At 60.1% G+C, this 57,671-nt stretch carries 35 protein-coding genes and 13 pseudogenes (1 of these 48 cut by a window edge); 10 read left to right on the forward strand and 38 right to left on the reverse strand.

Features of this window, described 5'->3' with window-relative positions; translation table 11 throughout:
• Positions 1 to 102: 102 nt before the first annotated feature.
• From rpoC to JCM25414_RS17330, 16 genes and pseudogenes are all read right to left on the reverse strand, one after another.
• Complete coding sequence (gene rpoC / locus JCM25414_RS05050) at positions 103 to 4,353, reverse strand: DNA-directed RNA polymerase subunit beta' (RefSeq protein ID WP_025840926.1); 4,251 nt, start codon at positions 4,351 to 4,353, stop codon at positions 103 to 105.
• 88 nt (positions 4,354 to 4,441) lie between these two features.
• Positions 4,442 to 8,617, reverse strand: a complete 4,176-nt coding sequence (gene rpoB / locus JCM25414_RS05055; protein WP_025840927.1) for a DNA-directed RNA polymerase subunit beta — start codon at positions 8,615 to 8,617, stop codon at positions 4,442 to 4,444.
• Between the two features lie 238 nt (positions 8,618 to 8,855).
• Positions 8,856 to 9,227: a 50S ribosomal protein L7/L12 gene (rplL, locus tag JCM25414_RS05060; protein WP_025840928.1), complete on the reverse strand. Its 372-nt coding sequence runs from the start codon at positions 9,225 to 9,227 to the stop codon at positions 8,856 to 8,858.
• Between the two features lie 78 nt (positions 9,228 to 9,305).
• Positions 9,306 to 9,824: a 50S ribosomal protein L10 gene (rplJ, locus tag JCM25414_RS05065; protein ID WP_025840929.1), complete on the reverse strand. Its 519-nt coding sequence runs from the start codon at positions 9,822 to 9,824 to the stop codon at positions 9,306 to 9,308.
• Positions 9,825 to 10,119: 295 nt separating this feature from the next.
• Positions 10,120 to 10,812: a 50S ribosomal protein L1 gene (gene rplA / locus JCM25414_RS05070; RefSeq protein ID WP_025840930.1), complete on the reverse strand. Its 693-nt coding sequence runs from the start codon at positions 10,810 to 10,812 to the stop codon at positions 10,120 to 10,122.
• A gap of 4 nt (positions 10,813 to 10,816) precedes the next feature.
• Positions 10,817 to 11,250: pseudogene (gene rplK, locus JCM25414_RS05075) on the reverse strand (50S ribosomal protein L11).
• A 103-nt stretch (positions 11,251 to 11,353) separates the two neighbouring features.
• Positions 11,354 to 12,976, reverse strand: coding sequence for an efflux transporter outer membrane subunit (locus tag JCM25414_RS05080; RefSeq protein ID WP_025840932.1), 1,623 nt, complete (start codon positions 12,974 to 12,976; stop codon positions 11,354 to 11,356).
• A complete protein-coding gene (locus JCM25414_RS05085) occupies positions 12,973 to 14,253 on the reverse strand; it encodes an efflux RND transporter periplasmic adaptor subunit (protein WP_025840933.1) in 1,281 nt (426 codons plus the stop codon). The genes JCM25414_RS05080 and JCM25414_RS05085 overlap by 4 nt, the downstream gene beginning before the upstream one ends.
• Positions 14,250 to 17,419, reverse strand: a pseudogene (locus JCM25414_RS17320) (efflux RND transporter permease subunit). Before JCM25414_RS17320 ends, JCM25414_RS05085 begins: the two are co-directional and overlap by 4 nt.
• Positions 17,420 to 17,657: 238 nt before the next feature.
• Positions 17,658 to 19,085: a sensor histidine kinase gene (locus tag JCM25414_RS05095; RefSeq protein WP_025840934.1), complete on the reverse strand. Its 1,428-nt coding sequence runs from the start codon at positions 19,083 to 19,085 to the stop codon at positions 17,658 to 17,660.
• Complete coding sequence (locus JCM25414_RS05100; protein WP_025840935.1) at positions 19,072 to 19,797, reverse strand: response regulator transcription factor; 726 nt, start codon at positions 19,795 to 19,797, stop codon at positions 19,072 to 19,074. The genes JCM25414_RS05095 and JCM25414_RS05100 overlap by 14 nt, the downstream gene beginning before the upstream one ends.
• A gap of 47 nt (positions 19,798 to 19,844) precedes the next feature.
• The gene (locus tag JCM25414_RS05105) at positions 19,845 to 21,077 is read right to left on the reverse strand and encodes a DNA recombination protein RmuC (RefSeq protein ID WP_025840936.1); all 1,233 of its coding nucleotides are present in this window, start codon (positions 21,075 to 21,077) and stop codon (positions 19,845 to 19,847) included.
• Between the two features lie 123 nt (positions 21,078 to 21,200).
• Positions 21,201 to 21,449, reverse strand: a complete 249-nt coding sequence (locus tag JCM25414_RS05110) for a hypothetical protein (protein WP_025840937.1) — start codon at positions 21,447 to 21,449, stop codon at positions 21,201 to 21,203.
• Between the two features lie 97 nt (positions 21,450 to 21,546).
• Positions 21,547 to 22,083 (reverse strand): type 1 glutamine amidotransferase domain-containing protein, encoded by a 537-nt coding sequence (locus JCM25414_RS05115; protein WP_035442698.1) that lies wholly within the window; start codon positions 22,081 to 22,083, stop codon positions 21,547 to 21,549.
• A gap of 106 nt (positions 22,084 to 22,189) precedes the next feature.
• A pseudogene (locus JCM25414_RS17325) lies at positions 22,190 to 23,367 on the reverse strand (NAD(P)/FAD-dependent oxidoreductase).
• A pseudogene (locus JCM25414_RS17330) lies at positions 23,368 to 24,032 on the reverse strand (glutathione S-transferase family protein).
• 98 nt (positions 24,033 to 24,130) lie between these two features.
• Here JCM25414_RS17330 and minC point away from each other — a divergent pair.
• From minC to JCM25414_RS17340, 4 genes and pseudogenes are all read left to right on the forward strand, one after another.
• Positions 24,131 to 24,880, forward strand: a complete 750-nt coding sequence (minC, locus tag JCM25414_RS05130) for a septum site-determining protein MinC (RefSeq protein WP_025840939.1) — start codon at positions 24,131 to 24,133, stop codon at positions 24,878 to 24,880.
• A 112-nt stretch (positions 24,881 to 24,992) separates the two neighbouring features.
• Positions 24,993 to 25,807, forward strand: a pseudogene (gene minD, locus JCM25414_RS17335) (septum site-determining protein MinD).
• Entirely contained in the window at positions 25,804 to 26,076 is a 273-nt protein-coding gene (gene minE, locus JCM25414_RS05140; protein ID WP_025840940.1) for a cell division topological specificity factor MinE, read from the forward strand. Before minD ends, minE begins: the two are co-directional and overlap by 4 nt.
• Before the next feature lie 78 nt (positions 26,077 to 26,154).
• Positions 26,155 to 26,472: a YidB family protein gene (locus JCM25414_RS17340; protein ID WP_051535696.1), complete on the forward strand. Its 318-nt coding sequence runs from the start codon at positions 26,155 to 26,157 to the stop codon at positions 26,470 to 26,472.
• 79 nt (positions 26,473 to 26,551) lie between these two features.
• Here JCM25414_RS17340 and JCM25414_RS05150 read toward each other — a convergent pair whose 3' ends face one another.
• Entirely contained in the window at positions 26,552 to 27,730 is a 1,179-nt protein-coding gene (locus JCM25414_RS05150) for an SMP-30/gluconolactonase/LRE family protein (RefSeq protein WP_025840941.1), read from the reverse strand.
• A gap of 218 nt (positions 27,731 to 27,948) precedes the next feature.
• On the opposite strand from JCM25414_RS05150, the pseudogene JCM25414_RS17345 reads away from it, so the two are divergent.
• Positions 27,949 to 30,278: pseudogene (locus tag JCM25414_RS17345) on the forward strand (TonB-dependent receptor).
• 120 nt (positions 30,279 to 30,398) lie between these two features.
• On the opposite strand, the pseudogene JCM25414_RS26960 reads toward JCM25414_RS17345, so the two are convergent.
• The 11 genes and pseudogenes from JCM25414_RS26960 to JCM25414_RS05215 all read right to left on the reverse strand — a co-directional run bounded on the left by JCM25414_RS26960 (position 30,399) and on the right by JCM25414_RS05215 (position 42,437).
• A pseudogene (locus JCM25414_RS26960) lies at positions 30,399 to 31,330 on the reverse strand (ABC transporter ATP-binding protein).
• Entirely contained in the window at positions 31,327 to 32,274 is a 948-nt protein-coding gene (locus JCM25414_RS05165) for an ABC transporter ATP-binding protein (protein WP_025840942.1), read from the reverse strand. Before JCM25414_RS05165 ends, JCM25414_RS26960 begins: the two are co-directional and overlap by 4 nt.
• A pseudogene (locus tag JCM25414_RS17355) lies at positions 32,264 to 33,243 on the reverse strand (ABC transporter permease). Before JCM25414_RS17355 ends, JCM25414_RS05165 begins: the two are co-directional and overlap by 11 nt.
• Entirely contained in the window at positions 33,240 to 34,202 is a 963-nt protein-coding gene (locus tag JCM25414_RS05175; RefSeq protein ID WP_035442702.1) for an ABC transporter permease, read from the reverse strand. Before JCM25414_RS05175 ends, JCM25414_RS17355 begins: the two are co-directional and overlap by 4 nt.
• A 134-nt stretch (positions 34,203 to 34,336) precedes the next feature.
• On the reverse strand, positions 34,337 to 35,347 hold the full coding sequence (gene holA / locus JCM25414_RS05180) for a DNA polymerase III subunit delta (protein ID WP_025840944.1): 1,011 nt from the start codon (positions 35,345 to 35,347) through the stop codon (positions 34,337 to 34,339).
• Between the two features lie 6 nt (positions 35,348 to 35,353).
• Positions 35,354 to 36,007: a lipoprotein gene (locus tag JCM25414_RS05185; RefSeq protein WP_025840945.1), complete on the reverse strand. Its 654-nt coding sequence runs from the start codon at positions 36,005 to 36,007 to the stop codon at positions 35,354 to 35,356.
• A 4-nt stretch (positions 36,008 to 36,011) separates the two neighbouring features.
• Positions 36,012 to 38,607: pseudogene (gene leuS / locus JCM25414_RS17360) on the reverse strand (leucine--tRNA ligase).
• Between the two features lie 48 nt (positions 38,608 to 38,655).
• The gene (locus tag JCM25414_RS05195; RefSeq protein ID WP_229719769.1) at positions 38,656 to 39,090 is read right to left on the reverse strand and encodes a DUF3576 domain-containing protein; all 435 of its coding nucleotides are present in this window, start codon (positions 39,088 to 39,090) and stop codon (positions 38,656 to 38,658) included.
• Positions 39,091 to 39,308: 218 nt separating this feature from the next.
• Positions 39,309 to 40,055, reverse strand: a complete 747-nt coding sequence (locus JCM25414_RS05200) for a tetratricopeptide repeat protein (protein WP_025840947.1) — start codon at positions 40,053 to 40,055, stop codon at positions 39,309 to 39,311.
• On the reverse strand, positions 40,019 to 41,419 hold the full coding sequence (locus JCM25414_RS05205; protein WP_025840948.1) for a BTAD domain-containing putative transcriptional regulator: 1,401 nt from the start codon (positions 41,417 to 41,419) through the stop codon (positions 40,019 to 40,021). Before JCM25414_RS05205 ends, JCM25414_RS05200 begins: the two co-directional genes overlap by 37 nt.
• 733 nt (positions 41,420 to 42,152) lie before the next feature.
• The gene (locus tag JCM25414_RS05215; RefSeq protein ID WP_025840949.1) at positions 42,153 to 42,437 is read right to left on the reverse strand and encodes a hypothetical protein; all 285 of its coding nucleotides are present in this window, start codon (positions 42,435 to 42,437) and stop codon (positions 42,153 to 42,155) included.
• 361 nt (positions 42,438 to 42,798) lie between these two features.
• Between JCM25414_RS05215 and JCM25414_RS17365 the strand changes: the two are divergent.
• Positions 42,799 to 44,006, forward strand: a pseudogene (locus tag JCM25414_RS17365) (dicarboxylate/amino acid:cation symporter).
• Between the two features lie 18 nt (positions 44,007 to 44,024).
• Here the strand turns inward: JCM25414_RS17365 and JCM25414_RS17370 are convergent.
• Positions 44,025 to 45,428 (reverse strand): annotated as a pseudogene (locus tag JCM25414_RS17370) (amino acid permease).
• A 328-nt stretch (positions 45,429 to 45,756) separates the two neighbouring features.
• On the opposite strand from JCM25414_RS17370, the gene JCM25414_RS05230 reads away from it, so the two are divergent.
• Positions 45,757 to 47,379, forward strand: coding sequence for a dihydroxyacetone kinase subunit DhaK (locus tag JCM25414_RS05230; RefSeq protein ID WP_025840950.1), 1,623 nt, complete (start codon positions 45,757 to 45,759; stop codon positions 47,377 to 47,379).
• A 38-nt stretch (positions 47,380 to 47,417) separates the two neighbouring features.
• Here JCM25414_RS05230 and JCM25414_RS05235 read toward each other — a convergent pair whose 3' ends face one another.
• Positions 47,418 to 48,179, reverse strand: a complete 762-nt coding sequence (locus tag JCM25414_RS05235; protein ID WP_025840951.1) for a GntR family transcriptional regulator — start codon at positions 48,177 to 48,179, stop codon at positions 47,418 to 47,420.
• Positions 48,180 to 48,271: 92 nt separating this feature from the next.
• A complete protein-coding gene (locus JCM25414_RS05240) occupies positions 48,272 to 49,282 on the reverse strand; it encodes an alcohol dehydrogenase catalytic domain-containing protein (RefSeq protein WP_025840952.1) in 1,011 nt (336 codons plus the stop codon).
• 334 nt (positions 49,283 to 49,616) lie between these two features.
• On the opposite strand from JCM25414_RS05240, the gene JCM25414_RS05245 reads away from it, so the two are divergent.
• Both JCM25414_RS05245 and JCM25414_RS05250 read left to right on the forward strand, forming a co-directional pair.
• The gene (locus JCM25414_RS05245; RefSeq protein ID WP_025840953.1) at positions 49,617 to 50,399 is read left to right on the forward strand and encodes a class I fructose-bisphosphate aldolase; all 783 of its coding nucleotides are present in this window, start codon (positions 49,617 to 49,619) and stop codon (positions 50,397 to 50,399) included.
• A gap of 47 nt (positions 50,400 to 50,446) precedes the next feature.
• On the forward strand, positions 50,447 to 51,781 hold the full coding sequence (locus tag JCM25414_RS05250; RefSeq protein WP_025840954.1) for an FGGY family carbohydrate kinase: 1,335 nt from the start codon (positions 50,447 to 50,449) through the stop codon (positions 51,779 to 51,781).
• A 61-nt stretch (positions 51,782 to 51,842) separates the two neighbouring features.
• On the opposite strand, the gene JCM25414_RS05255 is transcribed toward JCM25414_RS05250, so the two are convergent.
• From JCM25414_RS05255 to pstS, 3 genes and pseudogenes are all read right to left on the reverse strand, one after another.
• The gene (locus JCM25414_RS05255) at positions 51,843 to 52,667 is read right to left on the reverse strand and encodes a fructosamine kinase family protein (RefSeq protein ID WP_025840955.1); all 825 of its coding nucleotides are present in this window, start codon (positions 52,665 to 52,667) and stop codon (positions 51,843 to 51,845) included.
• Complete coding sequence (locus JCM25414_RS05260; protein WP_035442666.1) at positions 52,633 to 53,100, reverse strand: low molecular weight protein-tyrosine-phosphatase; 468 nt, start codon at positions 53,098 to 53,100, stop codon at positions 52,633 to 52,635. Before JCM25414_RS05260 ends, JCM25414_RS05255 begins: the two co-directional genes overlap by 35 nt.
• 171 nt (positions 53,101 to 53,271) lie before the next feature.
• Positions 53,272 to 54,263, reverse strand: a pseudogene (pstS, locus tag JCM25414_RS17375) (phosphate ABC transporter substrate-binding protein PstS).
• A gap of 107 nt (positions 54,264 to 54,370) precedes the next feature.
• On the opposite strand from pstS, the gene JCM25414_RS05270 reads away from it, so the two are divergent.
• Positions 54,371 to 54,742: a DUF4870 family protein gene (locus tag JCM25414_RS05270; RefSeq protein WP_025840957.1), complete on the forward strand. Its 372-nt coding sequence runs from the start codon at positions 54,371 to 54,373 to the stop codon at positions 54,740 to 54,742.
• A gap of 38 nt (positions 54,743 to 54,780) precedes the next feature.
• Here JCM25414_RS05270 and JCM25414_RS17380 read toward each other — a convergent pair whose 3' ends face one another.
• The 4 genes and pseudogenes from JCM25414_RS17380 to pstB all read right to left on the reverse strand — a co-directional run.
• Positions 54,781 to 55,869, reverse strand: a complete 1,089-nt coding sequence (locus tag JCM25414_RS17380; RefSeq protein WP_148300954.1) for a sensor histidine kinase — start codon at positions 55,867 to 55,869, stop codon at positions 54,781 to 54,783.
• Positions 55,870 to 55,937: 68 nt separating this feature from the next.
• Entirely contained in the window at positions 55,938 to 56,633 is a 696-nt protein-coding gene (phoB, locus tag JCM25414_RS05280) for a phosphate regulon transcriptional regulator PhoB (protein ID WP_025840958.1), read from the reverse strand.
• Positions 56,630 to 57,346: a phosphate signaling complex protein PhoU gene (phoU, locus tag JCM25414_RS05285; RefSeq protein WP_025840959.1), complete on the reverse strand. Its 717-nt coding sequence runs from the start codon at positions 57,344 to 57,346 to the stop codon at positions 56,630 to 56,632. The genes phoB and phoU overlap by 4 nt, the downstream gene beginning before the upstream one ends.
• 31 nt (positions 57,347 to 57,377) lie before the next feature.
• Positions 57,378 to 57,671: pseudogene (gene pstB, locus JCM25414_RS17385) on the reverse strand (phosphate ABC transporter ATP-binding protein PstB) (it continues 514 nt past the right edge of the window).

Consider the following 57,671-nt stretch of genomic DNA (forward strand, 5'->3'; position numbering starts at 1 on the left):
TCTCATCCGAGTCCCGTTTCGAATCGCCGGATACGAAATCGGGCGGGTATTACCCCGCCCGCTCTCAAACGTAAACTAGTTTTTCCTGATGCTGCGGGGGCTTCACTCCGCTGCATCATCCGTGACAACCGGCGTTGCACGGCTGACGCGCTGACGGTCCTGAGAGGCTGCCATGGCGCGCAGCTTGTTCATCACGCTGCCCGTACCAGCCGGGATCAGACGCCCGACGATCACGTTCTCCTTGAGACCATTCAGCGTGTCGACCTTGCCGGCTGTCGCCGCCTCGGTAAGCACGCGTGTCGTCTCCTGGAAGGAGGCCGCAGAGATGAAGGACTGCGTCTGCAACGAAGCCTTGGTGATGCCCTGCAGGACGGGCATGCCCCGTGCGGGCTCTTCACCCATCTTGACGCGCTTCTCGTTCTCGACCTCGAACTCGATGCGATCGACTGTCTCACCAATAAGATAGGTCGTATCGCCCGGCTCGAGAATCTCTACCTTCTGCAGCATCTGGCGAACAATGACTTCGATATGCTTGTCATTGATCTTCACGCCCTGCAGTCGGTAGACGTCCTGGATCTCGTTGACGAGATAGTCGGACAGAGCCTCGACACCCATAACCTTCAGAATGTCATGCGGCACGCGGGGACCATCGACCAGCGGATCGCCCTTCTGCACGAAGTCACCTTCCTGCACCGAGACGTGCTTACCCTTCGGGATGAGGTAGTTGGTCTCTTCTCCAGTCTCGTCGTTCTTCACGATGATGCAGCGCTTGGACTTGTAGTCCTTGCCGATCTCGATCCGGCCTTCGGTCTCTGCGATGATCGCATGATCCTTCGGACGACGGGCTTCGAACAGCTCGGCCACGCGCGGCAGACCACCCGTAATATCGCGGGTCTTCGAGCCTTCACGAGGAATACGCGCCAGAACGTCACCGGCATGGACGGTGGCACCGTTCTCGATCGACAGCAGCGAATCGGGCGAGAGGAAGTAGCGCGCTTCGTTACCATTCGCCAGGTGGACGACGTTACCTGCCGGATCCTTGAGCTGCAGGCGCGGACGCAGATCCACCCCCTTGCTTCCCTGCTTGTAGTCAACGACCACCTTCGAGGTCAGACCTGTCACTTCGTCCATACGCTCGACCAGCGTGATGGAGTCGATCAGGTCTAGATACTCGACCGTACCGGCCTGCTCCGTGATGATCGGCAGGGTGTAAGGATCCCACTCGGCCATCTTAAAGCCGCGTGTCACTTCCTGATTGTCACCGACCATCAGACGCGCGCCATAAGGGACGCGATAGCGGGCACGTTCGACGCCCTTCTCGTCAGTCAGCAGGATCTCGCAGTTACGCGACATCACGATCGTGACGTTCTGGCTGTTCTGCACCACGTTGCGGTTGCGGATGGTCACCTTGCCGTCACGTGATGCCTCCACCATTGACTGCTCGGCACCACGCGTTGCCGCACCGCCGATATGGAAGGTACGCATGGTCAGCTGGGTGCCGGGTTCACCGATGGACTGCGCGGCAATAACACCCACGGCCTCACCGATATTGACCGGCGTACCGCGTGCAAGATCGCGACCATAGCAGTGCCCGCACACGCCGACGCGGCTGTCGCAGGTCAGCACCGAACGGATCAGGACGCTCTCGACGCCCGCCTTTTCGATGATCTCGGCTTCGGCTTCCTCAATCAGCGTGTTGCGCGGGAACAGAACCGCACCACTCACCGGATCGGTTACGTCAGCCGTCAGGGTACGACCCAGGATACGCTCGGAAAGCGAGGAGATGACCTCACCGCTATCCATGACCGCACGAATCGTCAGACCACGCTCAGTACCGCAATCGTTTTCAACGATGATGCAATCCTGCGCCACGTCGACGAGACGACGCGTGAGGTAACCCGAGTTGGCCGTCTTCAGAGCCGTATCCGCGAGACCCTTACGGGCGCCGTGGGTAGAGGTGAAGTAATCGAGAACCGAAAGGCCTTCCTTGAAGTTCGCGATGATCGGCTGCTCGATGATCTCACCCGACGGCTTGGCCATCAGGCCACGCATACCGGCAAGCTGCTTCATCTGCGCTGGCGACCCACGCGCACCGGAGTGGCTCATCATCCAGACCGAGTTCGTCGGCTTGCCGATGACCTGGCGGGAGATCTCCTTCATCATCGCGGCCTGGACTTCATCCGTGCAGCGCGACCAGGCATCGACCACCTTGTTATAGCGTTCGCCAGCCGTGATTAGACCGTCCTGATACTGCTGTTCGAACTCCTTGATCTCTGCCTGGGTACGCTCGACCAGCTCCTGCTTCTCGACGGGGATGATCATGTCATCCTTGCCGAAGGAGATGCCCGCACGCGCAGCGTGACGGAAACCGAGCCCCATCAGACGGTCGCAGAAGATCACCGCTTCCTTCTGGCCGCAATGACGATACACCGCGTCGATGACGTCAGACACGTTCTTCTTGGTCAGCTGCTTGTTGACCAGCGAGAACGGAATGGCGACGTTGCGTGGCAGGATCTGCGCGATCAGCGCACGGCCCGGCGTGGTGATCAGGGTCTGACGAACGGACTTGCCGTCAGCATCCTGCGTTTCCATGCGCAGACGGATCTTGTCGTGCAGCTTGAGCGTGCCTTCGTTCATCGCCAGCTCGATTTCGGCAACCGAGGCGTAGGCAGACGGACCGGCCTTCACGACAAGGCCCTGCGCATCGTACTCAGCCTTGTCTGGCGTCGTGTGATACTCAGGCACTTCGAGGCTCAGGTAATACAGGCCAAGAACGATATCCTGAGACGGCACGATGATCGGCTTGCCGTTCGCGGGGCTGAGGATGTTGTTGGTCGACATCATCAGCACGCGGGCTTCAAGCTGGGCTTCGAGCGACAGCGGCACGTGAACGGCCATCTGATCGCCGTCGAAGTCGGCGTTGAATGCGGTGCAGACCAGCGGGTGAAGCTGGATGGCCTTGCCCTCAATCAGCACGGGCTCGAAAGCCTGGATGCCGAGACGATGAAGGGTCGGGGCGCGGTTCAGCATCACGGGATGCTCGCGGATAACCTCTTCGAGGATATCCCAGACTTCCGGGCGCTCCTTCTCCACCATGCGCTTTGCGGCCTTGATGGTGGTGGCGTGGCCGTATTTCTCGAGCTTGCTGTAGATGAAGGGCTTGAACAGCTCGAGCGCCATCTTCTTTGGCAGGCCGCACTGATGCAGCTTCAGCTCGGGGCCGACCACGATGACCGAACGGCCCGAATAGTCGACGCGCTTGCCGAGCAGGTTCTGACGGAAGCGGCCCTGCTTGCCCTTGAGCATGTCGGAGAGCGACTTCAGCGGACGCTTGTTGGCACCCGTGATGGCGCGACCACGACGTCCGTTATCGAACAACGCATCGACGGCTTCCTGAAGCATACGCTTTTCGTTACGGACGATGATGTCCGGCGCGCGCAGTTCGATCAGGCGCTTCAGACGGTTGTTACGGTTGATCACGCGACGATAGAGATCGTTCAGATCGGACGTCGCGAAACGACCACCATCCAGCGGCACGAGTGGGCGCAGCTCGGGCGGGATGACCGGCACGAGGTCCAGAATCATCCATTCCGGGCGCGAGCCGCTCTCGGCAAAGGCTTCGAACAGCTTCAGGCGCTTGACGAGCTTCTTGCGCTTGGCTTCCGACGTTGCTTCGCGCAGGTCTTCGCGCAGCAGATCACCGTCAGACTTGTCCTGATCGCGACCATCGCGGTCGATCAGACCGGGACGATCAACTTCGGTGGAAAGCAGACGGGCCTTCCAGAGGATCTTCTTGACCGCTTCGGCACCGATACCGACTTCCAGGCCTTCATCGGCGTAGTCGTCCATGGCATCGAAATACTGGTCTTCCGACAGGAGCGAGTAACGCTTGAACGGGCTCGTGCCGGATTCGAGAACGATATAGCTCTCAAAATACAGGACCTTTTCAAGATCCTTCAGCGTGATGTCGATCATCGTCGCGATGCGGCTCGGCAGCGACTTCAGGAACCAGATATGCGCAACCGGCGAGGCCAGTTCGATATGGCCCATACGCTCACGGCGCACCTTGGCGAGCGTGACTTCGACACCGCACTTCTCGCAGACGATGCCGCGGAACTTCATGCGCTTGTACTTACCGCACAGGCACTCATAGTCCTTGATCGGGCCAAAGATACGCGCACAGAACAGGCCGTCACGCTCGGGCTTGAACGTACGGTAATTGATGGTCTCGGGCTTCTTGATCTCGCCGTAGGACCAGGAACGGATCTGCTCGGATGAAGCGAGCTGGATTTTGATCTGGTCGAAGGACTGAGTCTGGCCCGTCTGACCAAGGATCTTCATGAGTTCGTTCATGCGCCGAAATCCCATTTCACGGAGCGGGCCGGAAGACCGGCCGCGCCCGCGTTAGCAACAAACAGAGAGAATGCGGAGGCAGAAGGCATCAGGACCCGCTCTGCTCCAGATCGACATTCAGGCCGAGCGACTTCAGTTCCTTGATCAGAACGTTGAAGCTCTCGGGGATACCGGCCTCGAAATCATCCTGCTCGCGAACGATCGCCTCATAGACCTTCGTACGTCCGGAGACGTCGTCGGACTTGACGGTGAGCATTTCCTGCAGGGTGTAGGCAGCGCCGTAAGCTTCAAGAGCCCAGACTTCCATCTCACCGAAGCGCTGACCACCGAACTGCGCCTTACCACCCAGCGGCTGCTGCGTGACGAGCGAGTACGGACCGATCGAGCGTGCATGGATCTTGTCATCGACAAGGTGATGCAGCTTCAGCATGTAGATGTAGCCAACCGTCGTGCGACGCTCGAAGGATTCACCCGTGCGGCCGTCGATAAGCTGCGACTGACCCGATTTATCGACACCGGCCTTGACCAGCATGTCTTCGATATCGGGGATCGACGCGCCGTCGAAAACCGGAGTTGCGATCGGCACGCCCTTGCGGAGATTACCGGTCAGCTCGAGCAGCTGCTCGTTCGGCAGGGTCGCAATATCGCTTTCGAACACGGCATCGCCATAGACGTCACGCAGGCTCTCGAGCAGTTCGAGCTTGCGCTCGCCGGTGCGCTGGTAGTCATCGGCGATCTTGCCGATGTTCTGACCGATATTCGCACAGGCCCAACCCAGATGCGTTTCGAGAATCTGACCGACATTCATGCGCGACGGCACGCCCAGCGGGTTCAGCACGAGATCGACCGGCGTGCCATCCTCAAGGAACGGCATGTCTTCGACCGGCACGACGCGCGAGACGACGCCCTTGTTTCCGTGACGACCGGCCATCTTGTCACCCGGCTGAAGCTTGCGCTTCACGGCAACGAAGACCTTGACCATCTTCATCACGCCCGGCGGCAGCTCGTCACCGCGCTGCAGCTTCTCGACCTTGCTGTCGAAGCGGGCCTGAATCTTGCCAACGGCGGCATCGAATTCACGACGCAGCGTTTCCAGCTCGGACATCACACTGTCATCGGTGACCGTGATGTTGCGCCAGGCGCCACGCGGCTGCTCGTCGAGCACCTCATCGGTGATGACCGTTCCGGCGCGGATACCCTTGAAGCCAGCTGCTGCCGTCTGATTGAGCAGACGCTCGCGCAGACGGGCAATGAAGCTGCGCTCCTGAATGGCGCGCTCGTCGTCACGGTCCTTGGTCAGGCGCTCGATTTCCGAACGCTCGATGGCCATGGCACGCTCGTCCTTGTCGACGCCACGGCGGGAGAAGACGCGCACGTCAACGATCGTGCCGCTCGTGCCGGGAGGCAGCTTGAGCGAGGTATCGCGAACGTCAGACGCCTTTTCGCCGAAGATGGCGCGCAGAAGCTTCTCTTCCGGCGTCATCGGGCTTTCGCCCTTAGGCGTGACCTTGCCGATCAGGATATCGCCCGGATTAACCTCGGCACCGACATACACGATACCGGCTTCGTCGAGGTTGCGCAGAGCTTCCTCACCGACATTCGGAATGTCGCGGGTGATTTCTTCCTGACCCAGCTTGGTGTCGCGGGCCATGACTTCGAATTCCTCGATATGAATCGAGGTGAAGACGTCATCACGGGCAATGCGCTCGGAGATAAGGATCGAATCTTCGAAGTTGTAACCGTTCCAGGGCATGAACGCGACGAGCACGTTACGGCCAAGAGCCAGTTCGCCCAGCTCGGTGGACGGACCGTCAGCGATGATGTCACCGGCATGAACCGTGTCACCCACGCGCACCAGCGGACGCTGGTTGATGCAGGTGGACTGGTTCGAGCGCATGTATTTGCGCAGACGATAGATGTCGACGCCCTGGGTCGAGCCGGCTTCGTCGGTCGCACGCACAACGATACGGGCACCGTCGATCTGATCGATCACGCCATTACGCTTGGCAACGATGGTCGCACCCGAGTCATGGGCCACGGCGGCTTCCATGCCCGTTCCGACCAGCGGCGCATCGGCGCGCACCAGCGGCACGGCCTGACGCTGCATGTTCGATCCCATGAGAGCGCGGTTGGCGTCATCGTTTTCAAGGAACGGAATCAGCGCCGCAGCGACAGAAACCAGCTGCTTGGGCGAGACGTCGCAGGCCGTGACCTGCTCAGGCGGCACAAGACGGAAGTCACCCGAACGACGGACAGAAACCAGCTCGTCGGTCAGACGACCCGTTTCCTTGTCCTGCGCGGCATCGGCCTGCGCAACGATCAGCTTGTCCTCTTCCATAGCGGAGAGGTATTTCCAGCCAGCCTGCAGCACGCCGTCCTGAACGAGGCGATACGGCGTTTCGATGAAGCCGTACTTGTTCACCTTCGCATAGGTCGAGAGCGAGTTGATCAGACCGATATTCGGTCCTTCAGGCGTCTCGATCGGGCAGATACGGCCGTAATGCGTCGGGTGAACGTCGCGCACTTCGAAGCCTGCACGCTCACGGGTCAGACCGCCCGGGCCAAGCGCCGAAAGACGACGCTTATGCGTCACTTCGGAGAGCGGGTTGGTCTGATCCATAAACTGGCTGAGCTGCGAGGAGCCGAAGAACTCACGCACAGCGGCAGCGGCAGGCTTCGCGTTGATCAGGTCATGCGGCATGACCGTATCTACATCGACCGAACCCATACGCTCGCGAATAGCGCGCTCCATACGAAGCAGGCCGACGCGATACTGGTTTTCCATCAGCTCGCCAACAGAGCGAACGCGACGGTTACCGAGATTGTCGATGTCGTCGATCTGGCCGCGGCCGTCTTTCAGCTCGCACATGATCTTGACGGCGCGCAGGATGTCTTCCTTGCGCAGAACGCGCATGGTGTCCGGCGCATCGACTTCGAGACGCATGTTCATCTTGACGCGACCGACGGCCGAGAGGTCGTAGCGGTCTGCGTCGAAGAAAAGGCCCTGGAACATGGCTTCTGCCGTTTCCGGGGTCGGCGGCTCGCCGGGACGCATGATGCGATAGATATCGATCAATGCTTCGTCACGACGGTTGTTCTTGTCGACGGCGAGCGTGTTGCGGATCCAGGGACCATGCGAAGAATCGACGGCGAGCATCGGCAGCTCGGTCACGCCGGATTCCTCAAGGGCCTCCAGACGGGCTTCGGTCAGCTCTTCGCCAGCCTCGGCATAGATCTCGCCGGTCTCTTCGTTGACCAGATCCTGCGCCATGAAACGGCCCAGTAGATCGGCACGACCGACGAGCACGTCCTTGGTCGTCTCGGCAATCTTGCGCACCATGCGGGCTGTCAGCTTGGCATCGGCCTCGGCAACCACTTCACCCGTATCGGCATCATAAAGCGGCTCAAGCAGCTTCATGCCACGGAAGGCTTCGGGGTCAAACGGACGCGCCCATCCCTTCGGCATGCGCGTGAAGGGCACGGTGCCGTAGAAATAGGCAAGGATTTCATCCTGATCCATGCCACGGATCGCCATGGACTCGAGATCGCCACCTTCGGCTACCTTGGCGGCGCGGGCTGCGATAGAGTGCTGGCCTTCAAGGGCATAAAGCAGTGTGGTGACCGGCAGCTTGCGCTTGCGGTCGATACGCACATAAATCAGATCCTTGGCGTCGAACTCGAAATCGAGCCAGGAACCACGATAGGGGATGACGCGGGCAGCGAAGAGATATTTGCCAGAAGAATGCGTCTTGCCCTTGTCGTGATCAAAGAAAACGCCGGGGCTGCGATGCATCTGGCTGACGATGACGCGTTCGGTACCGTTGATGATGAAGGTGCCGTTATCGGTCATGAGCGGCATGTCGCCCATATAGACCGGCTGCTCCTTGATATCGCGGATCGAGCGCGACCCGGTATCTTCATCAACATCCCAGACGATCAGACGCAGGATGACCTTCAGCGGCGCTGCATAGGTCAGACCGCGCTGAATGCACTCTTCAACGTCGTATTTCGGCTCTTCGAGTTCGTAGGAAACGAACTCGAGACGGCCACGTCCCGCAAAATCGTTGATCGGAAAAACCGACCGGAACACTTCCTGAAGACCCGTCTGCTGACGGCTGTCAGGCGCCACGTTCATCTGAAGGAACGTCTCATAGCTTGCGCGCTGCACGTCAATCAGGTTGGGCATCGGCGCCACTTCGGGGATCCGCCCGAAGCTCTTGCGAATCCGCTTGCGTCCTGTGAACGATTTGGTGATTGCGTTCATCTATCCCTGCCCTCTCGCACCAGACCTTCGGGTCGTCCGCGCCCCGGAAATTCCGGAACGACGGGCGACCGGAACGACCGGCGCCATGAATTTCTGCCATACTTGTGCGACAACCGGCCCTTATACAGGGTTTGTCCGCAACGGCAAATCGGGCGGAAACCCGAAAGGATTTCCGCCCTGACCTGTCTCAATCCACAACCGGCTCCACCCGAAGGCGAAGCACGGTTTGTGGGCTTGATTACTTGACTTCGACCTTGGCGCCGTTGTCTTCGAGCAGCTTCTTGATCTTGGCTGCCTCTTCCTTGTTCACGCCTTCCTTGACGGTCTTCGGAGCGCCTTCGACCAGGTCCTTGGCTTCCTTCAGACCCAGGCCCGTGATGCCACGGATTTCCTTGATCACGTTGATCTTCTTGTCGCCAGCTTCGGCGAGGATCACGGTGAACTCGGTCTGCTCTTCAGCAGGGGCGGCAGCGGCAGCAGCCGGTGCAGCAGCGGCGACGGGAGCAGCAGCGGAAACGCCCCACTTCTCTTCGAGCAGCTTGGACAGTTCAGCGGCTTCGAGAACGGTCAGAGCGGACAGTTCGTCAACGATTTTGTTCAGATCGGCCATGATAATGGTCCTTTTGTATAACTGGTTTTCGATTCACAACACACGCCCCGAGCGCGGGGCGACGCTGCGTAAGACAATTCAGGCTGCTTCGCCGGTCTTGGCATAGGCGCCGAAAACGCGAGCAAGCTGGCCTGCCGGAGCCTGGACAACGCCTGCGATACGCGTAGCGGGGGTAGAAATCATACCCACCAGCTGCGCACGCAGTTCGTCCAGCGACGGCAGGGCGGCAAGAGCCTTGATACCATTCGCATCGAGCGTCTGGTTACCAAGGGAGCCACCGAGCACCACAAGCTTGTCATTCGTCTTGGCGAACTCGACGATCGCCTTCGCCACTGCAACGGGGTCCTCAGACCACGCAAGCGCGGTCGGGCCCTTCAGCAGCGGAAGGATGCCGTCGAATTGGGTCCCATGCAGAGCGAGGCTGGCCAGCCGGTTTTTCGCAACCTTATACGTCGCACCCGCCGCACGAACGCGTCGACGCAGCTCCGTCACATCAGCTACCGTGAGACCTTTGTTTTCGGTCACGACAACCATGGACGTGCTGTTGAACACGTTGGCGAGGAATTCGACGAAGGCCCGTTTTTCCTGACGGTCCAAATCCATTCTCCTCGTCAGTCCGGAAACCGGAGCTTCCAGACCGGGTTACCCATGACGCTCCCCCAGAAACGGAAGAGCGCCGCTCGCCTGTCCATTCAATCGGAACCCAGCATCTCCGGCAGGTTGCCCTGCCCTGTCTGCTGACGCCCCGTCTCCCGCTCGCGGATCTCTCTCAAGATCCCTTAGACTGTTTCGTAAAACAGCACGCCCGGTCTCGGACAGGTTCGGAAGCGGGAAGATGACTTCCCGCCCCTACGCCACCGCACGGCCAGGCCGTGCGGCGTCATCTCTCAAATCAGGCCGTGAAGGTCGTTACGTCGACGCGCACACCCGGACCCATCGTGGAAGACAGAGCTGCCTTCTTCAGATAGGTGCCCTTGGCGCCGGTCGGACGAGCCTTCTGGACGGCATCGACCAGAGCCTTGATGTTCTCGACCAGCTTGTCTTCGCCGAACGAAGCCTTGCCAACGCCAGCATGGATGATACCGGCCTTCTCGGCGCGGTACTCAACCTGACCGGACTTGGCTGCCGTGACAGCACCCTTGACGTCCATGGTCACCGTGCCGAGGCGCGGGTTAGGCATCAGACCACGCGGGCCGAGGATCTTACCCAGGCGACCGACCAGTGCCATCATGTCCGGGGTCGCAATGCAGCGATCGAACTCGATTTCACCGTTCTGGATCTTCTCGGCCAGATCTTCTGCACCGACGACCTCCGCACCGGCAGCCTTGGCTTCTTCAGCCTTCGGGCCACGTGCGAACACGCCAACGCGCAGGGTCTTGCCCGTGCCGTTCGGCAGCGAGATCAGACCACGGACCATCTGGTCGGCGTGACGCGGGTCGATGCCGAGGTTCAGCGAGATCTCGATGGTCTCGTCGAACTTTGCCTTGGCATTGCCCTTCACGAGAGCCACGGCTGCGCCGAGGTCATACTGCTTGTCGGTGTCGACCGCAGCGCGGGCGGCGGTCAGCCTCTTGTTCTTGGCCATAGGATCAGCCCTCCACCACGTTCAGACCCATCGACTTGGCCGAACCGGCCAGCATGCGCACTGCGCCGTCGATGTCATTCGCGTTCATATCCTTGAACTTCTCTGCAGCGATCTCGCGCAGCTGCGCAGTCGTTACAGAACCGACTGCGGCAGCCTTGCCGACGGTCTGGCTGCCTTGGAGACCTTGGCGGCCTTGAGCAGGAAGTAGGTGTTCGGCGGGGTCTTGGTGACGAAGCTGAACGTACGATCCGCATAGGCCGTGATAACGACCGGGATCGGCATGCCGGGCTCGAGAGTCTGCGTCTTGGCGTTGAACTCTTTGCAGAACTGCATGATGTTCAGGCCGCGCTGACCCAGGGCCGGACCGACTGGCGGCGACGGATTCGCCTTGCCTGCCGGGATCTGCAACTTGATGTAGCCAACAACTTTTTTGGCCATATCCGGGACTCCTTGATGGTTTGCCCGAACCGCGGTTCTAGTGAGGGACTGCCTGCCTTGCGGCTGACGTACCCTCTCCCGCGTTCCGAATTGGAGCGGCCCCTTAACGCCCTGAAGACGCGGCTGTCAAGTCTTTCATAGGGGAATTCGGGGGCGACACGCCGCTCAGATCCTGATCGGCCGGGCCTGTGCGCGTGTCGACATCGCCTGCCGGGCGCGGGTGATGCAGCCCGTCATATTGCAGGATGCCGAAGGGGTTGATGTCCTTGACTGCGGGCAAAGCCACACGATCCCAGCCACCGCCCAGAGCCTTGATCAGACGCACGCTGGCCTGAACCTGGATGGTCTGTGCCTGCACGGCGTCGATGCGCGCCACAAGCGCTGCCTGCTGCGCCACGACCACGTCGAGATAATTGGTCAGGCCACCGGTATAAAGGGCCATGGTCATGCGCTGCGTGCGCAGGGCTGCGTCGACTGCTTCCATCTGCTGCTTCTGCTGGTCGGCATAGGCCTGGGTCTGTGAAATGCCGTCCTCGACATCCTGAAAAGCCGAAAGCACGGTCGAGCGGTAATGATCGGCGCTTTCCCGATATTGCGACCAGGCGCGCTGAAGGGCAGCGCGGCGCAGACCGCCGGTGAAAAGCGGCTCGACCGCCTGCACACCGTAGCTCCACATCGAGTTGCTCAGGCTCGCCAGATCGAAGCCGTTATTCATGAAGCCACCATTCAGACTGAAAGTGACATCAGGATAAAAGGCGGCCCGTGCTACGCCGATGGCGCGGCTATTTGCAGCAAGGTTGCGTTCAGCCGAAGCGATATCGGGGCGACGCTCCAGCAGCTGCGACGGGAAGCCTGCAGGAATGCGCAGAATGGAGTAGGGCAGCGTCTGGGCCACCGAGGGCGCTATATGAAAGCTGCCCGGGACGGTATTCACCATAACTGCAATGGCGTGCTCCATCACCTGACGCTGCGCGCGCACATTACTCTGTGACGCCATGGTGGCAAAAAGCTGGTTTTCAGCGCGTGAGACGTCCAACCCTGCGGCAATCGCCCCGGCCTGACGCAGCCGGGTAATCTTTACCGCGGTCTGATAGTAGCGGATCGAATCGTCATAAACCGCGTATTGCGCGTCGAGCCCACGCAGGCCGAGGTAGTTCGATGCCAGTTCGGCCTCGAGCATCAGGCGCAGATTGGCGTAGTCAGCAGCACTTGCCTGAGCCATGTTCTTCTGCATACGCGTCGCGTTGCGGATACGGCTGAAGAAGTCAGGCTCCCATGTTGCAGCGCCGCTATAGAAGACGCTGGATTCGGTTGTGGGAGAGTTCGCATTGGCGCCACGCCACAGGCGCGTCAGCGATGTCTTGTTGTTCGACATCCCGGCAGAGCCGTTGAGCTGCGGCGAAAGCTGGGCCTGCGTCTCGCGCGCAATGTCTCTCGACTGGGTGAAGATTTCCGCCTGAGCCTGCAGATCGGGATTAGAGGCCAGCATCTTCTCTTCAAGAGCATTGAGCTGGGGATCGTGAAAGACCTCCCACCATTTTCCCTTCGGCACGTCATCGGCAGGCCGGCCGTCGACCAGAACACCCTTGCCGCCCCAGCCATCGGGATAGATAAACTTGGGAGCGTCATATTTCGGCGCCAGATCGCAGCCTGAAAGAAGCGACAGGCTGAGCACCGCACTGGCAACGCCGCCGCGCAAGGCACGGCGCTTCAAACCCACTCTCATCGGCGCGCCCCGTTCTCGTTGCCACCATCATCGTCTTCAGGAGCGACGGGTTTGGGCGCAGGCGCGACGTTTTTACGCGGCGCTGCCGTCACATCATTATAGCCCCGTGTCGCGCCGACTACCTTGACCTCATCGCCTTCGAGCATATCGGCGGTCGGGTTGGCCACGATCTGGTCCTTCGCCTCGATGCCGCCCAGAATCTGGATGGTCATGCCGTAATTGATGCCGGTTTTCACGTCGATCAGATGGACATGATTATCGACCACCGTGGCAAGCTGGGTACCCTGCGCGCGGAAGATCAGCGCGTTGACAGGAACAATCAGCACACCGGGCTCACCCGGCGCAGTGAAATGCGCAGTGGCATAGGAATCCGGCCAGAGCGAACCGTCCTCATTGCCAAGTTCGAGTTCGGTGGTGACCGTGCGCGTCGCCGGGCTGAATGCCTGAGCCGTTGCCAGGAAGCTCGCCTTGTACACACGCCCCGGAAACTGCGGCAGGGTCAGGTTTGCCGCCAGCTTGTCGGAGATGACAGCCGCATAATCCTGCGGCACCGACACGAACACGCGCATGCGGTGTGTATCGGCCACCGTAAAGAGTTCGGAAGCATTGCCACGCGAGTTGAGATCGCCCCCACCTGCATTCACATAGTCACCCACGTTCACGAGACGCGACGTCACGATGCCATCAAAAGGCGCGACGATGCGCTTGAAGTTCTCCAGCGCCTCGAAACGCTCGACTTCGTGCTGCGCCTGATCGACCTGGGCTTTCTGGGCGGCCGCATTGGCAGCCTGCACATCGACTTCCTGTCGCGACACGGCCTGTGTGTCGCGCAGATCGGCCCAGCGCTTCGCCGTGATTACGGCCAGCTTGTAGCGGGCGAGCACGACATTGTAGTTCGCCTTGGCCGCTTCGTACTGCGCGTCGAGGCTTGGCGTGCTGATTTCGGCCAGGAGGTCGCCCGATTTTACATGGGCGCCGTAATCCTTGTACCACATTTTCACATAGCCGGAGACCTGAGCGTAGATCGGCGCCTGATACCAGGCGGCCAGATTGGCTGGCAGGTCGAGATGGCGCACTTCCGGGCCGGGTTGCGGATGGATCAGGCTTACGCGGGCCCGTGCATTGTCATCAGCCTCCTTTTCAAGGCTGCTGTAATGCATCGAGCGCCCGAGAATTCCCCAGACCGCGATCAGCAGGGCAATACCCAGCACGATGAGGATGACAAGGCGGCCCCGCTTGCGGTTCGGCTCGGCACCGGGATTCTGGTGCTGGGTCATGCGTGGGCTCCCTCATCTCCGCGTTCGCGCGGCTTTCTGTAATGGACGATGGCAAAGACACAGGGGACGAACAGGAGCGTCGCTGCGGTCGCTACAATCAGGCCGCCGATCACGGCCTTGCCGATCGGGGCGTTATCGGAATTGCTCATGGACATCGGCACCATGCCGATAATCATGGCGAGTGCCGTCATCAGCACGGGGCGGATACGTTCATAGCCCGCTTCAAGCGCGGCCTTCAGCGCATCGCCATGAACCTCCATCCGCTCACGGGCAAAGGACACGACCAGAATGGCGTTGGCCGTGGCCGTACCCATGCACATGATGGCACCCGTCAGGGCAGGTACCGACAGCGAGGTATGGGTCAGGAAAAGGCTCCAGGCGATACCGCCCAGCGCACCGGGAAGTGCCGTGATGATCACGAACGGATCGAGCCAGGACTGAAAATTCACGACGATGATCAGATAGACCAGCGTGATCGACATCGCGAGACCGACGATCAGCTGCGAATAGGCATCATTCATCGTGACCGCCTGACCGCGCACCACGAGATGCGAGCCACGCGGCAGTTCAGACTTCATCGAATCCGCCACACGCTGCACCGAGCGCGCCACCGTACCCAGATCGAGATCCTCGTTGGAGGCATAGATATCGAAGACCGGCATGATGTTGTAATGCGCGACCTCGGCAGGTGTGCCCGTCTGCTCGATATCGGACAGCGCGCCAAGAAGCTGGGGCTGGGCATTGGTCGGGTTGCCGTCACCACGATCGATCGGCAGGTTTTCAGATCATTGAGCGTCTGAAGATAATTGGCAGGCGTCTGCACATCGATAAGCTGCGCGACACCCGAGGCATTCAAATAATAGACCTGTCCCACCTGGGCAGAGCCCGACAGCGCGACCAGCGCGTTCTGCGCAATATCCTGCTCCGTGATGCCGGTGCCAAGGGCGAAGCTGCGCTTGGCATTGATGCTGAGCGTCGGCTGGGTCATTGGCTGCTGGATCGACACGTCGGTGATGCCCGGAATGGCGGCAAGCCTGCGGCGCAGTTTCTTGGCAAAGGCAAAGTTGCCGTAGAGATCGCGGCCGACAACCTGAACATCTAGCGGCGCAGGCAGACCGAAATTCAGGATCTTCGCTGTCAGATCAGCCGGCTGAAAAGTGATCTGCGTGCCGGGAAAAGCCTCGATCAGGCCAGCGCGTATCTTGCGACGATATTCCGCGGTCGGGCTCTCATCGTTCTTGAGCGAGACCGTGATATCGCAATCTTCCGTGCCGACCGTCGGTGTCGGGATGAAAGCCTGATTGAGCTGTGAAAACGGCAAGCCACAATTATTCAGTACCGCATCGATCTGGCCCGGCAGGATTTCATGCATCTTCTTTTCGATCAGCACTGAAATCTTGCCCGCTTCCTCAAGCCGCGTCCCGATGGGTGCGCGCATATGGAGTTGCAGCGTCCCGGATTTGATTTCGGGGAAGAAATCCTGCCCCACGAAGAAATAGAGCCCGCTCGACGCAATCGAGATCGCCATGAAGAAAGGCACAAACTTCGCGCGCTCTTCAATCAACCCGCCAAGCACGATCTTGTAGCGCTCGCGAAAGCGGGTGAACCCGCGTTCGAAGCCACGTTGAAAGCGCCCGAAAAATCCGGGCTCCCTGCCATCATGGCCGCGTTCATGCGCCGCCACCTGGGCGGGGAGCATCCAGTTGGCCATGGTCGGCACCAGCGTACGCGACAGGATGAACGAGGCGATCATGGCGAAAATGATGGCCTCGGCCATGGGCATGAAAAGCCAGCCCGCGACGCCGGTCAGCTCGAAGAGCGGAAGCCAGACGATACAGATACAGGTAGTCGAGACAAAAGTGGGCACGACGATCTGGTTGGCCGCATCGATAATGGCCATTTCCAGATCCTTGCCCATTTCGAGATGGGCATCGATATTTTCGATCATGACGGTCGCGTCATCGACGAGAATACCGACCGCGAGCGCAAGACCGCCGAGCGTCATGACGTTGATCGATTGCCCGGCAAGGCTCAGCCCGATGACCGAGCAGAGAATGGCAAGCGGGATGGAGGTCGCGACAATCAGCGTCGAACGCCATGACCCGAGGAAGAGCAGAACGGCGAGAGAGGTCAGGAGGGCCGCGATGATCATTTCGCGAACGACGTCTTCGACCGAGTCCTTCACGAAGCCCGAGGCATCGGTCAGAATCTTGATGCTCGTGCCCTTGGGCAGGGTATCGATCACCTGGGGCAGCAATTTCTTGACGCCAGCCACCACGTCGAGCGTCGAGGCGTCGCCGCTCTTCATGATGACCATCATGACGGCCTGACGCCCCTTCACCAGCACCATATTGGCCTGTGGCGGTCCGCCGCGATGCACATAGGCGACGTCGCGCAGATAGACCACGGCATTGCCCACCTGTTTGATCGGCAGGTTGTTGAAGGTCTCGACCTCACGCGGCTGGGCGTTGGTGCGCACCATGTAATCGAACGGTCCGACACGCTGATCACCCGCAGGCAATACGATATTCTGCTTGTTGAGCGCCGTGCTGACATCCACCGCCGAAAGGTTGTGCGCCATCAGCTTGGCGGGGTCGATATCGACCGTGATGTAAGGCGCAAGACCACCGTAAGGGTTCGGGATCGACACGCCCGGCACGGAAATCAGCTGCGGCCTGATCAGATTCGAGGCCATGTTGTACAACTCGGACCCGTTCAGCTTGTCCGAATTGATCTGCAACGTCAGCACCGGCACGGAAGACGCGTTATAGGCGAGAATCAGCGGTGGCGTGGCCCCCGTCGGGAGCTGCTTGATGACGGTCTGGGAAACGGAGGTGATCTGCGTCTGGGCAACAGATGTATCGGTGCCCGGCTGGAAATAGACCTTGACGATGCCGCGACCGTAATATGAGCCGCTCTCGATATGCTCGATATTATTGACGGTCGTGGTCAGGGTGCGTTCGTAATAATAGACGACACGCCCCGACATGTCCTCAGGCATGAGCCCGAGATAGGACCAGACAATCGCGACAACCGGGATGTTGATGTTCGGGAAAACGTCTGTCGGTGTCTTGATGACCGAGCGAACGCCGAAAATCACGATGAAAATGGACAGGACGACGAAGGTATAGGGCCGCTTCAGCGCGGTGATGACAACCTGATTCATGCAGATGTCCCGTGGCGTAGCCGCTACCTGCCCGATGTCTGCGCTCATAGACCGGCATGGGGAATCCCCATCCGTTTCCCGATATCATCAAGGACATTCCTTTTCCTGTTACGTCCAGAAATACAAATACGCCCGGAGGCGACAAGGAAATTTCCTTTTAAGTTCCGATCTGGAACGACCTTTCATCCCTCTGTCACAACAGTCATCCCGCGACCGATTGTCCGACAAGACCCTGCGCTCACACGCTTTCCGGCGCAACAGAGAGCTGGAAGACCATCTCGAAAGCACAACCCGGCATCTCGGCCGGACCGTCGCCATCGGCGATTGCGAGATCGACACCGTGCAGCCTGAGAATGGCCATGACGAGACTGAGCCCGAGTCCGCTGCCAGGAACGTGGCGGCTTTTATCCGAGCGATAGAAACGCCCGAGAACCGCTTCACGTTCCGCATCGGGAATCCCGATGCCGGTATCGGCGACGCGCAGCCGGATCACGCCGGGACCGCAAACCGCGGAGACGGTCACCTGTCCCCCAGCGGGGGTGAATTTCATGGCGTTGTCGAAAAGATTGGCGAGAACCTCGACCAGCAGATCGCGGTCGCCAAAAGTCGTCATGGCATCGGCACAGTGTCCCGTCTGCCCCTGCGCAACGGCATTGACGAAAACCAGACCATTGGTCTCTGCAATCGGCTCGTAGAGATCGACGATATCGGCCACCAGATCGCCCAGATTGACCTGAGCGAAGCCTGCGCGTCGGCGCCCGTTTTCGATCTCACCGATACGCAGCAACGCGGTGATGACCGAAAAACACTGATCGAGGTCAAGCGTCGCCCGCTCGATGACCGAATTCAGATAATCGGCGTCATGCGGGCTCGATGTCGCCCGCTCGAGCCGCGCCCTTACTCTTGAGAGCGGTGTGCGCAGATCATGGGCGATGTCGTTACCCACATCGCGTATCTCATCCATCAGATGTTCGAGCCGGTCGAGCATGCGATTGACCGAACCTGCCAGACGCTCCAGCTCGTCGCGTTCACGCCCCGCGGGCAGACGCTCATGCACGTCGCCCTGCATGATACGATCGATGGCCTCATGCATGATCTTCACGCGCGCCAGTGCACGATGACTGAGCACCACACCTGTGAGCAGCGCGAACATCACCACGGGAAAGACAGAGAGCAGCGCCCCGCGACGGATCATGTAGCGCAGTTCGGAGAGCAGATGCAGCGAATGGGCCAGTACCAGAATGCGCCCGCCCGGCACCCTGACGGCCAGAAACCGCATTTCGTAAGGGGCATCATCGGTCGGCGAGAGTGTGAGGCGATGCACCTTGCCATCGACGACCAGCCCCTCGGGCCAGCTTTTCAGATCGCCTGCAATATGACGGTAATGCCCGTCAAAAAGCCCGACCCAGTTGATGACGACGCGCAATTCGTTACTCGCGCGCTCACGCACCTGATATTCGAGCCGCTCCGGCGTTTCCTGCACCAGCACATCGGCTTCGCGATGCAGGATACCGCTCGATCGTTCGGCCTCGAAATGCGTCATCTGCACGAAAAGCAGGACGAATTGCAGAACCATCCCGCAGATGATCGCGGCAACGAAGGCAAGCGTCAGTCGGAATGTGGCCGTACGAAAAACGCCAAAGCGCGGATTTTCAGAGAGCGACACGCAGCATGAACCCCGATCCTCTGATGCTGTGGATCAGGGGCGCCTCGCCGGTACCATCGACCTTGCGTCGCAGCTTGCCGATATGGACATCCACCAGATTGGTCTGGGGAATGAAGCGGTAGTTCCAGACATCTTCAAGCAGCATGGTGCGCGTCAGAACCTGATTGGGGCGGCGCATCAGATATTCGAGCAGACGAAATTCACGCGGCAGCAACTCGATCTCGCGCCCCTCGCGCATGACGGTGCGATCGATCAGATCCATGTCGAGCGGGCCCACGCGCAGCGTGGTTGCGCGCGTATCGTTCGGACGGCGCAAGAGCGCCTCGATACGGGCAACGAGCTCGTCCATGGCGAAAGGCTTGGTGAGATAATCATCACCCCCCGCCTTGAGACCCGTCACACGGTCATCGACGGCGGAAAGGGCAGAAAGCACAAGAACAGGAGACTGAACATTCTGGCTGCGCAATTTCTCGATCACGGAAAGCCCATCGAGCAGCGGCAGCATGCGATCGAGCACCATGAGATCATAGGCCTCGCTGATGGCCGCTTCAAGCCCAGCCTGACCGGTCGAGACATGGGACACGGCAAAGCCGCGAGCCGACAGCTCCTCGACCACTTCACGAGCGAGGGTATCGTCATCCTCGACAAATAACAGGCGGGCCTTGGCAGGCACCTCAGGCGGGGCAAAAGAGAGGCTCTGATCCGGTGTCATGCTGTCATCTCTGCCTAAACCCTTGCTGCTTCGATAGTAAATTCGGCTTAAAGCTCTTCCAGTGTCTCAAGGTCGTCCCCCGGTGCCTGTCCGTCAAGGCCGCGCAACTTGCGCCCCAGAACGCGCGTGCGTCTTCTGGCTTCATCGATCGTATTGCTCATCGCACCAGCGCCACGCGAGAGTTTTTCAAGCACGCCATCCATGCGCAGCATTTCCTGCCGCGTGAGCCCGAGCAGGCGAGCAATGGCATCGGTACGCTCTTCGAGAGCCAGGGTCACATATCCGAGATGAACGGTGCGTAGCAGCGCCGGCATGAGAGACGGCCCCATGACGATCACCCGGTGCAGCCGCCCGATCTCATCGATAAGCCCCGGAATACGCGCCACTTCCATATAGAGCCCGTCGGTCGGCAGGTAGAGCACGGCAAATTCGACCGTGATCGGCGGCTGGATATATTTCTCGCTGATCTTGCGTGCTTCCAGCCTCACCGCATTATCCAGTGCACGCCGGGCGATGCGCTCGGCCGCCTGATCGCTGCGATCGACAGCGTCGAGAAGACGCTCATAGGCTTCGGTCGGAAATTTACTGTCTATGGCAAGACGCGGCGGCACAGCGCTTCGCACCGGCATACGGAGCGCAAATTCCACTGCCTCGGTGCTGTCACCCACGCGAAAATTGCTGTCATACGACCCGGCCGGCAGAATATCGTCGAGGATGGCGCGTAGCTGTGCCTCCCCCCATCCGCCGCGCGTCTTGACGTTGCCGAACAGCCTTTTGAGGTCTCCGATCTGGGCCGTCACGGCGGAAACCTCGCCGATCGCTTTCTGCATGGCCGAAAACTGCTCGACCACGCGCTGGAAAGAAGTCTGCATCTGTTTTTCGACGGTGACATGCAGCTGTTCGCTGACAGATGCCTTGATCTGAGCAAGCTGTTCGGCATTTTCGCGCATCATGTCGCGCAGCATTTCCGACTGGGCGAGCCTCGTCTCCGCCAGCTCCTGCCCCAGACGATGGCTCAGATTAGCCAGACGGTCGCTCGTATCGCTGCGCTGCTGGTCGAGCCTTGCAGCCAGTGCACGCTCGGTCTCGACCAGCGCCTTGCGCTGAAAATCGAGATCGGCGCTGCGTTCTGCGGCTTCCCGCTCCAGCAGCACATAGATGCGTGAAAGAAGGTCGCGATCAGTCCCGCGCCGCGACAGGCGCGACCAGAGAAAGACCGCGACGGCCAGCGCCAGAACGGCAACCAGCCAGGGGAAAAAACTGAAGAAATCCTGCGACAATTCGGGCTCCGTATTCTGCTCTCTCTATAAGAACAAAATAGGAATGGCGAAAGGCGTTTCCATGCTGTAGCCCCCCTTCCTGTCAGGCAAGCCCCTTCAGGTCAGCAACGTCAGCAGAGAGTCTCAGGGCTGGTGGATATTCCCGTAAGAGGCAGCGCCTATGCCCGGGCAGGAGCACGGATTGCCGAGCGGAACCTGGGTCGGCATCTTGCAGGTGTAGATGCCAGCCTTGCAGGTGTAGCCATAGCCGACCACCTGCATGCCCGGCGGCGTCGGGCCGGGCGCTGCGGTGCCCTCGCAACCGGCGAGCAGCATCAGTCCGGCCAGACCGCCAAGAAGGCGTGCAGAGCGGCGAAAGGGTGTCGAAGACATCAAGATGGTTCCTTTTCTGCTTTGGGTTCGGCATCCGATCAATCGGATCGGCCCGACCCGCTTCGTTGCGAAGAACGACCGGGAATGAAGGCGGTTTTCAGGCAGTTTTGTCACGATATTGCGCCACTACCGCCTCGCAGAAAGCGGGCAGATCGTCAGGGCAACGCGAACTCACCAGATTGCCATCGATCACGACTTCGCGGTCCATCCAGTTTGCGCCTGCATTCAGCAGATCGGTCTGAAGTGAGGGCCATGAGGTAAGGCGCCGTCCCTTGACGCCACCAGCCTCGATCAGCGTCCAGGCACCATGACAGATACTGGCAATCGGCTTGCCTTCCGCCACGAAGCCGCGAAGAAAGGCGATAGCCGCCTCGTCGATGCGTAGTTTGTCCGGATTGGTGGTGCCGCCTGGCAGCACGATACCGGCAAGCTCCATATCGGCAGCAGCACCGATGGTCGCGTCGACCTTGTGGCGCGACACTGGCGTCACGTCGCCTTCCATCGCCTGGATCTCGCCCTTGGCCGAAGAGACGAGCAGCGTCTTGATACCGGCATTTTCAAGCGCCTGACGCGGCTGAACAAGTTCGCATTCCTCGACACCGTCAGTTGCAAGAATGGCCACGCAAAGAGTCATGAAATCGACCTCCTGAAACAAGACCGCATCGCGGCGGCCTATGAATGAGCGTGGGTTCAAGACGCATCAGCGCAGGACAGGTTCGAAAACCCGGGGCGTCAGACGCTCAGTGCCTCTCGGCAATCGCCTTACCTGCCGCAACGCCGCTCGACCACGCCCACTGAAAATTATACCCGCCAAGCCAGCCCGTGACATCAACGGCCTCCCCGATGGCGAACAGCCCCGGCACGTCCCGCGCTTCCATGGTCTTGGAAGACAGAACGCGCGTATCGATACCGCCCTTCATCACCTCGGCCTTGGCATAGCCTCAGTGCCCGACAGCTTCGGCTTCCAGGCCGAGATCTGGGCCGCCACCGACGCGATGCGCTTATCCGGCAGATTGGCGAGCGTGCAGGTAAGATCGGACAGTGTGTTTTCGGCAATATGACGCGCCAGACGCTGGGGCAGATCCTGCAAGAGCGAGGGCGGCTCGGCGCGCGGCCGCGCCTTCTTGATGGCCCCAAGCGCCTCCCTGGCGTCCTGCCCCGGCAACATGTCGATCAGCGGCGCATCGAGCGGGCCGTTCTGATAGGACGAAATCTGCAAGATGGCCGGGCCTGAAATGCCGCGATGGGTAAAGACCATGCCATCGGTAAAGCCGATCTTGCCCATGCTGGCACGCACCGGCAGCGAGACACCGGCCAGCTCGGGCAGAGGCGTTTCGAGCGTCAGAGGCACGAGGCCCGGCACAGTAGGCACGACGGACAAGCCGAACTGACGTGCAAGACGCAGCGACAGATCGCTCGCCCCCAGCTTGGGGATGGACAGGCCTCCCGTTGCGAGCACGACGCTACGGGCGCTGAATTCGCCCGCATCGGTCTGGACATGAAACACGTCGCTTCTGGTCACGCTGCGTATGGTGGTGTTGAAGCGCATCTCGCACCCTTCTGCCTCACGCAGAAGCAGCGAGACGATGTCGCGGGCCGAATTGGTACAGAAAAGCTGCCCTTCGGCCTTTTCTTCCCACGCAATACCGTGACGCTCGACCAGCGCGAGAAAATCGCGCGGCGTATAACCCGCCAGCGCCGAGCGCATGAAATGGCGATTAGCCGAAAGAAAATTATCGGCCTTCGCGTCGAGATTGGTAAAATTGCACCGCCCGCCGCCCGAAATTAGGATCTTGCGCCCGGCTTCTGCCGAGTGGTCGAGCACGAGCACAGACGCCCCGCCCTTGCGCGCCGTGGCAGCCGCCATCAGCCCGGCAGCACCGGCCCCGAGAATGACGGCATCAAAAATCTTGTTCATTCAGAAATCCAGATCGGCGTAATGCGCGGGCGGGTTGAACCCGTTCACACGGTCATTGAGCAGCGAGCGAAAGCTCGGTCGCGACTTCATGCGGGCATACCAGTCCTTGGCGGCAGGCGCTTGGACCAGTCAATATCGCCAATGAAATCGAGGCAGGAGAGATGCGCTGCCGCTGCAAAATCGGCGATCGACAGCATGTTGCCCGCCAGCCATGAGCGCGTTTCTGCCAGCCAGCCGATATAATCGAGATGAAAGCGCATATTGGCATAGCCCGCGCGCAAGGCCGTACCATCGGGATTGCCCCGCCCGGCCAGACGCTTGTCGACCTTCTCACCCAGAAGATTGCGCGACACCTCGTGCCCGAACTTGCCCTCGAACCACGCCATGAGACGACGCACCTCGACACGCTCGGCCAGAGTACGCCCCATGAGCGGCGCATCGGGATAAGCCTCTTCAAGATACTCGCAGATCACCCAGCATTCGGAATCGACAGCCCGTTCTCTTCGACGAGCAACGGCACGTCACCCGCGGGATTGAGCGCGAGATATTCCGGGCGGTTTTCCCACACCTTTTCGGTCTTGCTCATAGGGTAACCGTTTCTCGGCAAGAACAAGCCTGACCTGACGGCTTTGCGGCGAGAGCGGCAGATGGTACAGAATGCGCATCCTGCATTCTTAAGCGTCTGCCCCGTGGCGAAGCAAGAGAGCTGCACAGTCATACCGACCAAATTCCTGTTCATGAGCCCTCAGAGCGTTTCCAGACGATGACAGACCAGACGACAAGCGCCGATCTCGACCCCGCCCCCGTCAGAGCGCCGATGCGCATCCGGGCACGCGGGCGCTCTTTTCTGGCGCTCGTCCTGTCTCCCGAAGCACCGCTCGATGCGTGGCTGGAAGGGCTCGACAACCAGATCGCACGCTCGGTCGGCTTCTTTGCCGGCCGTCCTGTCATTCTCGATCTTGGCCTCGTGGAGCAGGATGCTGAAGGGCTCGAAACGCTTCAGGCGGCGCTCAGAGAGCGCAGCATTCACATGATCGGAATCGAGGGCGCCGACCGCAGCTGGATGGCCCTCGCCGAATGGGACTGGCCCGCGTCCCTCGAAGGCGGACGCGCCAGCGGCGCCGTCGAGTTTCCCGAGGCAGAAGGCGAGGCGCCAGCGCCGGCTGAAATGCCTACGCAGCGCGCGGAAAGCCTGATTCTGGACCGCGCCATACGTTCCGGCCAGAGCATCATGCATCTGGATGGCGATATCGTGGTTATCGGGTCGGTTGCCTCAGGGGCCGAGCTGGTCGCTGGCGGGTCGATTCATGTCTATGGTGCCTTGCGCGGACGGGCCATTGCCGGTGTCGGCGGGCAGCCGAATGCGCGCGTTTTCGCCGCCCGCATGCAGGCCGAATTGCTGGCGATAGACGGGTTTTACATGATCGCCGAAGAAATAGACGCGGGGATTCATGATCAGCCTGCCCAGGCGATGCTGGCCGAGGACCGCGTTACCGTAACAAAACTCCCTTAAAGGGAACTATTTGCGCACAAGAGATTGCGGCGCAAACCCTTTCCTCATTAAGATTGCAATGCCGCACCATCGGGATTGCGGTTTTTACCGTTAAAGTTTTGGTGGAGCGCACATGGCTAAGGTGCTGGTAGTCACTTCCGGTAAGGGCGGGGTCGGAAAGACGACCACGACAGCAGCACTGGGTGCCGCGCTGGCCCAGTCGGGACAAAATGTCGTCGTGATCGATTTCGATGTCGGTCTGCGTAATCTGGATCTGGTGATGGGCGCCGAACGCCGTGTCGTGTTCGACTTCATCAACGTCGTTCAGGGCGATGCCAAGCTGTCGCAGGCGCTTATCCGCGATAAGCGCTGCGAGACGCTCTCCATTCTTCCTGCCTCGCAGACCCGCGACAAGGATGCACTGACCGCCGAAGGCGTGGCACAGGTCATCGACGAGCTGCGCGAAAAGTTCGACTGGATCATCTGTGACAGTCCGGCCGGTATCGAGCGCGGCGCCAGATGGCCATGTATCACGCCGATGTCGCTGTGGTCGTCACGAACCCGGAAGTCAGCTCGGTGCGCGACAGTGATCGCATCATCGGCATGCTCGACAGCACAACCGCCAAAGCCAAGAACGGCGAGAAGGTGGAAAAACACCTGCTCATGACCCGTTACGACCCGTCTCGCGCTGCCAGGGGCGAGATGCTGAACACCGAAGACGTGCTGGAAATTCTCTCCATTCCGCTGCTCGGCATCGTGCCGGAGAGCGAGGAAGTGCTGCGCGCTTCGAATGTCGGCTCGCCCGTTACGCTCTCGAACCCCGAATCCGCCCCGGCGCGCGCCTATTTCGACGCGGCCCGCCGTCTGCAGGGCGAGAAGCTCGAAATCCAGATACCGATTGAGCGCAAGGGGTTGCTCGACTGGTTGTTCAAGAAGAGGGTCGCATGAGCCTGTTCGGTCTTTTCACCAAACGCAACACCAGCGCGGTCGCCCGTGATCGCCTCCAGATCCTGCTAGCCCATGAACGGTCGGGAAATGGCAACTCCGAACTGATCAGCCAGTTACATCGCGAGATCCTTGAAGTGATCAAGCGCCATGTGACGGTCGATCAGGACAAGGTGCAGGTCAAGCTCGATGGCGGCCTCGATGGCTGTTCCGTTCTCGAGATCGATATCGAGATGCCGCAGATGGACAAGGATACACGGCGCTCGGCCTGATTACTCGGGTCGGTGCCAAAACGGGAGACAAGGTTTGAGCGGTTTTTTCGGTTCGATGATCAATTCTGCCTCGGGTCCATGGGTGACAAGCTCAAGGAAAAGCTCGGCGGCAGCATTGGTGAGTATCTCACCAGCGAACAGGGTTTACAGATGCTTCTCGATCAGGCGCGCAAGGCCGGTCTTGAAGACAAGGTACGTTCCTGGATCGGTTCGGGTGTGAACCTGCCGATCTCTGCTGACGAGTTGCGCGCTCTGCTGACAGATGAGCAGGTTCAGATGCTGGTCTCCAAGACGGGCCTGCCCGCTGGTGCCCTGCTTCCGGCTCTCGCCCAGTTCCTGCCGGGCGTGATCGATCATCACACCAGTGAACAGACGGACACGCCGCCCACGGCCTGAAGAAAATCTCTCGCGACATCTCAAAAAGCCGGATCGGGTGACGATCCGGCTTTTTGCGTTTCTAGACTCCCTGTCGTCTTCAGCCCTGATTGTCCGGCATCGCATCAAGGGGGACGAGCGGCTCAACCGGGAAACGGATCAGCAGATAAGGCGGTCGACGGCGGTTCTGGCCCTCATTGAAGGAGGGTAGACGGTTCCATTGTCCAAGCGTGCAATAGATCCAGTCCTTCGTGGCGCAGATGCCATCTGGAGAGAGAATGCGCGGGTCCCTCACCGCCATTTTGAAAGCTCCGTCAGGGTCGCGGCGCAGAATGCAGTCATGTTCATAATTGGTGGTGTAGAGCCGGTCATGCCGGTCGAAGCATAACCCGTCGGCGGTGCCCTTTTCTCCCTCATCACGCACCAGCGCCCCCAAGGCCTGGTCAGTGAGCGACCTGTCAGCCAAAGCCTTGGTCGGAAGGCTATAGAGACGTCGACTTGTGAGAGGCGAATAATAAAGCCGCGACTCATCATTTGGCAGGGCAATGCCATCCGCCCCACCTGAGACCATTTGCGGATGATGGGGGATGTAACGCCTTGGCTCGCCCTCCACGATCGCCAGAAAGCCTGTTTCAGCCTGAGTAGAGGGATGTTGCGCCAACACACGCCGCGTTGTGCCTGTCGCAATATCGGCCACGACCAGAGCCGCCTGTGTACCGAAGGATGAGTCGGTCACGAAAACCGTGCCCTTGTCACCGACAGACAGCGCCACGCGCAGATCGTTCATATGGCTGTCAGGCAGCATGACCGGCTCCTTGAGAATGATCTTGTGCACCACCTGACCGGTCGCCGGGTCTATACAGATAATCTTCGCTGCCCCATCGGGAATATCATGCTTGGCCAGCTTGCCGTCATCGATGAGCCAGAGTCGGTTCTGGCTGTCCAGCGCAAGACCGTGCACCGACATCAGTCTGTCGGCAGGCGCGCGCCCGGACGGCAAGCTCATTTCAGCCGACGGATAGGGTATGATCTTGCCTCCCTTCACCTCACCCAGCGTCGCGCCAGCGTGATTTTCGGCGTGACGGGGAAAGCTGACGAAAAGGCGCCCATCGGGCAGAACCGCGACACCCGATGGGCCAGGCCCCGTGAACTCGGCTACGATATCGAACACGCCGGAAGAGCTGGTGCCATCATCCGCATTGCCGCTGGCGCGAGCCTGACCCGTCATGCCGAGAAGAGGCGCACAACTGGCAGCTGAGAGGAAAGACCGGCGTTTCATGGCATGTCACCCAGGCAGAGACTTGAAAGGATCTTGGGTCAACGCCCTGCACCCTGACTAGCTCCCTCGATTAAAACGCTTTTCACAACGGTACGCCTGTCGCCAATTTGTCACGGTCTGACACAAAATCAGCACGAGCAACCGGCAGATGTTGTTATGTTATATCATACACAATAGGAACGACATCGATCTGTTTCGCTTCCAGCCCATGGATTGTCATGATGTCTCCCCGATCCCTGCGATCGTCCAGCCTGCTCCTCTCCTGCTCGGTTCTGGCGCTCACTCTGCCCGCTCAGGCGCAGACGAACGCCACGACCGATACCCCTGCTGCCACCAGCCCCTTAGCTCAATCGACCACGGCCGCAGCCGAGAGTTCGACCGGAAAAACCACTGTTACACAGGGTGATCAGGCCTCGCGCACCTCGTTCGACAATAGCCCCTCGGTGCCGGCTTCCGTCGAGGCCACGCATGAAGAACATATCATCGTCAACGCGCGCCTCGATGAAATCCGCTCGGCCCTGCAATCCTCGACCGGGGCCACCACCTACCGCTTCACACGTCGCGATATCGAGACCAATCCGGGCGGCGATAACGCACCGCTGAACACGCTTCTGCTTCAGGCCCCCGGCGTCGCGCAGGACAGTTTCGGTCAGATCCATGTCCGTGGCGATCATAACGAGGTACAGTTCCGCCTCGATGGCGTGCAGCTGCCCGAAGGGCTCAGCGTTTTCGGTCAGGCGCTCATGACGCGTTTTGCCCATTCCGCCTCGCTCACCACAGGGGCACTGCCCAGCGAATACGGGTTTCTGCAGGCTGGCGTGATCGATATCACCACCAAGAACGGCAGTGCGGATCCGGGTGGCGACGCTTCGATCTATGGCGGCGCGCGCGATTATTTCTTCCCGTCGCTGCAATATGGTGGCCATGCGGGAAAGTGGGATTTCTTCGCCACGGGCGATTTCGTGCATAATCGCGTCGGTGTCGAAAACCCGACCCCGAGCTTCAACGCCATCCATGATCTGAGCAACCAGTATCATGCGCTCGGCCATCTGCGGTACACCGCCGATGAAAACACCCGCATCAGTCTGACTGGCGGCGTCTCCAACGCGCAATATCAGCTGCCCAATAATCCCGGCCAGCAGCGGCAGTTCGCCAATCCAAGCTTTCTGGACTCCGCTCTGTCGCAACAGGTCTATGGCAGTGTCGACAGCGCCAGCCTGAACGAGCGCCAGAAGGAAATCACCGATTTCGGTATTCTGTCGCTGCAAAAGGATATGGGCAAGGTCAGTCTGCAAAGCTCGATCATCACCCGCTATTCCTCGCTCGGCTACTCGCCGGATCCGCTGGGCGATCTGGTCTATAACGGCATCAGCCAGCATGCTGCACGCTCGGTCTTCTCGACCGGCTCGCAAACCGACGTGACCTGGAAGGCAACGCCCAAGCACACGGTGCGCTTCGGCTATCAGGTCTATGTCGAGCGCAACAGCTCGAAGACGGATTCCATCGTCTATCAGCAGAACGGTGCCGAAGATGACGGCACACCCATCTATGACGGCAGCACGACCAACGTGCATGATGGCAGTGGGCGCACCGGCTGGATGTATGGCTCTACGCTCAGGATGAATGGCGCCCGGTACGCGACCTGACGATCAATTACGGCCTGCGCTTCGACGGCGTCGATGAATACACCCATTCCAAACAGGTGAGCCCGCGCATCAACATCGTCTGGCGCGCCTGGCGCGGCGGAGTGCTTCATGCCGGCTATTCCCGCTATTTCACGCCCCCGCCTTTCGAGCTCGTGGCCAACACGTCGCTCAGCAAATATGTCGGCACGTCCAACGAGCCCCAGACCTTGCAGAACAACACGGTCAAGGCCGAGCGTGATCACTACTTCGACGCAGGCGTCACCCAGTCTCTCCTGCCGGGCTGGCACGCCTCATTCGACGCCTATGTGAAGCTTGCCAAGAACATGATCGACGAAGGCCAGTTCGGTGCACCGATCATTCTCTCGGCGTTCAACTATCGTCGCGGTCAGGTGAACGGCTATGAACTTTCGACCAATTACGAGCATGGCCCGCTCTCGCTCTACGGCAATGCCTCCTGGTCGCGCGCCATCGGCAAGGATATCACCACCGCCCAATGGACCATGGACCCCGATGATCTTGCCTATATCCAGCATCGCTGGATCCATCTCGATCATGACCAGCGCTGGACGGCCTCGGCAGGCGGCAGCTACTCCTTCTTTTACCACACGGGCCATCCCACCCGCGTTTCTGCCTCCATGGTTTATGGTAGTGGCCTGCGCGCGGATGGCACCGTCCCGAACGGGCGCTCCGTGCCGATCTACGCCACCTTCAACCTTTCACTCGTCCAGTCCTTCAAGGATCTGTTTCAGGTGCCCTTCCTCAAACGCACCGAACTGCGCCTCGATGTGCTGAACCTGTTCGACAAGACCTACGAAATCCGCGACGGCTCAGGCATTGGCGTCGGTGCGCCACAATACGGGCTGCGCCGCACGATTTTGACAGGGATTTCGCAGCGGTTCTGATACTGCCTCGGGGCGTTGCCCCGAACCCCACCAAAGGGCCGTCGCCCTTTGGATACCCATTTGACGGGATGAAAGGGACGCGTCCCTTTCCGGAGGGCGGGGCAGCGCCCCGCATCACCCTCACATCAACGGAAAATGACACGCCACGCGTCTTTGCCCCTGTCGCTCTTCCAACTCGGGGTGCTCGGTCGAACAGCGCGGCTGGGCGACAGGACAGCGCGTGTGGAAGCGGCACCCGTTCGGTGGGGAAAGCGGGCTTGGCATGTCACCCTGCAAAGGCGCGCCAAGCGGCTTGCCGGGCTGGGGCACAGCATCGACAAGGGCACGCGTATAGGGGTGTGCTGGTGAGGCGAGCAGAGAGAGGGTTTCACCCTCTTCCACGATGGCACCGAGATACATGACGGCGATACGGTCTGAAATCTGACGCACCACGGCGAGATCATGGGAGATGAAGAGGCAGGCAAGGTCGAGATCGGCCTGAAGCTGACGCAGCAGATTGACGATCTGCGCCTGAACCGAGACGTCGAGAGCCGATACGGTTCATCCGCCACGATGAGCCGGGGTGAGAGCGCAATGGCACGCGCAATATTGAGCCGTTGGCGCTGACCGCCTGAAAGCGCGCCGGGATAACGGTCGAAGAACGCCCCCGACAGACCGACGCGTTCAAGCAGGTCTTCGAGACTCTGGCGTGAATACGGACGCTTGTGGATGCGGAAGGGCTCTGCAAGCGCACTACCTATGGTCCAGCGCGGGTTGAAAGCCGAAGCGGAATCCTGAAACACCATCTGAAGCTGACTGCGCAAGACACGCTGGGCATGCGATGAGCGTTTGGCCAGATCCTGACCGTCAAAAAGGATTTCGCCAGTGTCGGGGCGATCGAACCCCATGAGCAGACGCCCAAGCGTGGATTTGCCGCAGCCGGACTCTCCCACCAGAGCGAGTGTCTCACCACGAGCCAGTTCCAGCGAGATGCCATCAACGGCACGAAGCGAGGCGCCGCTGCCAAGTTTATAGGTTCTGGCGACATTCTTCGCCTGCAGAAGCGCACTCATGCGACGAGCACACAGGCGGCGCGATGCGCGCCCTCGCCCCGCATTGCCGGACGGACGGCACATTCAGGCGAAATCTGAGGGCAGCGGGGCGCAAAGACGCAGCCCGAAAGGCGCGTCTCTGGCGAGGGCGGCACCCCCTCGATAGCGGGAAGACGCTCCGGTCTCGGGCCATCCATCGGCGGGATGGCCGTGAGGAGCGCCTGGGTATACGGGTGAAGCGGCGTCTGGAGCACCGAGGCGACCGGGCCAGTCTCGATCACCACTCCGGCATAGAGCACAGCCACATCGGTGCAGCTTTGCGCGACCACGCCCATATCGTGTGTGATGAGCATGACGCTGGCTTCGCGCGCGCCGATCTCCTTGAGAAGGGTCAGGATCTGCGCCTGGACAGTCACATCCAGCGCCGTGGTGGGTTCATCGGCAACCAGCAACTCGGGATCGCAGGAGAGCGCCATGGCGATCATGGCGCGCTGGCGTAGCCCACCAGAGAGTTCATGCGGGAAACGCTGTGCGGTCTGTTCCGGCGAGGGCACCCCCATACGCTCGAGAAGGGATACGACGCGCTCGCGCGCTGCCCGATGCGAGAGTTTTGTGTGCAGCCTGATCTGCTCGACAATCTGGGGGCCGATACGGCGCACGGGCAGAAAAGCCGTCATCGGATCCTGAAAGATCATGGCGGCACGGTGCCCTCTGAAACGGCGCCAGTCACGAGGAGTGAAGCGGGTCAGATCTTCGCCGTCAAATGCCAGCGTGCCGCTGAGACTTCCTTCGGGCTGCAAGCCGAGCACGCTGAGCCCTGTCAGACTCTTGCCCGAGCCGGACTCCCCTACCACACCGAGTATCTGCCCACGCTTGACGGTCAGGGAAACACCGTCGAGCAGAACGCCTGCCTGTCGATGCCGCAAGCGAAGCTCGCCAACGGTGAGAAGCGCGTCACCCGCCATGCGAACCCTTTCCGATACGCGGGTCCAGCAGGCGATAGAGCCCATCGATCAGAGCATTCGCGATCACCACGAAAAAAGCCGCGTAGAGCACCGTGGCCATGATCAGGGGCAGATCGAGGGTGCTCAACCCCTGATAGGTGAGATGCCCGACACCCGGCAGCGCGAAAACCACCTCGGTCAGCAAGGCACCACCGCCCAGTAACTGCGCGAAATCGAGCCCGAAAAGGGAGAGCGCGCTCAACCCCGAAAGGCGCAGGGCATGACAGAACCACAGACGCCACGGCCCGACACCCTTGGCACGCGCCGTTCGGAGCGCGTCGTCCTGCATCGCCGTCAGCAGATCGGTGCGTAATACCCGGCTATAGAGCCCGATGAACGCCACGGCGAGCGTCAGAGCCGGCAGGATCAGCCCCTTCGCCCAGCCCAGCGGGCTCGTCGCGAGGGGCACATAGCCCAGAGGCGGCACCCAACTGAACAGCCAGCTCTCATGAAAACGGCTCTGGCTGATCAGATTGACCATCTCCCCCAGCCAGAACACCGGAATCGAAAGGCCGATCAGCGCAAGAAAAGAGAGCAGCCGATCGATCCATCCTCCTGAAACGCCGCGCCAATCATGCCGAACACCAACGCGCCTGCAACCCAGAAAAGCGCCGCCCAAAGCACGAGCGAGAGCGTGACGGGCGCCGCCGCGAACACCTCCGACACCACGTTCTGACCGTGATTGACATAGGACGTCAGGTTTCTGGAGATGAAGAGATGGTCCATCATCGTCAGGTAGCGCATGGGGAGCGGACGATCGAAGCCATAGGCGTGGCGTACGCGCTCAATCACTTCCGGGCTCGCCCCTCTTCCGGCGATACGGGCCGAGGGATCGGAGCCGGGTGTGGCGAAAAACACCGCAAACACCAGCACGGAGATACCGAACAGCACCAGCATCATCTGCCCGAGACGCGAAGCGAGACCCTTCATCGGCCGCCTCGCCTTCGGAGTTCAGCCTGAGCCGCATCGCCCAGAGCATTGAGAGACAGGACGGTCAGGATGATAGCCGCACCCGGCGCGATAGCCACTACGGGGCGGCTGTAGATCAGCCCCTCGCCATCGTGAATGAGGCTGCCCCATGATGCCGCTGGTGCCTGAACGCCCAGACTGAGAAAGGAGAGCGCTGACTCGGCCAGCAGGCAAAGCGCCATGACGAGCGGGCAGAGAACCAGTACCGTCTCAACCAGAAGAGGCAGGATCTCGCGAAACACGATGCGCAGCGAAGACGCCCCGAGCCCGCGGGCTGCCAGCACGAAGCCGGCATTCGACAGGCTCTTGGTACGCGCCCTGATAGGTCTGGCTGCATAAGGCACATAGATGAGCGCAATAATGGCTATGGGCAGCAAAAGACTGTCGGGTTGCACGTGAAACGGCCCGAGAGACAGATCGTGACCCACTGTCACGACGCTGAGGCTGATAGCGAAGAGATAGACCGGCACAGCCCAGAGAATATCGAGCGCGCGGGATATGATGATGTCGGTCCATCCCCCGCAATAGCCTGCCAGCAATCCGCACAGGGTCGCTATGATGAGACACAGACAAGCCGCAGAAAAAGCGATGGTGAGTGACGCCCGCGCACCATAGAGCAGACGCGCCGCAATATCGCGCCCCTGGGAATCTGCCCCTAGCATATAAGGCCCCCAACGCCATGACGGGCCTATGGGTGACAGGCCCAGATGGAGCGGGTTGTCATTGGGCTGCATGATATCGACGCGCGCGCCATCGCGCAGCACCGTACCCGCCAGAGAGGATTCCATCGGGTCAACCCCGACAACCCTGGCATAAAGCGGTGCTGCAAGGGCGCAGAGCACGAGAACAAGCAACACGCACAAAGCCGCTGAAGCGCCTTTATGACGACACAGAAATCGCCCGATAGCGAAAAAACTCATGCCGAACACGAGGCGACGCAGACAATGTCCGGCCTCAAAATCAGCGACAGGAAAAGAAAGCGGCGACGACTGATCGGATAACCTCCCCTGTCAGGATGCTGCGCCCTCAGCCGTGGCAGAACCACGGCATAATTTCAACGCTGGAATGATCTTGGGCCGAGACAGAGCTGCGCAATGAGCCGACGCGACAAAGCCAGATCGGGACAGCCGGTCTGTTTGCAGGCCAGTTCGAACCCGTGCACCGCCTCGCAGGCGCGCCTCAGTCCGACGCCATCCCAACGTTCGAGCGCCTTGGTGAAACTGTCCATTTTCTTGAAGAATACCGGCGGCTTGAGCAGCTTGATCGCCTCCTGACGCGATTTTCCCTCATCCATCCAGGCCAGCACACGCGCAAGGCGCGTCATCAGCGAAAGGCAGGCACGTGCAAGCGCAATGGGCGAAAGACCATCGGCAAGAGCCCGTTCGAGCGCGATATCCGCTACGGCGCGATCGCCTGCCATGGCGGCAGTCGTTGCATCGTCGAGCGTTGCATTGGCGGAATCGCCTATGCAATCCTGCACATCGTCCAGAGAAAGCTTGCCGCCTTCGCCTGCATAGAGAACGAGTTTTTCCACCTCGCTGCGTACAGCGGCGCGATCTGCCCCCAGAACGGAAGAAAGCCAGAAGAGGGCCTCGCGGTCGACAGCGACAGAGGCGTCACGAAACAGATCGCTCAAAGACGCAATCAGCGTGCGTCCTTCTTCGGGATAACACCCGATCGATGCAATCTTGGGGTGAGCCTCCAGCACGCTGCGCAGCTTGGCGCGTGACGCAAGACCCGGCGCCTCGATCACGAGCAGCGTATCGCTCTCCATGGCCAGGGCAGCCGTGACCCGAGGCAGCAAAGCGTCCTGCGCGTCGCGCACCCAGACCACACGACGGCCGCCGATGAGCGAAAGCGCGCCGATTTCCTCTTCCACCCGGCCATGCTGTTCCTGATCGAGCAGAGCCACACGAAAGGGATCGTCAAGAGAATCGGCAACCAGACGCACACATTGGGACGCGCGCTCGCGGATCAGGCCCAGATCATCGCCATAGAGCAGAACCCCGCGCCACTTGCCGATTTCGGCAAGGGTACGTGTGGTCGAGCGGGCATCGATCTTCATACGCGATCAGTCGTTGTTCTGGCTGTTCAGATCCGTACGGCCCGTTGCCGCCGCCGGGAAGCCGTCAGGACCGGCCTTCTCGTAGGGCTGGCCGTCCTTGGTCGGCATGGCTGTCGGATCGAAATAGGAGGGCACATCGCTCGGGTTATTGCGTGAAGGCTTGATCTGGGATTTGAACCAGGTGGCAATCTGCTGACGGATCGAGCCCGCGAGCGTCTCAGCCAGACGGGCACGAACCGTCTCGTCATTGAGTGTCTGAGCGAGATACTGCTCGAAGGTCGCATTGAAACCATCGAGCGAAGAGACATCGCCTTCGGCAAGGAATTTCGGTGTGGCCTCAACCGTCCAGAGGCGCCAATGGGCCGATCCGATCTCGCGGAAGCGACCGGCGGTATTATCGCTATGGATATCGATCACAGAGGCATTCACGCCAAAACTGACATTGAGCGTGTAGCCATCAGGCGCCTTTGTGCTGGCACCACCAAGCTGCTCCTGCAGCGCCAGACGCAGCTCCTGCCCCTGACGCTCGGGAATATTGGCTACATAGATGCGCTGCAGCTCATGCGTGACGCGCGCCCCGCCTGCCCCATTGCTTCCGTAAAGCGGCTGAAAACCACAGCCGCTCAGGGCCAGAGAGGCAAGCAGAACGAAACGACGCATGAAATCAGCCTGCCACCACGAAATTGACGATACGGTTCGGCACGTGGATGCGTTTGACGATCCGCTTGCCTTCGAGCATCCGCGCCACATTCGGCTCGGCCTCGGCGAGAGGCAGGACCATATCAGAGGGCGCATCCGGTGGCACTTCAATTGTGCCACGCAGTTTGCCCATGATCTGGATACCCAGCGTGATGCTGTCGAGCGCGATGAACTCTTCAAGCGCCACAGGCCAGGAACGCTCGACTACCATGGCGCTTTCGCTCAAGCAGCGCAACCATCTCTTCGGCCAGATGCGGCATCATCGGTGCGATCAGAAGGGCGAGCACCATTGCGGCCTCACGACGGGCTGCACCGATGCCTTCCCCATCCGATTTCTCGGCCTCGGCGAGGGCCGCGCTCAACTCGTGAAGACGGGCCACCGCCACATTGGGCGTGAAGCCTTCGAGCGCTTCGGTAACGGCCTTGATCGTGCGATGCGTCGCCTGACGTAGGCTGCGCCCACCTTCGGCAAAAGCGGCACCCTGAGGCACCTGGCTCGCGACGCCCTGAACCAGACGATAGAGACGCTGGCCAAAACGCGCCGAAGCCGCGACACCGGACTCGGTCCACTCCATGTCGCGTTCGGGCGGGCTGTCTGACAGCACGAACCAGCGCGCCGTATCGGCGCCGAAACGCTCGATGATCGCCACAGGCGAAACCGTATTGCGCTTGGACTTGGACATTTTCTCAAGACGACCGAGCTGCACCGGGCCGCCGTTATCGCGGCGCACATAACCTTCGCCCGAACGTACGACATCTTCAGGCGCGAGCCAGCCATTCTCGTCACGATAGCTCTCATGGGTAATCATACCCTGAGTGAACAGTCCGCCGAAGGGCTCGTCGAGATCGAGATGGCCCGTCTCATGCATGGCGCGCGTGAAGAAGCGCGCATAAAGCAGATGCAGGATCGCGTGTTCGATACCGCCGATATACTGATCGACCGGCAGCCAGGAATTGGCCGCGACCGGATCCGTCGGCGTAGCGGCGTGAGGCGCGGTGAATCGGGCGAAATACCAGGAACTGTCGACGAACGTGTCGAACGTGTCGGTCTCACGACGCGCCGCAGCACCGCATTGCGGGCAGGCGACATGTTTCCAGCTTGGATGATGATCGAGCGGGTTGCCAGGACGGTCGAAAGTCACATCGTCCGGCAGCTTGAGCGGCAGCTGGTCGTCAGGCACCGGCACCGCGCCGCAGGACTCGCAATGCACGACCGGGATCGGGCAGCCCCAGTAACGCTGGCGCGAAATGCCCCAGTCGCGCAGGCGCCAGTTCACGACTGAACGACCGATGCCCATGCCTTCGAGGCGCTCGATGGCCTTACGCTTGCCCTCAGCCGTGCTCAAACCGTCAAGGAAGCCGGAATTGATGAGCGTGCCATCGCCAGTGGCAGCCGTCTTGCCGACCGTGAAGCTGCTTTCTTCCTGCCCGGTGGGCAGAATGACAGGGCGCACGGGGAGGTCGTATTTACGGGCGAAATCGAGATCGCGCTGGTCGCCGCAGGGGCAGCCGAACACGGCGCCCGTGCCGTAATCCATCAGCACGAAATTGGCGATCCAGACCGGTACGGTTTCGTCGGGTGCAAACGGATTGCTGACGCGCAGCCCCGTATCGAAGCCGCGCTTCTCAGCCGCTTCGATCGCTTCTTCCGACGTCCCGAGACGCTGGCATTCCTCGATAAATTCGCGTGCGCCCTGATTATCCTTTGCCACCTTGGCAGCCAGAGGATGATCGGCGGCAATGGCGACGAAGCTCATGCCGAACAGCGTATCCGGACGGGTGGTGAAGACTTCGACCGAATCCAGATCGACATCGAATCCTTCCGGCGGCGCATGAAGCGCGAAACGCACGCGCGCGCCTTCCGAACGGCCGATCCAGCGTTCCTGCATGACACGCACGCGCGCGGGCCAGCGATCGAGCTTGTCGAGCCCTTCAAGCAGGGGGGCTGCAAAATCGGTGATCTTGAGGAACCACTGCGACAGGCGCTTCTTTTCGATCAGCGCGCCAGAACGCCAGCCGCGCCCATCGACCACCTGCTCATTGGCGAGAACCGTGTTGTCCACCGGGTCCCAGTTGACCGCCGACTCACGGCGCTCGACCAGGCCCTTGCGCCACATATCGAGAAAGAGCTTCTGCTGATGGCCGTAATATTCCGGCAGGCAGGTCGCGATTTCGCGCTCCCAGTCGAGGGAGAAGCCAAGGCGCTGCAAGGTACCGCGCATTGCTGCGATATTATCGAGCGTCCACTGCCCCGGATGCACGCCACGCTCACGTGCCGCGTTTTCGGCGGGAAGCCCGAACGCATCCCAGCCCATGGGATGGAGCACCGAGAAGCCGCGCGCACGCTTGTAGCGTGCCACCACATCGCCCAGCGCATAATTGCGCACATGACCCATATGGAGTTGACCTGACGGATAGGGAAACATCTCGAGCACATAATATTTCGGCTTGTCGGCGGCAGGATGATCGTCTGCCGCGAAAGCGCGTGCACTATCCCATCTGGCTTGCCATTTGGGCTCGGCCTTGTCGAAATCGTAGCCGAGTGTCTCTTGTTCCGTCATGATCTTCTATCGTTTGTTCCGGTCGCGTTTACGTCGAGAGGCCGGGAATTAATCCCGGTTACCGTTATCGGCGCGAAGCTGGCGAGCGCGGGCGAGAATGCGGGTGGTGATGTCAGACGTCGTATTGGGCGCCACAGGGGTATCGACCCATTCCGTGCCCTGCTTTTCCTGACGGAAAACCGAGACGCGCAGCGCATCGGAGCGCAGACGGCGGTCGAGAATATAGGCCGCAATCTTGAAACGCTCATTGGTGCTCGCAGGCGGCTGATACCAGTCCGTCAGAATCACGCCACCATTTGCATCGGCCGAAGCAAAAGGCATGAACGACAGGGTATCGATCGCACCGCGCCACAGATAGGCGTTGACACCGCCCTTGAGCTCGTCATCACCGCCCGTCGCGCCGCGGTCGACACCAAGAAGATGGTTGCGGGGCTGGGTAAGGCTGTCCGGGTCGCGCCCGCCGCCACAGGCGCTCAGCGCCATTAGGGCGCAGAGCGGCAGAACGGGCAGGAACCGTCCCAAAGAGAGGGTCGCCCTCACAGGGGCATTGAGAGGGGCAATCGGCTGCAAACGAGGAGTCATGATGTCCCTATTAGACTGGCACTGGCCGCGTGTCGAAATCCCCGATCGCGATAGCCGCGTCCGGCGCTGAAAACAGTTCATATCGCGCCCGCCCGGCCACGCCAAGCGGGGCAACAGGTTTATCCTGCGGGGATACCGACGCGTTCGAGCATCTCTCGCAGCCATGTCTGCATGGTGTCAGGCAGATAGGCATGACGAGAGAGAACCCCCGCAATGCTCACATCCGGCACCAGACGCAACAGATGACGCTTCACGCGCTCGGCTTCTTCACTCACGCCCTGAGCGGCGAGCGCGACAAGATAATAGAGCACGCCGGCAGCACTTCTTGGATAGAGGCTGACGAAAGCCGCCCCCGCCTGACGCGCTTCTTCAGCATTGCCGGACACTTCAAGCACGAAAATGCTGAAGGGCTCCGAAAGCACCGCGAGTGGCTGAGAAGCCCGCAACGCCCGGAACTGCTGGATTTCGTCAAGCGCGCTCGCCTTGTTTTCTGACAACAGCGCCTGGATGGCCTTAAGCGCGTGGATGGACGGTGAGATCGCAATTGCAGGGAAGACACCGGATGCACCCGTATATTCCGCCGTCAGGGCCTTGGCCTCGTCGAGCTGCCCCGGCGTGAAGGTGCGGGTGAGCATGGAAAGCCAGACACCCAGCGGGTTTGCCCTGAGCTGGATTGCCACATATCCGGCGGCAGACGCGATCTCTTCCATCTCTTCCGACGGCGTGCCGGACCAGTTGTCCTGATAAAGGAAAAAACGGATCAGCGACCGCACATAAAGCACGAAGACCGATTCCTGATCGGATTGATAGGCACGCTCGACCAGTTCGCTCAACTCGGCCGACAATGTGACATCGCAGCGCAGCAAGAGGGTGAGCGCCTGATCGCCATCTGGAACGCCGAGAGCTCCGCAATCGGACGCGACATCATGCGCTGCCCCTCGGAGAGAAACAGCGACCATTGCAACGACTTCATGACGTAGAACAGCAGCGCACGCTGGGCGCGCGTATCCTTGGGCAGCTCGAAACGATCCGCCCAGACAACACTGCCTTCCTGACGCAGGCTCAGCAATCTGATGATGACATAACCCTCAGACGCCTCGTCATGGGGGCAATTCGAGCGCACGAGCCCTGAAATGACATAATCCGTACCCGGGTTATGGGTGTTGCCCAATAGCGGTCCGGTATCGCCCTGCGGTGTTTCAGGAAACGGCACGACCGTGAACGTCTGGAGCCCGACCAGCTTTACTTCTAGGCGTTCCGTCAGTTCGGCTGCGAGAGCGTCGGCATGGTCTCCCCCGGTAGCCTTGAGCGGCGCAACGGCGATCGAGCCCAACGTACGTGATGGCGGCCCGGCCGATAGGAATGACCCCTCGCCTCCTGCCGATGCGAAAAGACCCGAGCTTTCGACATGCCTGTCGGCATGCACCAGAGCCGGATCAGCCTCGGAAGATGCACCGTGATGCGACTTCGCATAGGAATCGAACGCGATTCGCTCCTGCAACCCACGAACGAGTCCCATTGTCGCCGGGCCTGGAACCGTGCCGAGCTGGTCCTGGAACAACTGTACGACTTGGTCTCCGAGCGCCGCAGCCTGAGCGTATTCGCCCTTGGTCACCCAGGCCTGGATACGCGCACGCCACGCAGCTTCGTTCAGACCATCACGCAAAAGCAGATGATCAGCAGTCTCGAGAATGGCGTCAGGGTCGACCTGTGTACGCAGCGCACTCTCGAAAAGCTGATAGATATGGCGGTTCAGGCGCGTGCGCTGCCCCTCGATCCATTCGTTGAAAGCGGGGTCGATTCCGTTCAGTTCACCGAGCAGCACTTCACTTGGCGGCGGCAATTCACGCAGGATCGACTTACCGCCATTGAGGATTCGCTCGACATCCACCGAGGTAAGGGCAGGCTTGAGCGCAAGGGTGTGACGCTGAACGTCGATCACATCGACGCCTAGCGGACTCAGGGCATCGAGAAGACGATGAATCTCCTGACGCAGCGACGCCCGCGCCAGATCGTCAGGGCGGCGGCTCCAGAGCAGTTCAGCCAGATGAGATCGGGCAACGGGTTTACGATCCGACAGCGCAAGTATGGCGAGCAGACCTTTTGTCTTCCCACCAACAGGAAGCACGCTCTCTCCAGTAAGCGTCGTTGCTTCCATGCGACCAATCAGGCGCAGGCGCAGTAGGGTAGAATCGGTTTTTGCAACACCACGGAGGGCCAGATCGAACATTACTTCACGCTTTCACTTCTCAAAGCCTTATATCACATTCCTATCTCGGTTTTTTTACGAAACGTATTCCTCACTTCAACAACCCGCGCAGTTGAAGGGAAGACGCTAATGCCGAGACCGTGCTTGTCGACAATGGCCCCTTGGGGAACAGGACGCAGTAAATCTTGCATCCGACCAAAAAAGAACATCTCTACATGCCCCATATCCGTCGGGGAGGAGACTTACTACAAGCAACAATCTTAGTTTGACTTGTCAGTATTGCAACCGATGACAGGGAACAGAAAAATTTGAAAGCGTACGGCTTGCTTGCCAGGCGCCGGCGCCCTAGGATGGGAGTGATGGTCCGCGTAGCTCAGCAGGATAGAGCACAGGATTCCTAAAATTGGGCGCCATGGTCGGAAACGCCATGGTGGATCTGCTCAAATTCGGGGAACGCTCTGGCAATATGCCGTGCCAATCCCGAGCCAAGCGCTTCTCTGAAAAGAGCGGTGAAGGTGTAGAGACTGTACGGGCAGCACCTGTCGTCTGGCATGCCAGACCATGGTGAAGAGACAGTCCAGACCACGAACGGCGTGTCGGGCGATCAGCTCACCTCGTCGGCGGCGAAAGTCGAAGTGGGATGAATCCTGGGGCCGTGGGTTCGAATCCCGCCGCGGACACCATCTTTCCCGAGATCACCATCACGACCCATACCGAGCGCCGGGGCGCCCGCCCCCACGGCGCGGTTTTTCGGTCAGATAGCGATCGCTGTCATATCCGGCGCGAAGAGAGCGTGAAGCAGCAGGGCAAAGAGCACAATTGCGATGAGCACTCCAAAGAGACGCCCGAACAGGCGGAAAGAGACGACGACGAGAAGGAGCAACAGAAGGGCAAGAAGCGCCGTCTGTACCTGATGAGGAATGCCCAGTGCGACGAGTGCTTTTCTGGCAGCCTCTTCGATTACGGCAATCACGGAGACAATCAGGGTAAAAAGACCAAGTATGAGGCCCACCACCACCGAGATCGCATTCTGGACCATGCTGTATTCCTCCGTCGCGGCCAGGGCGACGCGCCTTGTTCCACCCTTTTCATATGACCGAGATCGGTGCCCCCCACAACGCGCTATTTTGTCACGAGGCCCCCAAACGACATGACAGTTTCGACCCGTTCCGGTTCCGTCATTTGATATGGGACGAGATAATGGCCTAGAGCATCATCTCGTCGGGACGTCTCCCTTGATTGGATAGGCATGACCGTCAAACACCGCGACGATGCCTGGGCTGCAATACCAGCGACTGTCGCTCTTCGGGCCTGAGCCACTTCCAGGGCCGATCCATCTACAGGAAGGAAGAACCGACATCATGAAGCGCATGAGTATGACCACGATCATCGTCATCGCAATGCTGCTCGGCATTGGCGTAGGTGGTACGGCCCATGCGCTCATCTCCGACACGATACAGCAGCAGCATTTCGCTCATTACGTCTCGATCGGTTCGACCATCTTTCTTCGCCTCATCAAGATGATCATCGCCCCACTCGTGTTCTCGACGCTCGTGGTAGGGATCGGCCATATGTCCGACGCTGCTCGGTGGGCCGCGTCGGTGCAAAGGCGATGATCTGGTTCGTGGCAGCCTCGCTCTTCTCGTTGACGCTCGGCATGGTGCTGGTCAATCTCTTCGGCCCAGGCGTCGGCATGCATCGCCTTCAGGGCGTTGCGACCTCACCCGTCGCAACTGCTGGCATGTCGCTCGACAGCTTCGTCAAGCATATCGTGCCGGACTCGGTGTTTCGCGCCATGACCGATAACGAGATCCTTCAGATTGTGGTGTTTTCGGTATTTTTCGGCGTCGCCTGCGCCTCGATGCCCGAAAAGGCCCGCGTTGTAATGGAATGGACCGAGAGCCTGTCGCAGATCATTCTGAAAGTGACGAGCTACGTCATGATGCTCGCGCCCGTGGCGGTGTTCTGCGCCATGGCCGCCACCATCACGACCAACGGACTTAGCGTTCTGATCAATTACGGCAAGTTCATGGGTGAATTCTATATTGCCCTGTTCCTGCTCTGGTGCGCGCTGATCGCGGCAGCCTTCGTGATTCTCGGGCGCCCGGCGCGTCGCCTTATCTCGCTGATGCGCGAACCTTTTCTGCTCGCCTTCTCGACTGCGAGTTCAGAAGCAGCCTATCCGCTGATGCTCGATCAGCTTTCTCGCTTTCCGATCTCGCGCCGGATTTCGTCTTTCGTGCTGCCGCTCGGCTATTCGTTCAATCTGGATGGCACGATGATGTACTGCACCTTCGCAAGCATCTTCATTGCCCAGGCCTATGATATCAGCCTGCCATGGAGCACGCAGATCATCATGCTGCTGACGCTGATGCTGACGAGCAAAGGGGTAGCGGGCATTCCGCGCGCCTCCCTGGTGGTGATTGCCGCAACACTCAGCCAGTTCAAACTGCCGGAAGAAGGCGTATTGCTCATTCTTGGCATCGATACATTTCTCGATATGGGCCGTTCTGCCACGAATGTCGTCGGCAATTCTCTGGCGACCGCCGTGGTTGCCAAATGGGAAGGCCAGTTCCCCGGAGAGCCCGCCCAGCCCGTCGAGAGCTGAGCGAGGCAGGTCGCAGGGTCAGGCCCTGCGACGGCTCATGAGGATCAGGCCCCAGCCAAGAGCAAGAAGCACACCGATGAACGGTATGGCGATGACCGTATAAGTGCCTCGGGATAGTCGAGCGCCATCATCACCACCACGAAACCCAGAAACCAAGGGTGAGCCAGGCAGTATAGGGGGCACCCGGCATACGGAAGCCTGCGCTCTCGATCTCACCGCTATTGACCAGCTTGCGCATGCGTATCTGGCAGATCAGGATGAAGCTCCAGGTGCTGATAATGCCCAGCGCCGCCACGTTCAGCACGATCTCGAAGACGCGTGCCGGAATGAGATAATTCAGCCCGACGCCAACGAGGTAAACAACCACAGTGGTCAGAATACCGACGTAAGGCACTGACTGGCGATTCATCCTGGCAAGCGCACGCGGCGCAGACCCACCGAGTGCCAGTGCGCGCAGGACACGACCTGTCGAATAGAGACCCGAATTGAGGCTCGACAGCGCTGCCGTCAGCACCACGATATTCATGACCGTATCGACATGCGGCACACCGAGCGCCTGAAAGAAGGTCACAAACGGCTGACACCCTTGTGATAGGCGGTCCAAGGCAGAAGGCAGACCAGCAGGATGACCGAGCCGACATAAAACAGGCCAATGCGCCAGATCACGCTGTTGATGGCGCGGGGAATGATCTCGCGCGGATTGGCACATTCACCCGCTGCCGTACCGACAAGCTCGATGGCCGAATAGGCAAAGACCACACCCTGCATGAGGAACAGCGCGGGCATGATGCCATGCGGGAAGATACCGCCATTTTCAGAAATCAGATGGAAACCGGGCACTGCGCCGCCGACCGGCATTTTCAGACCCAGCACAACACAGCCAAAAATCAGGAAAAGCGCGAGCGCAATCACCTTGATGAGCGAAAACCAGAACTCCAGTTCGCCGAAATAACGCACGCCGATCATGTTCATTGTGCCGACGATGCCGAGCGCAACCAGGGCAAACACCCATTGCGGCACATGATCGAATGTGCCCCAGAAATGCATGTAGAGCGCGACCGCCGTGATATCGACAATACCGGTCATGGCCCAGTTCAGGAAGGACAGCCATCCGGCTGCATAGGCCGCCTTCTCACCCAGAAACTCACGGGCATAGGAGACGAAGCTGCCCGCACTCGGGCGATACATCACCAGTTCGCCAAGGGCTCGCAGGATGAGGAAGCAGAAGAGACCGCAGACCAGATAATCGATGGCAAGAGACGGTCCTGCCTGTTGCAGACGGGAGCCTGCCCCAAGAAAGAGGCCGGTGCCGATGGCGCCACCGATAGCGATCATCTGGACCTGACGGCGACCCAGATCCTTGTGATAGCCCTCATCCACTTGTGGCGGCGGATGGTGATGCGACTTGGATGGAATGTCCAAAACTTTGTAATCCTGACCCGGTTGACGAATTTTCTTGTGTAATCGTAACGAAATCCTCGACCTCTGCCAATCGTTTACATGAACGACAGGCCGAAGCTGGCGATGAGGAAATCGAGATCACGATGACCGCTCTGTCAAGTCACGACCCGGCCCGGAAGTGCTTCGAACCGCGGCTTTTCAGGAGGATCGCATCGGTCGATGATGTCACATCAATGTGTCTTTCATCACATCGATATGTCATATTCCTGAACCGTTTCCCCTCCTAGTCTGACCGCCCTGAGCGACACACGGGGCGCAAAAAGCCCGAGAACTGACGCGGAGACGAAGCATGAAGCGGTTTTTCAACACGCGCGAGACCATTGTGAAAGAAGGGCTGGAGGGCTTGCTGCGCTCCTCCTACGGTGCCGCTCTCTGCCGGTTGGAAGGCGCGGAGGACATTCATGTCGTCCTGCGGAAAGACTGGCAGAAAGAGCGTGTCGCCGTGCTGTCCGGCGGTGGCTCCGGCCATGAGCCGGCCCATGCGGGATTCGTCGGGAAAGGCATGCTCACGGGCGCGATCTGCGGTCAGCTTTTCGCCTCTCCGGGTGTCGACGCCATTCTTGCTGCCATCAGGGCCGTTACCGGCCAGGCGGGCTGCCTTCTGATCGTCAAGAACTACACCGGCGACCGCCTCAATTTCGGCATTGCCGCCGAGCAGGCCAAGGCACTGGGTCTGAATGTGGAGCTGGTGATCATTGGCGATGATATCGCTCTTGGCCGCACCGACAAGGCGCGCGGCATCGCAGGCACGGTGCTTGTCCACAAGATTGCGGGCGCCGCCGCTGAAGCAGGTCAGTCTCTGACAGAAGTCGCAGCTCTGGCGCGCAAGGTGGCTAGCTCGCTCAGTTCAATCGGTCTGGCGCTGAGCGACTGCAATGTCTTCACCCCCGACCAGAAGCCACGCCTTGGCGAGAACGAGGCCGAACTGGGGCTAGGCATTCATGGTGAAGCCGGTGTCGAGCGCATCCCCATGGCGGGGCTGGACACGCTCGTGGCGCGCACGGCGGAAAAGCTCGAAGCAGCCCTGCCGCGTGAAGGCAAACTGATCGTCCTGCTCAACATGCTGGGCAGCGTGCCACCTCTTGAAGCCTTTGCGCTGCTCGACGGGTTCTCGCGCACGACGCTTGCAGCCCGCACGGAATGGATCATCGGTCCCGCGCCACTCATGACGGCGCTCGACATGAACGGATTTTCGCTCACCGCCCTGCCCGCCGATCCGGCGTTCATCGCAGCCCTTTCTGCCGAAGCCGGACCGCGCTCCTGGCCGGGAGTGGCGCATTTCGCCCCTGTCGCGACCCTGCCCTGCCCCGCTTTGCCTGAGACTTTCGTCGATGCTCCCTCCGACAATGCCGTGTTGCGCAAGCTGATCACCACAGGTGCCGAAGCGCTTCTGGCCAATGAGGCGCGACTGAACGCCCTCGACGCCAAATGCGGCGATGGCGACGCCGGATCGACTTTTGCAGAATCGGGCCGACAACTTCTCAAGGCGCTTGACTCACTGCCTCTCGGTTCGCCGCAAAAGCTGCTGGCCACGATCGGCCGCCTGCTGGCCCGTCACAGCGGTGGATCGAGCGGCGTTCTGCTCTCCATCCTCACAACAACCGCAGGACATGACGAAAACTGGCGCGAAGGTCTTCAGAAAGGCGCCGCACAGATGCAGGCTTATGGAGGAGCTCATGCGGGTGACCGCACCATGCTCGACGCGCTGCTCCCCGCCATCGGGTCACTCAATGCCGGACAGTCTCTGGCCGCAGCCGCTGCGGCCGCGCGCGCTGGCGCCGACGCCACACGCAGCATGAAAGCACGCGCCGGACGTGCCTCGTATATCCCGGCAGAACAGCTGGCCGATATTCCCGATCCGGGCGCCGAAGCCATTGCAGTGCTTTTCGAAAGTCTGGCGAAGAGCCTCTGAAAAACCGGCTTCCCCGTCGTCATGACGGGGAAGCGCGATCAGACGGCGCTGACATCTACCTCAAGTGGAATGAGATCGCTGCGCACCCAGGCCTCATAAAAATCATAGCGCAACGCGTCCCGACGCCAAGATACCGACCGGACCCGCAGGATCGGGGCTCCTGTCCGGATATCGAGCCGGGACGCAATGTCTCTCGTGGCAGCAATGGCCACGATCGAACGATGCGCCCCCTGCAGAATATAGCCTTCTTCAGCCAGTAAGGCGGTGAGAGAGGCGCGTCCTTCGAGGACGGCCGCTCCGGCTTCGAGAACTGGGATCAGAAGAGGCGGGCTGTAATTCACGCTGTAGAGCGCATTCACGCCGCCCAGCGCCCTGAGCCGCGATAATCCGAAACCCTCACTGCCCTCATCAAGGCCGAGTGCCCTGCAGACATAATCGGGCAGCACACGCGTCTGCGCGCCCGTCACCGACGTCGTCACATCATGACGCCCATGTCCCAAAGCTGTCTCCAGGAAGCCTTTTTCTCCCTGGATCATCCAGCCCTGAGCCGCCTCTCTTGTCGACACGAACGCACCGCGCCCGGATATTCGCTGAACCACACCTCGCGTTTCAAGAGTTTGCAGGCACTGCCTCACCGTGGCACGCGACAATTCATAACGCGTGCAAAAATCACTTTCGCTTGGCAAACGATTACCGGGAAGAAGCTTCCCGGCCTCAATCATCGCCTCGATATGATTGGAGAGTTGCAGATAATACGGCGTGGTCGAGAGCCGATCGATACAAAATTCGTCCGCAGCCATAGTCATACCGCCTTCTCTGCCTCGTCCCGAAACGCCTCTATCCTTGTTAGGACATAGAGCCGGGATTGGAAAATCTTCCCTCTTCCCGAAATTCAGTCCTGTTCTGCGCCATCGTTACAGCGGATCAGGATTTTCCGCGCGTTCTCGGAGCGGGCCATGGTGAACGCTTCCCTGGCGTATTGCAGATCATAAACATGGCTCACAAGCTTTGCGGGAAGGTCGGCCAGTTGACCCATGACATCGATCGCCCTGGCATAGGCCCCGCTCAGGGATTGCGAGCCGACGAGTGTAAGCTCGCGATCAAACAGATCGAACGGGGCGAGAGGAATTGACGCGTCTGGCGGGCAGACGCCCATCTGAAGCAGCACGCCGCGCGGCGCGAGATGAGACAAGGAATCTGCGACAGCTGAACGATTGCCACTTGCTTCGATGACGTAATCCACATCGCGGCAGACCGCTCTCTCCCCGGGCGCGAAAGCGGCATGCGCACCGAATTCGAGGGCTGCTTTTCTCCGAACCGGGCTCGGCTCGATGATGTCGACCCTTGCTGCGCCTTCATGCAAGGCAAGCGCAATGGCCAGCAGACCGATACTGCCTGCGCCATAAACCAGGACGGCAGCGCCTTCAGGCAGGGGGGCCCTCTCAAAACCGTGCAGAACACAGGCCAGAGGCTCGATCAGAGCACCTGCCTGCGCATCCAGCTCGGCGGGCAGATGGTAGGCAATCTTTTCCGGGACAACCACAAATTCGGCAAAAGCGCCATCGATCGAAACCCCGACCGGCACCAGCGCGCGACAGAGATTTACCGCACCCGATGCGCATCTGTCGCAATGACCGCAGGTGATATTCGGATCGACACAGGCCCGATCACCTGGCGCAAAGCGCGTCACCCCCTCACCGACAGCGACAACGCGCCCCGAGAATTCATGTCCTGCAACGCGAGGAAAACGTCCGAGCGGGTAATCGCCGTCCAGAAGGTGCAGATCCGTCCCACAGATGCCTACCAGAGCGGGAGCAACAAGAAGCTCTCCCATACCGGGAGAAGGCCTCTCACGCCGCACAAGGGTCATTCCGCCCTGTCCATCGAATTCCAACGCATGCATGGCTCGGTTCCTCGCAAGAATAGCCCGAGACTCATTGTCCTCGGGTAAGGGTCATGCATAGCAAATCATGCGATTCGAACCATACTGTACGGACAGTATGGTCGATAATCAGTTTGTGATCGAATGCGTAGTTTTAATTTATATTGTTTTTCTTCAGTAGTTTGTGACCATTTTCCTTTTTGAGAAATCTTTTCTCCCTTGCTTTTTCACCTGCCCGGAATTGACGGTTCGTCCCGAAAAGCGCCTGAATATTGTCCGTACAAACCGTACAAATCTTACCGCCTGCAAGGCAATTTTTGACCCCCTCATTGCCCCAGCGAGGAAGGAACCTCTCATGTCCATGACCTATCGCCTGCGCCGCACCCTGCCGAGCCATCGCGCTGCCATCATCATGCCCGTCGATCACGGTCTGATCTTCGATCGTATCGACGGTCTGGAAACCCCGTCTGCCCCCTTTCCGCGCTGGGCGGGACATGGCGTCACGGGATTCATGCTCACACCAGGCCAGGTCCGGCAGACCGAGAGTTTCTTTGCCCAGCATCCCGAACTCACCCGCGTTCTGACGATCGATACCTATTACGACTATCGCCAGCTCGACGGGGGAGGGTCGCATGACCTCATCACCTCCATCGAAGATGCTGTGCGCATGGGCGTGGATGCCGTGAAAATGCTCTTCCCGTGGAACATGTCGAATCGCGAACGCGTCGCTCTTTGCCATCGAGCCGGCAAAGTCATTTCGGCGTGCGACCGCTGGGACATTCCCCTGGTGCTAGAGCCGGTTCTGATCGGTGCGCCGCGCTCCGAAGAGGTGATTGTCGAAGAGGAAAAAATCGCCCGGATCGCCTATGATCTCGGTGCCCATGTCATCAAGATCGCCTTCCCCGGCGAAGCGCGCACCAAGCGACTGGTTGAGGAGTTGCAGGTACCTCTCGTAATCGCTGGAGGCCCGCTTGCAGGCAACCCTGCCGATACGCTCGACGCCATCGCACAGACCCTGCGTGCCGGAGCGCGCGGCGTGATTGTGGGCCGCAATATCTGGCAGCGTGAGCACAACGTCGCGATCTCCCTGCTGGGTCAGATCAACGATCTTGCAAAGTCAGTCCGCTTTGCAGACTGACGCACCGGCTCTAGCGTAACCTCAACTCCAGAGGCAGGGAATTCGTGATGGGATTCGAAGATGTTGCTGCCGGTCTCGATATCGGCAGCACCAATATGAAGGCCCTGGCCATCACGCGGGACGGCCGGGTCATCGGCCGCACCTCCCTGCCCACACCGAGACGCGAGCATGATCTGATGATCGACGCGCGCCGATTGCTCGACCAGGCAGAAACTCTTCTGCGCGATCTTTGCGGTACCCGCTATCGCATTGCGACAATCGCCGTCGCAGGCATCGGCGAAGACGGCATGCTGGTCGATCGCAGTCTTGTCCCCCTGACACCCGCCCTGGCATGGTTCGACCCGAGAAGAAGGGAATTATTCGATCTGTTTGCGGCTACGCTACCGCCCTGCCCGGCATCGGGCATCGCAACGGATGCCTTTCGAACGATGACCGGCTGGTACTGGGCCGTCAGGCAGCAGGGCCATGAACAGGCCCACTCCTGGCTGGCACTGACCGATTATGTGGCGTCGTTCTGGAGTGGCCGACTCTTCATCAGCGACACGCTGGCGGCTCGCAGCGCGGCCTTTCTGCCCAAAGAGCAACGCTGGTGCCATGAGCGGGTCGAGGCCACGCTCGGCACGCTCGCGCTCCTGCCGCCAATCAGGCGCACAGGCGACATTGTCGGGCCCGTAAGAGGCAAGACAGCCATTGCCAGAGAAGTTTTCACCGATAATGCCGTGGTCGTAGCAGGCGGTCATGATCACCCGATCGGCGGCTGGGGCATTGCCCAGATCGCGCCGTGCGCCATCCTCGATTCGATGGGCACGGCTGAGGTAATCGTCACCCAGAGCGCAGATTTTCCGACTGGCGGGCATAACGCATTCGATGTCGCCCCTGGCATTCGCTCCCGGGGCGCGACACTTCTCTGCGTTGAAGAACTCGCCCGCAATCTTGCCTGGGCACGGCAGGAACCGGAAACAGCCTCTTTTATCGAGAGGCTTTTTTCAGGTGCAGAAGCCCCGGATTCATATCTCGAAAGCGATTGTTTCGAGCGCGGGTCTCATGGTGGGGGTGAACCCTGCTTCCGGGAACCCGTGCCCGATAAACCGCTCTCACGCGCCTCTGCGATCGTCGGGGCATTGGCGCGTGCTGGCAATGAGGCGGTCTCGCACTTCTCAAGGCTCGGCCATGACGGCGCGCAAGCCTTCATGGCGGGCGGCTGGGCCCGGGCTCCTGGCTGGGTCGCTCTCAAAACCCGGCTTTCGACGCAGGCTTTCCATATTGTCAGGGAGCCCGAATTGACCGCTGCCAGCGCTGCCCTTCTGGCCGCACGGGCGATCGGCTGGTCACCCAGCGCGCGGGAACTCCTCATGCCGTGCGACGCACGCGACCAGCTATAGGCAGGGTGCCCTCGTCCGGTTGAGTTCTCTCAGACCTCCAGCCGGTCGAGAAGGCTCTCTATCATGCGAGATAGGCGTGTCCGAAAAGCCGATAATGCACGAGGGCGGGCCACAGACGATAGACATCGATTGATCGTTCATAGCCTTCGGGCAGGGGCCCGTAGCTGCGCCAGAAGATTTCGGGCGGCGAGGAGAACAGCGTCAGCATGGCAAAATCGGCGCTTGCATCCCCGATGAAAGATGCCGGATCGATCAGTACAGCTCTGGTCTCATCACGCTCGGCTCGGGTCAGAATGAAATTACCACCCCAGAGGTCACCATGAAGCAGGCAGGGGCGCGGCGTCTGGGGAAGAAAACGCTCCAGCGTTGTCGCCACGTGACTTACCCTTGCCGCGATCTCTCTGGGCATGAACGGGAGACAGGGGGTGAGACGGTAGTCGCGCCAGAAATAACGCCAGTCAGACGCCCAGCCATTGGTAATCGGCATGGGTCTGAAAACGTAATCTTCCGCCCAGCCATAACGGGGCGGTTGACTTGCTCCGTGCAGGGTCGAGAGCGTCCTGCCCAAAGCCGCCCATCCAGCTTCGGACAGCCGGACCGCCGGCATGAAAGACAGGACGAGCAGATCTCGCTGCGCGGCGAGTATCTCCGGCACTGGCGCACCGGTCCTGCCAATGGCACGCAGCATGGTGGCCTCTGCCGCCGCCTGACCGCCAAGCTTGACGACAGCCTCGCGGCCCGACTCAAACCGAAGATGCCAGATTTCAGAGAGGTCGCCCCCCCCATTGGCGCAGCGTCGAAGCTGAATGCCTCCCCAATGAGAAGCGCCGCGCTCTCGAGCCGTGTAGGCATCAGGAATCGAGCGTGAAGCTGGCCAGACTGGCACAGCCAAGCGCGATTTCCTGCCAGGCCGTCTCGAAATCGATATCCTTGCCATAAAACGGGTCGGAAATTTCCTCGCCGCGCCGTTCGGGCACATAGTCAAGCAGAAGACGGATGCGTTCCTGGTCGATTTTGGGAGCCAGACGACGCAACGCCCGCAAATGGCCGGAATCAAGCGCGATGATGTGATCGAAACGGGCGAAATCACCTTCCTGAACCTGCCTTGCGACGTAAGTTTCGATATCGAGACCATGACGTTTGGCCACACGGCGGGCGCGGATATCCGGCGCCTCACCCACGTGCCACACGCCGGTCGCAGCAGAATCGATATCCAGAGTCAGACCGCGTTTGGCCGCTTCGGCGCGCATGGCAGCCTCAGCAAGCGGGGAGCGGCAGATATTGCCTGTGCAGACAAAGAGAAAAGAAGGCAGAGGCATAGGGAAATTCCCGCGCAGTCACTATTCATAGCCCTTGGCCAGGCTGACAGACTGGCCATTAAAGGATCGATACAGAATAGACCGCCCAGCGCCGTTGAGAATGGCGCGCCTTATCAAGACTTTGCTACTGTCGACATCAGGAACTTTTCGCTCTCCGGGAGTCCGGTGTGCTCAGCGCGGCCAGCCATCCAGAATATTGTCGCGCACCGAAGCAGGCAAAGTGATGTAATCAAGCTGTCTGGCGCCCTCTTCCCCATCGCGCAGACCGATTTCGAAGAAGCGCTTCACCTCGGGATGTGAGACTTTCGGCACAATGGCATAGGTCGCGCTCATGATCGGCCAGGCATTTTCCCCTGCCCCATCGAGCAGATCGACCACATGCCCAGGGGCATGCAGCCAGTCAGCCTGTGCTGCTGCCGCGGCAAAATTCGCCGGATTGGCCTCGACATAGGCTCCGTCATGGCTTTTCAGGCGCGCATGGGGATATGGTTGTGGCTCGCATAGGCGTACTCCACATAGCCGATACCGCCGATTGTCTCACGCACACTGGCTGCCACCCCGTCATTACCGCGTGCGCCCGCCCCTTCCGTCCAGGCGACCGACGTACCTGCGCCAATCTTTACACGCCATTCCGGCGAGACGTGGGAAAGATAGGACGTAAACACGTAACTCGTCCCTGACGCGTCGGCACGATGGATCGGGGCCACATCGATATCAGGCAGGGCCAGATCGGGATTCAGCGCCTTGATGCGCTTGTCGTCCCATTCGCTGATGCGTCCATCATAAATCGCGGCAAGCGTAGGACCATCGAGACGCAGCACACCCGCAGGGAGCTCGGGCAGATTGACGATAACCACAATGGCGCCAAGGGCTGTCGGAAACTGATATAGCTGATGGTCCGCCAGCAGAGAATTTCCTGCAGGCTTGTCGGAAGCACCGAAATCGACCGTGCCTGCCACGACCTGATTGAGCCCGGCGCCTGACCCGACGCTCTGGTAATTGACGCTGATTCCGCCCTTGTCGCGTGCCAGCACGCCCCAGCTTTCATAAAGCGGGGCTGCAAAGCTCGAACCGGCGCCTGTGACGCTCTGGGCGTACACCGCACTGGGGGAAACGAGAGCTGCAAAAGCAAGCAAAGTCACAATGCGCGAAGACGAAATCATGTCACCGATCAGTTTTCTGTAACAACAACGGGCTTCCTCGGGATAACGTGAGCGTGGAAGACCCGTCTCTTTCATTATCATAGCACGGCACAAGGATCGAAATCCCCATGCAACCCGGTTTTTCCCAAGCCTGGTCCACTTCTCAACGTAGCGAGCGTGCGAGGCGTTGGGCCTGGATCGTGCACATTCTGTTCATCGCGTCGTTTTTCTTCGGCATCACCAGTATTCCCGGTGTGATCGTGGCCTATCTCAAGCGCGGTGACGCACAGGGGACGATCTATGAAAGCCACTTCACCTACGCAATCCGCACTTTCTGGTTGGGTCTGTGCGGCGCGGCAATCGCAGGCATCCTCTGCCTTGTCTTCATCGGCTATATCCTGTTCGGCCTGCTTTTCGTCTGGTGGCTGATCCGCGTGATACGCCCGATCATTGCGCTTACCGACGAAGTGCCGATGCGTAACCCGCGCGGCTGGTTCTGACGAGCGCCCTGCTCTGGTGCCCGGCAGCTGAACGGATTTCAGTTCGCCTTGGGCAGCCAGATACGGCAGGTCATGCCTTTGCCGGGGGCGCTTTCAATGCGCAGGCGCCCACCATGGCGATCAACGATGTGCTTCACGATCGCCAGACCGAGCCCGGTGCCGGTCTGAGAGGCCGTGACACGCCCTTCGACGCGATAGAAGCGTTCGGTCAGGCGCGGCACGTGCTGGCTGTCCACGCCGCGCCCGTTATCGGCAACGGAGATCTCGACCCCCTTGCCATTATCGGCAACGATCCGGACACGGATCTCGATATCCGGCCCTGCATATTTGAGGGCGTTTTCGACCAGATTGAGCAGAACCTGCACGATCTGATCTTCATCAGCCGGAAAGAACAGATCTTCATCGGTAGGCAGAAGGATCAGGCGTGCATAGGATGAGCGTATCAGGATCTGACTGTCTTCGAGCAGACGATCCATGATGTCCTGCGCCGCCACCATGTCATTGGGGCGCATATGCTCCAGACGCTGAACGCGTGAAAGGTAGAGAAGACGTTCGATCAGACGCTCCATACGCGCGGCCTGAGCGGCCATGACGGCCAAAAACTGCTGCTGTGCCGCCGGATCATCAGAAGCTGGCCCCTGAAGGGTTTCGATAAACCCGATCAGCGACGCCAGCGGTGTGCGCAGCTCATGACTCGCATAGGCCACGAAATCGGCGCGCATACGGTCCACCACCTCGAATTCCGAACAATCTTCGAGCACGGCAAGCACGCCATCGACCCAGCCGATGTCACTGGCGAAACGCTCGGACCATTTGCGAAAGGTCACCTGCACGATGCGCCGTACCGGCACATCCAGTTCAACGCGGGTGACAACGCCTGTCTCAGGCGTCAATGTCGCCAGCACCGACTGCACCGCCGGATGACGGATCACGGCACCCAGCGCATCGCCGAACGTGGAATGCGCGACCCGATTGGCATGGTAGATACGCCCGCCCTGATCGAGCAGCACGGCCGGAATGGGCAGAAGATCGCAAAAGGCGGGAGCCTCGGCCCTTCGCCATGGGTGGGTTTGGGCGTAAGGGCGGTGGGGGGAGGCAGAACCAGCTGTCGCCGCCAGGCGCGCCACGAAAAACCCCAACCCAGAAGCGAAAACGCCAGAAGCGCGATGAGAGCAAAGGTCAGGGCCGGGCTCCCTCAGGCCTGATCGTCGAGCGCGTAACCGGCGGAGCGCACGGTACGCACATAATCCATCTCGTCATCCAGATTAAGCGCCCGGCGCAGGCGGCGGATATGCACATCGATCGTGCGCAGCTCGACATGCACATTCGAGCCCCAGACCTTCTGCAGAAGATCTTCGCGCGAAAAGACGCGCCTCGGATGACGCATCAGGAATTCGAGCAGGCGGAATTCGGTCGGACCCAGCGTCAGGGCGCGGCCATTGCGTTCGGCACGATGAGTCTGCAAATCGAGCTGAAGATCGGCGAAATTCAGCACATTCTGCTTGACCGGCTGGGTGCGGCGCAGCAGCGCACGCAAACGGGCATCCAGCGCCTCGATGCTGCAGGGCTTGGCGATATAATCATCCGCCCCGCTATCGAGCCCGCGAATACTATCCTGCTCATCGGCGCGCGCCGTCAGCATCAGCACCGGCAGATCATGCAGCGAAGACGTGCCTCTGATGCGTCGGCAGAGATCGAGACCCGACATGCCCGGCAACATCCAGTCGAGCACGATCGCATCGGGGCGCGCACGCGAGATGTGCTCCCAGGCCTGTTCTGCCTCGGGAAAAGCCGAGACGTCATAGCCCAGCTTGTCGAGATTATAGCGTATCATCAGCTGAAGAGACGGATCATCCTCAACGACAACGATCTTTACGAGTCCGCCGCTCATCGTGAAACCAGATCATCCCCGGCTGCAATACCACCGCGCGGACGCACGGCAGGCAGGTTTTCGCCTGTCACAGCGTAATAGACGCGCTCGGCAATATTTGTGGTGTGATCGCCGATACGCTCGAAATTCTTCGCAATAAAAAGAAGATGCGTGCAGGGGCTGATATTGCGTGGGTCTTCCATCATATAGGTGACCAGCTCGCGGAACATCGCCGTGTAATACTCATCTACCTCGCGATCAGCCTGCCAGACTTCGGTGGCGCGGTCGGCATCCTGCTGGGTCACGGCATCGATGACACGACGCAGATTTTCCTGCACCAGTCGGCCCATGCTGCGCAGACCCGAGAGCGAGATCTGACGATCAACCAGATCGAAACGCTGGCTGCGCCGGGCAATCGAGGCTGCATAATCGCCGATACGTTCAAGATCGCCAGTGATCTTGAGCGCCGCCACGATCTCACGCAGATCGCCCGCCATCGGGCTACGCAGGGCGAGCAGACGGATAGCCAGGGCTTCGACATCGCGCTCGAGCATATCGACCTGCGGGTCCTGGGCGGGGGCCGCCTGGGCTGCGTCTTCGTCATGCTCGGTAACGGCGGCGACGGCCTGCGCCACCTGACTTTCGACGATACCGCCCATACGCGCCATCATGGCGCGCATCCGGTCGAGTTCCTGCTCGTAGCTCTTGACGGTGTGGAGGCTGTCCGCTGGCATAATTGCTTGTCCCTACCCGCTTGGGGAAAACTTAACCGAAACGCCCGGTGATATAATCTTGTGTCTGCTTCTGACGCGGATTGGTGAACATCCGGTCAGCGCTGTCCATTTCGATCAGGGAGCCGAGGTAAAAAAAACGCGACCTGATCGGCGCAACGTGCCGCCTGCTGCATGTTATGCGTCACGATAGCGATTGTGAAATCCTGTTTGAGCTCGTCGAGCAGCTCTTCGATGCGCGCGGTCGAAATCGGATCGAGCGCCGAAGTCGGTTCATCGAGAAGGAGAACTTCGGGCTTGGTCGCAATGCTGCGCGCAATGCACAGGC

The organism is Asaia platycodi JCM 25414, assembly GCF_000614545.1.
Taxonomy (GTDB): Bacteria; Pseudomonadota; Alphaproteobacteria; order Acetobacterales; family Acetobacteraceae; genus Asaia; species Asaia platycodi.

Bases quoted from the DNA above. Each gene is read 5' to 3' on its own strand.
- JCM25414_RS05240 (WP_025840952.1), bottom strand. From the start codon at position 49,282: ATGCATGCGTTGGAATTCGATGGACAGGGCGGAATGACCCTTGTGCGG.
- minC (WP_025840939.1), top strand. From the start codon at position 24,131: ATGACAGACCAGACGACAAGCGCCGATCTCGACCCCGCCCCCGTCAGA.
- phoU (WP_025840959.1), bottom strand. From the start codon at position 57,346: ATGCCAGCGGACAGCCTCCACACCGTCAAGAGCTACGAGCAGGAACTC.
- JCM25414_RS05115 (WP_035442698.1), bottom strand. From the start codon at position 22,083: ATGACTCTTTGCGTGGCCATTCTTGCAACTGACGGTGTCGAGGAATGC.
- minE (WP_025840940.1), top strand. From the start codon at position 25,804: ATGAGCCTGTTCGGTCTTTTCACCAAACGCAACACCAGCGCGGTCGCC.
- JCM25414_RS05100 (WP_025840935.1), bottom strand. From the start codon at position 19,797: ATGACACCGGATCAGAGCCTCTCTTTTGCCCCGCCTGAGGTGCCTGCC.
- rplL (WP_025840928.1), bottom strand. From the start codon at position 9,227: ATGGCCGATCTGAACAAAATCGTTGACGAACTGTCCGCTCTGACCGTT.
- JCM25414_RS05185 (WP_025840945.1), bottom strand. From the start codon at position 36,007: ATGCGTCGTTTCGTTCTGCTTGCCTCTCTGGCCCTGAGCGGCTGTGGT.
- holA (WP_025840944.1), bottom strand. From the start codon at position 35,347: ATGAAGATCGATGCCCGCTCGACCACACGTACCCTTGCCGAAATCGGC.
- JCM25414_RS05175 (WP_035442702.1), bottom strand. From the start codon at position 34,202: ATGAGTTTTTTCGCTATCGGGCGATTTCTGTGTCGTCATAAAGGCGCT.
- JCM25414_RS05230 (WP_025840950.1), top strand. From the start codon at position 45,757: ATGAAGCGGTTTTTCAACACGCGCGAGACCATTGTGAAAGAAGGGCTG.
- JCM25414_RS05110 (WP_025840937.1), bottom strand. From the start codon at position 21,449: ATGTCTTCGACACCCTTTCGCCGCTCTGCACGCCTTCTTGGCGGTCTG.
- rpoC (WP_025840926.1), bottom strand. From the start codon at position 4,353: ATGAACGAACTCATGAAGATCCTTGGTCAGACGGGCCAGACTCAGTCC.
- JCM25414_RS05250 (WP_025840954.1), top strand. From the start codon at position 50,447: ATGGGATTCGAAGATGTTGCTGCCGGTCTCGATATCGGCAGCACCAAT.
- JCM25414_RS05235 (WP_025840951.1), bottom strand. From the start codon at position 48,179: ATGGCTGCGGACGAATTTTGTATCGATCGGCTCTCGACCACGCCGTAT.
- JCM25414_RS05165 (WP_025840942.1), bottom strand. From the start codon at position 32,274: ATGGCGGGTGACGCGCTTCTCACCGTTGGCGAGCTTCGCTTGCGGCAT.
- phoB (WP_025840958.1), bottom strand. From the start codon at position 56,633: ATGAGCGGCGGACTCGTAAAGATCGTTGTCGTTGAGGATGATCCGTCT.
- JCM25414_RS05260 (WP_035442666.1), bottom strand. From the start codon at position 53,100: ATGCCTCTGCCTTCTTTTCTCTTTGTCTGCACAGGCAATATCTGCCGC.
- rplA (WP_025840930.1), bottom strand. From the start codon at position 10,812: ATGGCCAAGAACAAGAGGCTGACCGCCGCCCGCGCTGCGGTCGACACC.
- JCM25414_RS05245 (WP_025840953.1), top strand. From the start codon at position 49,617: ATGTCCATGACCTATCGCCTGCGCCGCACCCTGCCGAGCCATCGCGCT.
- JCM25414_RS05195 (WP_229719769.1), bottom strand. From the start codon at position 39,090: ATGGCGCTGAGCGCCTGTGGCGGCGGGCGCGACCCGGACAGCCTTACC.
- JCM25414_RS05215 (WP_025840949.1), bottom strand. From the start codon at position 42,437: ATGGTCCAGAATGCGATCTCGGTGGTGGTGGGCCTCATACTTGGTCTT.
- JCM25414_RS05085 (WP_025840933.1), bottom strand. From the start codon at position 14,253: ATGACCCAGCACCAGAATCCCGGTGCCGAGCCGAACCGCAAGCGGGGC.
- JCM25414_RS05080 (WP_025840932.1), bottom strand. From the start codon at position 12,976: ATGAGAGTGGGTTTGAAGCGCCGTGCCTTGCGCGGCGGCGTTGCCAGT.
- rpoB (WP_025840927.1), bottom strand. From the start codon at position 8,617: ATGAACGCAATCACCAAATCGTTCACAGGACGCAAGCGGATTCGCAAG.
- JCM25414_RS05150 (WP_025840941.1), bottom strand. From the start codon at position 27,730: ATGAAACGCCGGTCTTTCCTCTCAGCTGCCAGTTGTGCGCCTCTTCTC.
- JCM25414_RS17340 (WP_051535696.1), top strand. From the start codon at position 26,155: ATGGGTGACAAGCTCAAGGAAAAGCTCGGCGGCAGCATTGGTGAGTAT.
- JCM25414_RS05205 (WP_025840948.1), bottom strand. From the start codon at position 41,419: ATGTTCGATCTGGCCCTCCGTGGTGTTGCAAAAACCGATTCTACCCTA.
- JCM25414_RS05270 (WP_025840957.1), top strand. From the start codon at position 54,371: ATGCAACCCGGTTTTTCCCAAGCCTGGTCCACTTCTCAACGTAGCGAG.